Annotated in this window: 56 protein-coding genes, 1 tRNA gene and 1 pseudogene (2 of these 58 cut by a window edge); 12 read left to right on the forward strand and 46 right to left on the reverse strand. The window is 40.0% G+C overall.

The features are described 5' to 3' along the window. The 9 genes from ACQYAD_RS09115 to ACQYAD_RS09155 all read right to left on the reverse strand — a co-directional run. Positions 1-1,130, reverse strand: the 5' portion of a protein-coding gene (locus ACQYAD_RS09115; RefSeq protein WP_430237475.1) for a PTS galactitol transporter subunit IIC. Its footprint begins 232 nt before the window's first position; only the first 1,130 of its 1,362 coding nucleotides appear in the window; its start codon is at positions 1,128-1,130; its stop codon lies off the left edge, out of view. A 22-nt stretch (positions 1,131-1,152) separates the two neighbouring features. Next, positions 1,153-1,428 (reverse strand): PTS sugar transporter subunit IIB, encoded by a 276-nt coding sequence (locus ACQYAD_RS09120; RefSeq protein ID WP_430237477.1) that lies wholly within the window; start codon positions 1,426-1,428, stop codon positions 1,153-1,155. 71 nt (positions 1,429-1,499) lie between these two features. Continuing rightward, positions 1,500-2,168 (reverse strand): L-fuculose-phosphate aldolase, encoded by a 669-nt coding sequence (locus ACQYAD_RS09125; protein WP_430237479.1) that lies wholly within the window; start codon positions 2,166-2,168, stop codon positions 1,500-1,502. Positions 2,169-2,432: 264 nt separating this feature from the next. Next, on the reverse strand, positions 2,433-3,083 hold the full coding sequence (locus ACQYAD_RS09130) for a class II aldolase/adducin family protein (protein ID WP_430237481.1): 651 nt from the start codon (positions 3,081-3,083) through the stop codon (positions 2,433-2,435). Continuing rightward, on the reverse strand, positions 3,084-4,031 hold the full coding sequence (locus ACQYAD_RS09135) for a 1-phosphofructokinase family hexose kinase (RefSeq protein ID WP_430237483.1): 948 nt from the start codon (positions 4,029-4,031) through the stop codon (positions 3,084-3,086). 87 nt (positions 4,032-4,118) lie between these two features. Then, on the reverse strand, positions 4,119-4,586 hold the full coding sequence (locus tag ACQYAD_RS09140; protein ID WP_430237485.1) for a PTS sugar transporter subunit IIA: 468 nt from the start codon (positions 4,584-4,586) through the stop codon (positions 4,119-4,121). 92 nt (positions 4,587-4,678) lie between these two features. After that, positions 4,679-6,721, reverse strand: coding sequence for a BglG family transcription antiterminator (locus ACQYAD_RS09145; RefSeq protein WP_430237487.1), 2,043 nt, complete (start codon positions 6,719-6,721; stop codon positions 4,679-4,681). A 453-nt stretch (positions 6,722-7,174) separates the two neighbouring features. After that, a complete protein-coding gene (locus ACQYAD_RS09150; RefSeq protein WP_430237490.1) occupies positions 7,175-8,467 on the reverse strand; it encodes a Glu/Leu/Phe/Val family dehydrogenase in 1,293 nt (430 codons plus the stop codon). A gap of 57 nt (positions 8,468-8,524) precedes the next feature. Next, positions 8,525-9,778, reverse strand: a complete 1,254-nt coding sequence (locus ACQYAD_RS09155) for a cation:dicarboxylate symporter family transporter (RefSeq protein WP_430237493.1) — start codon at positions 9,776-9,778, stop codon at positions 8,525-8,527. A 474-nt stretch (positions 9,779-10,252) separates the two neighbouring features. Between ACQYAD_RS09155 and ACQYAD_RS09160 the strand changes: the two genes are divergently transcribed. Beyond that, on the forward strand, positions 10,253-11,422 hold the full coding sequence (locus ACQYAD_RS09160) for a sensor histidine kinase (RefSeq protein ID WP_430237496.1): 1,170 nt from the start codon (positions 10,253-10,255) through the stop codon (positions 11,420-11,422). A 5-nt stretch (positions 11,423-11,427) separates the two neighbouring features. Further along, entirely contained in the window at positions 11,428-12,342 is a 915-nt protein-coding gene (locus ACQYAD_RS09165) for a response regulator (RefSeq protein WP_430237498.1), read from the forward strand. Positions 12,343-13,266: 924 nt separating this feature from the next. Here ACQYAD_RS09165 and ACQYAD_RS09170 read toward each other — a convergent pair. The 5 genes from ACQYAD_RS09170 to ACQYAD_RS09190 all read right to left on the reverse strand — a co-directional run bounded on the left by ACQYAD_RS09170 (position 13,267) and on the right by ACQYAD_RS09190 (position 16,081). Beyond that, positions 13,267-13,665: a DoxX family protein gene (locus ACQYAD_RS09170; RefSeq protein WP_430237500.1), complete on the reverse strand. Its 399-nt coding sequence runs from the start codon at positions 13,663-13,665 to the stop codon at positions 13,267-13,269. 53 nt (positions 13,666-13,718) lie between these two features. Next, positions 13,719-14,147 (reverse strand): MarR family winged helix-turn-helix transcriptional regulator, encoded by a 429-nt coding sequence (locus ACQYAD_RS09175; protein WP_430237501.1) that lies wholly within the window; start codon positions 14,145-14,147, stop codon positions 13,719-13,721. Between the two features lie 192 nt (positions 14,148-14,339). Then, a complete protein-coding gene (locus ACQYAD_RS09180; protein ID WP_430237503.1) occupies positions 14,340-14,519 on the reverse strand; it encodes a small acid-soluble spore protein H in 180 nt (59 codons plus the stop codon). Positions 14,520-14,670: 151 nt separating this feature from the next. Continuing rightward, on the reverse strand, positions 14,671-14,961 hold the full coding sequence (locus tag ACQYAD_RS09185; RefSeq protein WP_430237602.1) for a hypothetical protein: 291 nt from the start codon (positions 14,959-14,961) through the stop codon (positions 14,671-14,673). 175 nt (positions 14,962-15,136) lie between these two features. After that, a complete protein-coding gene (locus tag ACQYAD_RS09190; protein WP_430237504.1) occupies positions 15,137-16,081 on the reverse strand; it encodes a phosphotriesterase family protein in 945 nt (314 codons plus the stop codon). Between the two features lie 272 nt (positions 16,082-16,353). Between ACQYAD_RS09190 and ACQYAD_RS09195 the strand changes: the two genes are divergently transcribed. Beyond that, complete coding sequence (locus tag ACQYAD_RS09195; protein WP_430237505.1) at positions 16,354-17,775, forward strand: Na+/H+ antiporter NhaC family protein; 1,422 nt, start codon at positions 16,354-16,356, stop codon at positions 17,773-17,775. 223 nt (positions 17,776-17,998) lie between these two features. Beyond that, positions 17,999-19,018 (forward strand): pirin family protein, encoded by a 1,020-nt coding sequence (locus ACQYAD_RS09200; RefSeq protein WP_430237508.1) that lies wholly within the window; start codon positions 17,999-18,001, stop codon positions 19,016-19,018. 94 nt (positions 19,019-19,112) lie between these two features. Here the strand turns inward: ACQYAD_RS09200 and ACQYAD_RS09205 are convergent, their stop codons facing one another. The 11 genes and pseudogenes from ACQYAD_RS09205 to ACQYAD_RS09255 all read right to left on the reverse strand — a co-directional run bounded on the left by ACQYAD_RS09205 (position 19,113) and on the right by ACQYAD_RS09255 (position 29,385). Further along, positions 19,113-19,814 carry a formate dehydrogenase subunit gamma gene (locus tag ACQYAD_RS09205; protein ID WP_430237509.1) on the reverse strand — a complete coding sequence of 234 codons (702 nt, stop codon included), beginning with the start codon at positions 19,812-19,814 and terminating at the stop codon, positions 19,113-19,115. Continuing rightward, a complete protein-coding gene (locus tag ACQYAD_RS09210; protein ID WP_430237511.1) occupies positions 19,807-20,649 on the reverse strand; it encodes a 4Fe-4S dicluster domain-containing protein in 843 nt (280 codons plus the stop codon). Before ACQYAD_RS09210 ends, ACQYAD_RS09205 begins: the two co-directional genes overlap by 8 nt. Before the next feature lie 2 nt (positions 20,650-20,651). Further along, on the reverse strand, positions 20,652-23,726 hold the full coding sequence (gene fdnG / locus ACQYAD_RS09215) for a formate dehydrogenase-N subunit alpha (protein WP_430237512.1): 3,075 nt from the start codon (positions 23,724-23,726) through the stop codon (positions 20,652-20,654). A 94-nt stretch (positions 23,727-23,820) separates the two neighbouring features. Further along, positions 23,821-23,979 carry a twin-arginine translocase TatA/TatE family subunit gene (tatA, locus tag ACQYAD_RS09220; RefSeq protein WP_430237604.1) on the reverse strand — a complete coding sequence of 53 codons (159 nt, stop codon included), beginning with the start codon at positions 23,977-23,979 and terminating at the stop codon, positions 23,821-23,823. A 452-nt stretch (positions 23,980-24,431) separates the two neighbouring features. Continuing rightward, a complete protein-coding gene (locus ACQYAD_RS09225) occupies positions 24,432-24,983 on the reverse strand; it encodes a shikimate kinase (protein ID WP_430237514.1) in 552 nt (183 codons plus the stop codon). Between the two features lie 345 nt (positions 24,984-25,328). Further along, positions 25,329-26,834 (reverse strand): glycoside hydrolase family 32 protein, encoded by a 1,506-nt coding sequence (locus ACQYAD_RS09230; RefSeq protein ID WP_430237605.1) that lies wholly within the window; start codon positions 26,832-26,834, stop codon positions 25,329-25,331. 315 nt (positions 26,835-27,149) lie between these two features. Beyond that, the gene (locus ACQYAD_RS09235; RefSeq protein ID WP_430237516.1) at positions 27,150-27,278 is read right to left on the reverse strand and encodes a hypothetical protein; all 129 of its coding nucleotides are present in this window, start codon (positions 27,276-27,278) and stop codon (positions 27,150-27,152) included. A gap of 26 nt (positions 27,279-27,304) precedes the next feature. After that, a pseudogene (locus ACQYAD_RS09240) lies at positions 27,305-28,171 on the reverse strand (aldo/keto reductase). A gap of 469 nt (positions 28,172-28,640) precedes the next feature. Then, positions 28,641-28,823, reverse strand: coding sequence for a Fur-regulated basic protein FbpA (locus ACQYAD_RS09245; protein ID WP_430237518.1), 183 nt, complete (start codon positions 28,821-28,823; stop codon positions 28,641-28,643). A 123-nt stretch (positions 28,824-28,946) separates the two neighbouring features. Next, on the reverse strand, positions 28,947-29,090 hold the full coding sequence (locus tag ACQYAD_RS09250; RefSeq protein ID WP_430237520.1) for a hypothetical protein: 144 nt from the start codon (positions 29,088-29,090) through the stop codon (positions 28,947-28,949). Between the two features lie 198 nt (positions 29,091-29,288). Further along, a tRNA-Sec gene (locus ACQYAD_RS09255) sits at positions 29,289-29,385 on the reverse strand. Between the two features lie 274 nt (positions 29,386-29,659). On the opposite strand from ACQYAD_RS09255, the gene ACQYAD_RS09260 reads away from it, so the two are divergent. Beyond that, on the forward strand, positions 29,660-30,085 hold the full coding sequence (locus tag ACQYAD_RS09260) for a DUF2621 domain-containing protein (protein WP_430237523.1): 426 nt from the start codon (positions 29,660-29,662) through the stop codon (positions 30,083-30,085). An 87-nt stretch (positions 30,086-30,172) separates the two neighbouring features. Here the strand turns inward: ACQYAD_RS09260 and ACQYAD_RS09265 are convergent, their stop codons facing one another. The 5 genes from ACQYAD_RS09265 to sirA all read right to left on the reverse strand — a co-directional run bounded on the left by ACQYAD_RS09265 (position 30,173) and on the right by sirA (position 32,974). After that, complete coding sequence (locus ACQYAD_RS09265; RefSeq protein ID WP_430237526.1) at positions 30,173-30,649, reverse strand: CcdC family protein; 477 nt, start codon at positions 30,647-30,649, stop codon at positions 30,173-30,175. A 155-nt stretch (positions 30,650-30,804) separates the two neighbouring features. Next, complete coding sequence (locus tag ACQYAD_RS09270; protein ID WP_430237529.1) at positions 30,805-31,164, reverse strand: response regulator; 360 nt, start codon at positions 31,162-31,164, stop codon at positions 30,805-30,807. Between the two features lie 139 nt (positions 31,165-31,303). Next, positions 31,304-32,011: a cytochrome c biogenesis CcdA family protein gene (locus ACQYAD_RS09275; RefSeq protein ID WP_430237531.1), complete on the reverse strand. Its 708-nt coding sequence runs from the start codon at positions 32,009-32,011 to the stop codon at positions 31,304-31,306. A 235-nt stretch (positions 32,012-32,246) separates the two neighbouring features. Further along, positions 32,247-32,459, reverse strand: a complete 213-nt coding sequence (locus ACQYAD_RS09280; protein ID WP_430237533.1) for a YneF family protein — start codon at positions 32,457-32,459, stop codon at positions 32,247-32,249. Between the two features lie 74 nt (positions 32,460-32,533). Then, a complete protein-coding gene (sirA, locus tag ACQYAD_RS09285; RefSeq protein WP_430237534.1) occupies positions 32,534-32,974 on the reverse strand; it encodes a sporulation inhibitor of replication protein SirA in 441 nt (146 codons plus the stop codon). 266 nt (positions 32,975-33,240) lie between these two features. On the opposite strand from sirA, the gene ACQYAD_RS09290 reads away from it, so the two are divergent. Beyond that, a complete protein-coding gene (locus ACQYAD_RS09290) occupies positions 33,241-33,549 on the forward strand; it encodes a hypothetical protein (protein ID WP_430237536.1) in 309 nt (102 codons plus the stop codon). An 84-nt stretch (positions 33,550-33,633) separates the two neighbouring features. Next, on the forward strand, positions 33,634-34,134 hold the full coding sequence (locus tag ACQYAD_RS09295) for a spore coat protein (RefSeq protein ID WP_430237539.1): 501 nt from the start codon (positions 33,634-33,636) through the stop codon (positions 34,132-34,134). Between the two features lie 67 nt (positions 34,135-34,201). Here the strand turns inward: ACQYAD_RS09295 and treR are convergent, their stop codons facing one another. From treR to ACQYAD_RS09320, 5 genes are all read right to left on the reverse strand, one after another. Next, entirely contained in the window at positions 34,202-34,918 is a 717-nt protein-coding gene (gene treR / locus ACQYAD_RS09300; protein ID WP_430237542.1) for a trehalose operon repressor, read from the reverse strand. Positions 34,919-34,939: 21 nt separating this feature from the next. Continuing rightward, the gene (gene treC / locus ACQYAD_RS09305) at positions 34,940-36,625 is read right to left on the reverse strand and encodes an alpha,alpha-phosphotrehalase (RefSeq protein WP_430237545.1); all 1,686 of its coding nucleotides are present in this window, start codon (positions 36,623-36,625) and stop codon (positions 34,940-34,942) included. An 83-nt stretch (positions 36,626-36,708) separates the two neighbouring features. After that, positions 36,709-38,115: a PTS system trehalose-specific EIIBC component gene (gene treP, locus ACQYAD_RS09310; RefSeq protein ID WP_430237547.1), complete on the reverse strand. Its 1,407-nt coding sequence runs from the start codon at positions 38,113-38,115 to the stop codon at positions 36,709-36,711. Between the two features lie 419 nt (positions 38,116-38,534). After that, positions 38,535-40,544: a transketolase gene (gene tkt, locus ACQYAD_RS09315; protein ID WP_430237549.1), complete on the reverse strand. Its 2,010-nt coding sequence runs from the start codon at positions 40,542-40,544 to the stop codon at positions 38,535-38,537. 173 nt (positions 40,545-40,717) lie between these two features. Next, a complete protein-coding gene (locus tag ACQYAD_RS09320; protein ID WP_430237550.1) occupies positions 40,718-40,951 on the reverse strand; it encodes a DUF896 domain-containing protein in 234 nt (77 codons plus the stop codon). 318 nt (positions 40,952-41,269) lie between these two features. On the opposite strand from ACQYAD_RS09320, the gene ACQYAD_RS09325 reads away from it, so the two are divergent. Continuing rightward, complete coding sequence (locus ACQYAD_RS09325) at positions 41,270-42,754, forward strand: aldehyde dehydrogenase family protein (protein WP_430237551.1); 1,485 nt, start codon at positions 41,270-41,272, stop codon at positions 42,752-42,754. Between the two features lie 62 nt (positions 42,755-42,816). Here the strand turns inward: ACQYAD_RS09325 and ACQYAD_RS09330 are convergent, their stop codons facing one another. Beyond that, a complete protein-coding gene (locus tag ACQYAD_RS09330) occupies positions 42,817-43,479 on the reverse strand; it encodes a YneB family resolvase-like protein (RefSeq protein ID WP_430237553.1) in 663 nt (220 codons plus the stop codon). Positions 43,480-43,503: 24 nt separating this feature from the next. Beyond that, positions 43,504-43,824 carry a cell division suppressor protein YneA gene (gene yneA / locus ACQYAD_RS09335; protein WP_430237556.1) on the reverse strand — a complete coding sequence of 107 codons (321 nt, stop codon included), beginning with the start codon at positions 43,822-43,824 and terminating at the stop codon, positions 43,504-43,506. Positions 43,825-43,982: 158 nt separating this feature from the next. On the opposite strand from yneA, the gene lexA reads away from it, so the two are divergent. Then, positions 43,983-44,606, forward strand: a complete 624-nt coding sequence (gene lexA, locus ACQYAD_RS09340) for a transcriptional repressor LexA (protein ID WP_430237558.1) — start codon at positions 43,983-43,985, stop codon at positions 44,604-44,606. 168 nt (positions 44,607-44,774) lie between these two features. Here lexA and glnA read toward each other — a convergent pair whose 3' ends face one another. From glnA to miaA, 7 genes are all read right to left on the reverse strand, one after another. Continuing rightward, positions 44,775-46,109, reverse strand: coding sequence for a type I glutamate--ammonia ligase (gene glnA / locus ACQYAD_RS09345; protein ID WP_430237560.1), 1,335 nt, complete (start codon positions 46,107-46,109; stop codon positions 44,775-44,777). A gap of 26 nt (positions 46,110-46,135) precedes the next feature. Further along, positions 46,136-46,546 carry a MerR family transcriptional regulator gene (locus ACQYAD_RS09350; RefSeq protein ID WP_430237563.1) on the reverse strand — a complete coding sequence of 137 codons (411 nt, stop codon included), beginning with the start codon at positions 46,544-46,546 and terminating at the stop codon, positions 46,136-46,138. 182 nt (positions 46,547-46,728) lie between these two features. Further along, the gene (locus ACQYAD_RS09355) at positions 46,729-48,006 is read right to left on the reverse strand and encodes an aminotransferase class I/II-fold pyridoxal phosphate-dependent enzyme (RefSeq protein ID WP_430237566.1); all 1,278 of its coding nucleotides are present in this window, start codon (positions 48,004-48,006) and stop codon (positions 46,729-46,731) included. Positions 48,007-48,020: 14 nt separating this feature from the next. Next, entirely contained in the window at positions 48,021-49,304 is a 1,284-nt protein-coding gene (hflX, locus tag ACQYAD_RS09360) for a GTPase HflX (RefSeq protein ID WP_430237568.1), read from the reverse strand. Positions 49,305-49,441: 137 nt separating this feature from the next. Continuing rightward, positions 49,442-50,398 (reverse strand): stage V sporulation protein K, encoded by a 957-nt coding sequence (gene spoVK, locus ACQYAD_RS09365; RefSeq protein ID WP_430237570.1) that lies wholly within the window; start codon positions 50,396-50,398, stop codon positions 49,442-49,444. Between the two features lie 230 nt (positions 50,399-50,628). Beyond that, positions 50,629-50,859: an RNA chaperone Hfq gene (gene hfq / locus ACQYAD_RS09370; protein ID WP_430237572.1), complete on the reverse strand. Its 231-nt coding sequence runs from the start codon at positions 50,857-50,859 to the stop codon at positions 50,629-50,631. Positions 50,860-50,886: 27 nt separating this feature from the next. After that, positions 50,887-51,843, reverse strand: coding sequence for a tRNA (adenosine(37)-N6)-dimethylallyltransferase MiaA (gene miaA, locus ACQYAD_RS09375; protein WP_430237574.1), 957 nt, complete (start codon positions 51,841-51,843; stop codon positions 50,887-50,889). A 278-nt stretch (positions 51,844-52,121) separates the two neighbouring features. Here miaA and mreBH point away from each other — a divergent pair, with 278 nt between their 5' ends. The 3 genes from mreBH to ACQYAD_RS09390 all read left to right on the forward strand — a co-directional run bounded on the left by mreBH (position 52,122) and on the right by ACQYAD_RS09390 (position 54,486). Continuing rightward, the gene (gene mreBH / locus ACQYAD_RS09380) at positions 52,122-53,129 is read left to right on the forward strand and encodes a rod-share determining protein MreBH (RefSeq protein ID WP_430237577.1); all 1,008 of its coding nucleotides are present in this window, start codon (positions 52,122-52,124) and stop codon (positions 53,127-53,129) included. 320 nt (positions 53,130-53,449) lie between these two features. After that, the gene (locus ACQYAD_RS09385) at positions 53,450-53,725 is read left to right on the forward strand and encodes a hypothetical protein (protein WP_430237580.1); all 276 of its coding nucleotides are present in this window, start codon (positions 53,450-53,452) and stop codon (positions 53,723-53,725) included. A gap of 152 nt (positions 53,726-53,877) precedes the next feature. Then, on the forward strand, positions 53,878-54,486 hold the full coding sequence (locus tag ACQYAD_RS09390; protein ID WP_430237582.1) for a hypothetical protein: 609 nt from the start codon (positions 53,878-53,880) through the stop codon (positions 54,484-54,486). A gap of 106 nt (positions 54,487-54,592) precedes the next feature. Here ACQYAD_RS09390 and mutL read toward each other — a convergent pair whose 3' ends face one another. Further along, positions 54,593-56,491 carry a DNA mismatch repair endonuclease MutL gene (mutL, locus tag ACQYAD_RS09395; protein ID WP_430237585.1) on the reverse strand — a complete coding sequence of 633 codons (1,899 nt, stop codon included), beginning with the start codon at positions 56,489-56,491 and terminating at the stop codon, positions 54,593-54,595. 12 nt (positions 56,492-56,503) lie between these two features. Then, a protein-coding gene (gene mutS / locus ACQYAD_RS09400) for a DNA mismatch repair protein MutS (protein WP_430237588.1) crosses the window boundary here: on the reverse strand, positions 56,504-57,671 show its end. The gene runs 1,430 nt beyond the window's last position; 1,168 of the gene's 2,598 nt are visible here — the last part of the coding sequence; its start codon lies beyond the right edge, outside the window; its stop codon occupies positions 56,504-56,506.

Genomic DNA, 57,671 nt, shown 5'->3' on the forward strand with positions numbered 1-57,671 from the left:
ACAATTGGGGCAAAGCTTGTAGCGAGATATAAAAATATTGGAGTTGTGACAATTCCTAATACAATCATCCGCAGCAGATTTCCGCCGGTGACGATCAATGCAGGAACAGCAACAGAAAGATTAATGATTCCAGCAAAAGGCAAAACCGAGTTCCCAGGCAGTGTAACGGCAAATCCTAACATAAATGGAATTAAGATAATGGCTGTAACCCAAACCTCATTACATCCAGCCATAATCGGCCAATCAAGGCCAATATAAAACTCCCGGCCTTTAAAACGCTTTTGCATGAATTCTGAAGTAGCATCTGACAATGGGGACAATGCTTGCATGAATAATTTTGATACCATTGGAAATAAAGTTAGCGCTGTTGCCCCTTGTACTCCCAGTGTCAAGGTTTGAGCGAAACTTAGTTGTGCAAAAACGCCAATCAGGACAGCAATGATAAAACCCATAATATGGTTTTCTGCAAAAATACCGAGTTTTTGTTTTAGCCAGTTTGCATCAATTTGCTTATTCATGCTAGGAATAAAGTCTAATAGTTTGTTCAGCGGATACAGGATGACACCAAATAATGTCATGCTGTGTGTACTTGTAACCCCGGGGATTTGGGTAACTTTTTGAATTTGTTTTTGATTCACGTCAGCGATTTTCAGTTCAAGAACCATCTGGCCTGCTGCCACGATAAATGCCAATGTCATACTGTTTGAAACGGCAGCAACAATGACAGCAGTTAAAATTTTCCCCCATACATTCCATAAATCCACATTCAATGTGTTCGTTTGTTTAATTGCCAGCATGATAAGATTGACGCCAATTTGGATGGGGAACATAAAAAAGGCAAGTGGCCATGCCCATGCTAGGGCGGCAAGTGCTGTCCAACCGCTATCAATCGCATTCAGCTGGATGCCTGTATTTTTAACAAATTGTTGAGCTGCCGGTCCAATGGATCCCATCATAAAGCTAATAATTAGCCCCATGCCAACGAATGCCACGCCAAGAGTGATACCGGAAGAAAGCGCATCTTTAAACTTCATTCTGACAATTAGTCCAACAATAATCAAAATAATCGGTACAAATACAGGTGCCCCCATATTTAAAATATAATTAAAGATGGATTGAACGATACCCATTTAAAATCCCCCTTTTTTATGTTTACCTAAGCGCATCGATTATTTTTTGCAGTTCTTTTTCCATGCCTACACCAGTTAAAAAGGCGATGCTATTGCAAACAGGGACCGGATATTCTTTTTCTGGCTTTGTGATCGCAATATATGCGGCAGCCGTTTTTATATACGTATCGATTGATTTGATGTCCACTGCATCTACTTGGGCAGAAATTCCTCTTTCTCGAAGTAATCTTTGGACCTTTGATGCCACTGTTTGAGATGTCGCTACTCCTGATCCGCAAGCTACGATAATTCTTTTCATTCATTGACTCCCCCTTATTTAGCAAGTGTGTTCTTTCGACCTTTTAGACATTCAAAATTTCTTGTATTCTGTTAGGTTTTATTTTTCTGGCCATATCCTTTGAAGCGCTCTACCATCATTTCCATTTCTTGGTCACTCAGAATTACTGGTTCCCCAATTGATTTTGCTTGCCAATACAGCCTTGCACAGAACTCCAATTGCTCAGTAGTTGCGAATGTTTCCTCTATTGTAGCGCCAACAACATTTATTCCATGATTGGCCAACAAAACAGCATTTCTATCTTCCATTCCCTTAAGAGCATTGTTTGCCAACTCAGCTGTTCCATAAGTAGCATAATCAGCACACTTAATGTCTTTCCCACCGCCATGTGCAACTAGATAATCAACAGCAGGCAAATCCCATCGTAAGCAAGATATTGTTGTTGCATATAATGAATGTGTATGAATCATTGCAGTAACATCATTACGATCTCGATAAACAACCGCATGCATCTCATATTCACTTGAGGGCTTTAAAGCACCATCGATCACATTCCCTTTTAAATCCATTATTACGACATCCTTGGGTTGCATCTCAAAATAATCAATACCAGTAGGACTAATCGCCATATATCCTTGTTCCTTATTAAAAATACTTAAGTTTCCACCTGTACCGACAGTTAATCCGCTTGTTACAAGCCTTTTTCCATACGCTACAATTAATTCTCTTTCTTTTTGCATAAATAAACATTTATGAGTCATTTCATCTACCCCCGAAAATAACTGAGTAAACTGCTGATGCTCTTCGATTACTTCAGAAAACCACCTCCTCACTTTTTAAGTATTTCTAGTTCACTAATTTACCATTATTTAAAATAATGAAGAAAAGCAGATTTTTAGAAAGCGTTTTCATCCCAAATTTTAAACATTCCTTTGAGTAAAAATGTGATGGAAAGTCATTCATCTCACTTCGTTATATATAGTAACTGGAAGGCATGAGATACCTTCTGTTGAAAACCAGATTTTTCATTCATCAAGGTTATATTGAAAGTTTTTGGCATCATGTTTTTGCTCTAGCATCCTCAGCCCTTCAAAAATTTTAGCGTGGATTGCAACATAAGCGTTATATTCAATTCGTTCCAGCATATCATAGGTTTTCCTTAATGTCTTATCGACAACAATAATCCCATGTTCCCGGAGCAAAGCAGCAACAGGCAAATCAGCTTTTCTTGTTTCCATATAATTTTTAACCATTTGGGCTAATTGAAGACTGGTAGCAGGTGCGAAATCCAAAACTTTGATCTCGCCTAACTTTCGAGTACTTTCTGTAAAATGAGGCAAATCCAACCCTAAAGCAGCAAATACCATTGATTCTTTTGGGTGGGCATGAACAACAGCACCGGCATTTGGTTTTGTTTCGTAAACAGCTATGTGCATATTGAATTCTCTTGTTACTTTGCCAACTCCTTCATAAATTGTTCCTTCTTTATCAATCACTAGAATATCTTCAGGATTCAATCTGCAGAATTTGGCTTGCGACATAAGAGTCGGGGTCATAATAAAATGTTTTTCACTAACCTTTACACTAATATTGCCCCCGGCAGCATTTGTATTAAAACGATCAAACATCATCCTGGTGACTTCGCAAAGTTCTTTCCGTTGGTCTAAATATAACATTTAATTCACTCCCCGAATGAATTGGATTTGGACTTCTTTTTCCAAATCTTTAGCAATTTTTAAAGAAAAATCTGAACTCCCTTGCTGTGTTGCCTTAGAAGCACCAAGCGCGGTTGCAAATCGAAAAATCTCCTCCAAAGGACAATTTTCACTTAATTTTGCTGTTATGCCTCCTACGAAAACATCACCGCAGCCCGTATCATTTACTTCTTTTACTTTTGGAGGGATAAAATGATAAATCTCCTGTTGAAAACCCACTAAACTTCCTCTTTTTCCAAGCGAGATCACAACATATTGAATTCCCTTATTCATTAGGATTTGAATTTCCTCAGCAAACTCTGAAATCGTATGACAATTCTTACCTATTAATTCTTGAAACTCAAATTCATTTGGCTTAATCAATGTCGGCGATAATTCAACAGCAGTTTTTAAATAATCACCGGAAGCATCAACGATCAGCTTTCCGTTAAGGTCTTTTACAGTTTGGAGGATCTTTTTATATTTATCAACATCAATTCCTGCCGGCGGACTTCCCGCAAAAACAACAATATCTTTTTCTTTTACAAACTGTTTTAACTTTTTGAGCAGTTTCTCATAGCTTTCATTTTTTATTTCGAAACCTTGATCAGTGATCATATAGCTCCCTTTTCCGGATTCATCAATAATAATGAAGCTTTCTCTTGTTTTACTTCCCTCTTGTTCAACAAAGTCACAATGGACTCCTTTTTTTCTCATTAATTCGATTAAAAGATCTTTATTTAAAGAACCTACAAATCCTGTGGCTATATTCTGAATTTGAAGGCTTGATAAAACAACCGAGACATGGGTAGCTTTTCCACCAATATCGTATGTTTGGTTTCGGATACGATTATTTTTCTTTCGCGTTAGCTCTTCACTAATATACAAAATATGATCAATCGCTGTATTTAAAGTGACAGTATATATCATGGTTGATCCCGTCGCTTTCTTGAAAAACTTGTCGAGAATCCTATTTTTCGGTATAATAAAAGTAGTTGGTCATGGACTTTTTACATTTCAAGCAATATTTGTTTCTAATATTGATAAAATTTGCCGTTTATCTTCCTCTTCAATAAGTTGTTCCATAACTTTTTTATTCATAAACAAATCGATTAGCTTCTGTAACAAAGGGGCTTGTGCTTCCGACCGTTTTAATCCGAGAACAAAAATTAACTGTGCGGAAACAATTTTATCATCTGTACCCATTTCAAAAAATTCTATTTTCTGCTTTGGTCTTATTACGGCAATAAAAGGTTTTATAATTTTTTCGGGATCTGTGTGGGGAATTGCTACGTGGTACGGTTCTGTTCTTAACCCGGTCGGATATTTTTCCTCCCGTTTTAGTAAAGCTTCTTTAAAATCTTCTGTTACATATCCTTGTTCGACCAAGAACAATGAAATTTGTTCAAAAAACTGATACTTTGTCGTACAATTTAAGCTTGTTAAAATTAAGTTTTGATCAAATAATTGTGAGAATAGTTTCATAGTGTTCTCCCTTTCAGATTATTTCCATATCGCCTTATTATTCTTATCATACTTCAATCAAAATCATCACCCCTTCACAGTAGAACCCACGATTACTTGGAATATTTACTGATTAATGACAAAATTTCGCTTTTTTCTTTGGCATTCACTAGTTGGTCAAGACTGACGGGATCTGCCAATAAATCGTTCAACTGCATTAGTGCTCTTAAATGTGTGCTTCGGTCAATTGCGGCAATAATGATAAAAACTTTTACAAGGTTCCCATAAAAATCAACGTCTTTCTCCAATTTTAATAAACTCATCGAAAGACGATTCACTCCATCTTCGGGCCGAGCATGAGGTATTGCCACTTTTGGAGCAATGATGATATATGGTTCATGAGTTTCAAACATATCGATCATTGCATCAATGTATTCCTGCTTAATTGACATTGAATCTAATAGCGGTTTGGAAGCTTTTCTTACAGCTTCTTGCCATGTATCCGCCTTTTCTTCTATGAATAAAGATTCCTCTGTAATTAATTCTTCTATTGGGGGCTTAATGGTGTTTTTTATAATAGGAACCGTACAGTTTGATTGTTTCTCAAGAAAAAATGCCTGTAATGATGTTTCTAATGTTTCTTTGTTTTTTATGACTGCCTCTTTTTCTATTAACTTAATTAAATCTTCTAAACGAAAATTGACCGGGCTATATCCGTTTAAATCTTGATATACTCTTGCTTTTAAGCGATATTTCTCATCGTTTGACATTAATGGCTTCACAAGAAATAATTTTTTATCTTTTTTTAAAAAAGTCGTTGAAAAAACGAAATCATACTGCAATGGGTAGTGGATAAAATCCCGTAATGAAATATGGTCTAGAAAGATGATTTCAGGGAAAAGGCCGCGTAAAGTTTCATATAAAAGCTTGGAAACCGAAATTCCGTTCGGACAAACGACAACTGCCATTTTCTTGGTTGAAATCTCTTCACCTTGCTTAAGTAGCCATGATCCGAACAGCATTGTTAAGTAGGCACTTTCACTTTCAGGAAATTTTAATCCGATTGCCTCCTCAAGCGGAACAACAGCTTTTTTAACAAGATGATGCAATTCACCATGTTCTTTTAATACGGACTCCAAGAGTGGATTCTCTACTTTTAATTGATATTTTACTCGATACAGAGCCGGCCTCAAATGCAAATACAGTCTGTTTACAAGTTCATCCTTTTCCTGAAGGCTTACACATGCTAAATTTTCAAAACATTTTACCATTCCCACAATTCCTTCAAACAGCTCCGGTTTTTGTTTTTCTTCTACTTCAAATGAAGAAATACTTGATGCTAATAATTGCAAAGTAATAAACAATAGTTCTCTTTCATCAAACTCCTTTTCTTCTGTCAAAAGTTCATCAACCGCTTTATATTCTTCCGTATAAAGCAAGTCATGGTAATAATCTTCTAATGACTTTCTTTGCCGAATCCGTCGAATAATCAATGATAATGTAAAGGGAAGTTCCTCCAGCTTTTCATCCGTAAAACGAAACTTTAAGTGTTTTTCGATTCTTTCTAGGCGCTGGCGTATTTTTAAGACTTCTTCTTCACTTAGCCCCAATATTTCAAAAAACCACTGCCTACTACTCTCGGTTTGCAGCAATAAACAAACAAGCTTGATTATTAAATGCCGTTTATTTAACTCATTTCCTTCTATAAAGTATCCGTCTTTTCTTGTATACCTTACATTTAATCCAAACGATTCAGTAATGGATCCAACTCCTTTTAAGTCATACAGAACTGTATTTCTGCTTACTTTTAGAGCTGAAGATAGGTGGAATAAAGATAACGGTTCTTCTCGAATCAATAACAATAAAATGATCAACTTTTTTCTTTCTGAATCTGAAATAACATAGTCATAAATTGTGATATCCTTCATCAATTCCGGAAAGGTTTCCTGAACAACTTGATCAACAAATATCCCCTTTTGGCGTTCCCTTTTTAAAGGAGGCATTTGGTTACTTGACAGCCAATCATCAATTTTCCCAAGACTGTAATTAACTTGAAAACGGGATAATTTTAGCTTTTTTTCCAGAGATGAAATTTTAACTCCTTGTGTTAGGAGTATTTCTTTAAGCAAAATAGTTGATCGTTCATCCAGCTGCAAGTTATCACTTCCCTTCCTTGGTTATATTGTAAGGCAAAAACGAAGAAGAATGTATACGTTTTCACCACGAATTTTCCAAACTGAATTACACATCATTGTGATAAATTTTATTTTGGATACACTATGTATTCTTCTAATGTTTTAATAATCGCATACAAATGCTTTAGCTTTACGGAGAGTTTTCGGATCTATAATGTTTTTTCGGATGATGAAAATTTAAACAAGATATATAGAAAATGATAGGTTCTTTTATCTGAATTCATAACCAAGCAATAATCTTTTTCTCAGACATTCAAATGAATGAATCAGTTTCCAATACTAGGGGTAAGAACTGCCCATAATCCTTAATTTAATTACAGAATTTTAATTATATAAAACTACAACTTCTCCTTCAAAAACGTTATACTATACACAAACCCCTTTCCAATAATCGGAAAGGGGTTTTACGAAAGTCTACGACCAGCCTCTGAAGCGTGAGGCCTCTGCTAATTTTCTGATGCCGACCATGTAGGCTGCCAAGCGCATGTCGACTTTATGGGTTTGGGCAACTTGATAAATATTTTCAAAAGAATCCACCATAATTTTTTTGAGTTTATCCTCAACCTCTTCCTCCGACCAGTAATAACCTTGATTGTTTTGCACCCATTCAAAATAGGAAACCGTTACACCGCCGGAGTTTGAAAGAATATCAGGAACTAGAAAAACGCCGCGATTTGTCAAAATTTTTGTTGCTTCAAGGGTTGTCGGTCCATTCGCTGCTTCAACAACAATCGAAGCCTTTATATTGGCGGCATTGTTGGCCGTTATTTGATTCGAAATGGCTGCAGGTACAAGAATATCGCAGTCAAGTTCGAATAATTCCTTATTTGTAATCGTGTTTTGAAATAGTTTGGAAAATGTTCCAAAACTGTCTCTGCGGTCAAGCAAATAATTTATATCTAATCCCTCAGGATCCGCGACTGCTCCGTAAACATCGGAAACACCTACCACTTTTGCCCCGGCATCGTGCATAAACTTCGCTAAATAACTTCCCGCATTTCCAAAGCCTTGGATTACCACGCGCGCGCCTTTAAGCTCGATCCCCTTTTTCTTCGCAGCTTCTTCAATCACGATTGCAACACCGCGCGCAGTCGCTGTTTCACGCCCTTGCGAACCGCCCAGGACAATCGGTTTTCCCGTAATAAATGCAGGTGAATCATATTCCCGCAATCGGCTGTATTCATCCATCATCCACGCCATTATTTGCGAATTCGTATACACATCGGGTGCAGGAATATCTTTATTTGGTCCAACAATTTGGCTAATGGCACGAACATAGCCGCGGCTCAAGTTTTCCAATTCCCGCAATGACATATTGCGCGGATCACAAATAATTCCGCCTTTTCCACCGCCAAACGGAAGGTTGGTAATCCCGCATTTTAAACTCATCCAAATAGACAATGCTTTTACCTCATCTTCATCAACCTCCGGGTGAAAGCGAACGCCACCTTTTGTCGGTCCAACCGCATCATTATGCTGAGAACGATAGCCGGTAAACATTTTAACAGAACCATCATCCATTTTCACAGGAATTCTCACAGACAAAAAGCGCAGCGGCTCTTTTAGCAGTTCGAACATTTCCTCACTATAGCCCAATTTCTTTAACGCTTCATGGATAACCGTTTGCGTTGAATAGAACAAATTTATTGATTCTTGGTCTTCTTGTTGTTGTTTTGACACTTCACTGAATACTGTACCTGCAGTCATGGTTGACACCTCTAAAATTGATTTTTATAGTATTTTTTCTAGTGAGCAGGCACCGCATTATGCGGCTTCCTGGTTTTGCACTTTTGAGCTTTTCAGCTTATGGCCTTCCCATTTGGAAATTATGATTGCGGCCAGCGAGTTGCCAACAATGTTGACACATGTCCGGGCCATATCGAGAAGACGGTCAACTCCGAGAATAAATGCCAGGCCTTCAACTGGAATCCCTACACTCCCCAAGGTGGAAAGCAGTACAACAATCGATACCCCAGGTACGCCGGCAATCCCTTTGGACGTTAACATTAAAATAAGGACAAGGGTAATTTGCTGGCCAATACTCATTTGAATTCCGTACATTTGGGCAATAAACAGGGCGGCAATGGCTTGATAGAGTGTAGAACCATCCAAGTTAAAAGAATAACCTGTCGGAATAACCAAAGAAGTTATCGCCTTTGGACAGCCGATCTTCTCCATTTTCTCCATAATTCTTGGCAACACTGTTTCTGAACTCGCTGTCGAGTAGCCTAAAATTAATTCATCTTTCAAGTACCCTAGTAGCTTAAAAATGTTATAACCGGCAATTTTGGCTACCAGCCCTAATACAACGAGAATAAAGAAAATCATGGCACCATAAACTGTGATTACTAGCTTTCCTAGCGGAACCAAGGAAGCAAGGCCAAATTTGGATACTGTCACACCAATCAACGCAAAAACACCAAATGGTGCAACTTTCATAATTTGATTTGTGACATAAAACATCGCATCCGCCGTACCTCTAAAGAAATGAATAATCGGCACCCCTTTTTCGCCAATCGCTGCAACTCCAAGTCCAAACATCACAGAGAAAAAGATAATGGCCAGCATATCTCCGTTCGCTAAAGCCTGAACAATATTGGTAGGAACGATATTTACAAAAGTGTCAATTTTCGAGTGGGATGCGGTTGTTTTTTCAGTCGACACATACGAGCTAATATCTGATTTAATCAGCTGCGTGCGATCGACTCCTGAACCTGGATGGAACACGTTCGCGGTTAGAAGACCGATGACAATCGCTACCGTTGTAATAATTTCAAAATAAAGAATCGTTTTGCCGCCCAATTTTCCAAGCGACTTCATATCCCCTGCTCCCGCGACCCCCACAACAAGACTTGAAATCACTATTGGAACCACGATCATTTTAATTAACCGTAAAAAAATGTTTCCAATTGGCGACAGATAGGTTTCCACTTGTGGATTCCCGTAAAAAAAAGCCCCCACAATAATCCCAAGAACTAAACCAATGAAAATTTGCCAAGCTAAGCTTATTTTCTTCACATTTTCCTCCCCTTTCTCTAAACGGTAATAGCAATGGTTACATTTTTATAGAAAATATAACACTCCCACTTCGAAACAGTTCATTCTAGCAATTCGGTTTCTCACCCCCCATCCTAAAACCCTTTCCATTTAATCGCTAAAATTTGTAAAAAAACAAGAATGATTGCAAGAAAAGAAAATTGGGCTTAAAATAATTTTGTAAGCGCTTAAAAATTAACGTTCAGTTATGTCTTCCGCTTCTCAAACAAAGAGGTTTCTATCTGATTTAGATTCTATCTTACAGACTATGAAAACCTACAAAAAACAACAAACTAGATTGAAAATTTAATCATTTTCTAATTTTAAATTTACTTGAGAATCGGGGATGATCGTATTCGTGATAAATTCGTTTCCTATTTCTTTATGATGATTACTGTGCCCATTGCCGGTGAATTGAAGTTTTTTCCTTTTAGTGGCGCAGATCTAAGAGTAAGTATGGGTACGCCTGTTTTTTTCTTTTTTTTATTATGGTCGCGTAAAATTCGTCCGATTGCTGCCGGGATTCTAACAGGAGTCACGGTTGTTTTCTTTCGGGTTCTTTTGGACAGGATTCACGTTTCATCCTTTCATTTTCAGGATTCATTTCATTCCAATTATCCTGTCTTTTTTTATTACCTTGTGTTTGCGGCGTTTTTTTCATTTTTTAAAATCAACAAATTGTATGAGCGTCCGTTCATAATTGGCTTACTTGGAATCGTTATGGAAACAATGGCCAATTTTGCGGAAATATTGATTCGCCATTTTACAAACCAAATGCAAATTTCCGCCTCTACTTTTCCCATTATCGGGGGAGTTGCCATTATCCGCAGTTTCTTTGTACTTGGTTTCTTCAATATTTTAATTTTGAGAGAAACGAAACTAGCAAAGGAGCAGGAACAAAAGCGGAGCGAACAGATTTTGCAATTAATCTCTAACTTATATGTAGAAATGTTTCAATTAAAAAAGTCTTCGAAAAATGCCGAGGCATTAACGAGCACCTGTTATTCGCTTTACCGCGATTTGAAACAAATAAACGTTACAGAGCATGCGCAAACCGCCCTGAAAATTGCTGGCGAGCTTCATGAAATTAAAAAAGACAATCAGCGCATTTATGCGGGATTGTCAAAATTATTGGTAAAGGAAAAATTGGCAGATTTTATGAGCATCGAGGAAATCCTTTCTGTGATTGTTCATGCAAATAAAAATTATGGAGAAATGCTTGGTAAAACAATCGATTACCATGTTACTATTTCCGGCGACCATCCGCGCTACCATACTTTTATCCTTTTTTCCATCCTAAATAATTTTGTGGCCAATTCGGTTGATGCCATCGACGAAAAAGGAAAGATTGTTTTATCAATCAAAAGGGCTTCTGCTTTTGTTCAAATCAACGTCAAGGATAACGGATGTGGAATTCCCCCTAAAAATTTTCAATATCTTTTTAATCCGGGGTTTACAACAAAATTTGATCAAAATGGAATGGCCTCAAACGGAATCGGGTTATCCTACATCAAAAATGTGATTGAAAATTCCGGTGGAGAAATACACCTGGTTCATTCAACGGAAGCGGAAGGAACGATGTTTGAAATTCTGCTTCCGGTTGCAAGTTTAACTGAAATGGGATGAGAACAATGAACTTTTTTGTTTGTGATGATTCTCCTTCAATTCGGGGAATGCTGTCAAATATTATTGAAGAAGAAGGGTTTGGGATGGTTGTCGGAGAAGCAGAAGATGAAACAGAGGTTTATGCCTCCTCCCTTAACGCACAAAACATCGATATTCTTTTGATTGACTTGTTAATGCCCAATCGCGATGGAATCGAAACCGTCCGGGAAGTCGCTCCTTTTTTCCATGGGAAAATAATTATGATTTCACAAGTTGAAACGAAGGATTTGATTAGCGAAGCCTATTCGCTTGGTGTTGAACATTATATAACAAAACCAATTAATCGATTGGAGGTCGTAAGCATACTAAAAAAAGTAGGTGATTATTTGCTGTTGGAAAAATCCCTCCAAGACATTCAAAAATCACTTAGCATCTTACATGCAAACAAACAGCCATTCCACTTTGAAAAAAGCCTTATCAACAAGGAACTTGCAGTCATCTCGACCGCAAAAAATATCCTGTTGGAACTTGGAGCGATTGGAAAAAGCGGTGAAAGGGATTTGCTGGATCTTATAGAGATCTTAAACAAGTTTGAAAAAGAGGGCATTCGGGAGATTCCGCCATTAAAAGATTTGTATGAGATGGCTACCAAAAAGAGACTGCCTCACCCTGTCTCCCAAAGTGATATGAAAAAAGAAATCAAAGCAAGTGAACAGCGGATTCGCCGAACCATCCAACAGGTGCTTGAGCATCTCGCCTCTCTTGGACTAACAGATTACACAAACCCGACATTCGAGTATTACTCTACGAAACTGTTCGACTATAGCCAAATCCGGATGAAAATGCTTGAATTAGAAGGAAAAACGCACACCGATACCATATACTCACGGATCAACATTAAAAAATTCATCCAAGCTTTATTTATGGAGGCAAAAAGGTAGTTTTGTCTTTATCCAGGCTAAGAAAAACCGGGCAAAAACCGCCCGGCCCTTTTTAGTTTGGCGGATAAACGGAGTCTGTTGATTTCCGCTCCAGGCACTCGCTTTCCGGGGGGCGTGCGGGGGCCATTTCACCCTGAAAAATAGGGGAATTGGGCATTCGTGAGGCCACTAGTGACCGTTTGACCCTGAAAAATTGGAGAATTGGGCATTAGAGAAGCTAGTAATGACCGTTTGACCCAAAAAACAGGGGAATCGGGCATTAGAGAAGCTAGTAATGACCGCTTGGACCCAAAAAACAGGAGAATCGGGCATTAGAGAAGCTAGTAATGACCGCTTGGACCCAAAAAACAGGAGAATCGGGCATTAAGGAAGCTAGTAATGACCGCTTTGACCCAAAAAACAGGAGAATCGGGCATTAGAGAAGCTAGTAATGACCGCTTGGACCCAAAAAACAGGAGAATTGGGCATTAGAGAAGCCTCTAGTGACCATTTATCTTGATAAATATGAGAATTGGACTTTTTCATTTTTATTGGTATCTTTATGGCGATAAACGTCTCTATCAACCAGTTTTTTCCTTTCAATAGTCAAGAGATAAGTTAAGATATAAATTCTGATATTATAAAAAAAGAAAAAACGGGAGGTTACCATCTCCCATTTTTCTCTTACAAATTCCTTTTTTTCCCGCAGCGTACACAACGATCCGTATAGTAACTGAACTTATGATAACCCAGCAATAAGCACAAAATGGCTTTTATTCTCATTTGGAAGACTCCCTTATTGAAATAAATAAAGTCTACCAAACAGATATTAAGAGAAAATGAATAAAAGATTAAATTTTTCCCGCTCTTTTTAATCGATTCATTTTTAGATGCCGTAAACTCATCTAAAATACTTTACTTCGAGAATACTTAATTCAATGCATATTAAAATAAAAATGTATCTAGCGCATATTCACCAGGACCGATTAAAGCAACTCCAAGCGCAATCGCAAGCAGTGTTAAGTTGTATTCATATCCGTTTGAAGTCGCCCATAAACCATTTGCACCATGAACCTTCACAATAGCGATAACCATTGTGCCGGCAATGATGATTCCTGCAAGTGGAGTTAACAACCCGAGCGCAAACAATAACCCGCCAATAAGCTCTGCTAAACCAGCAAAAAGAGCCATCGTTACACCTGGTTTCATGCCAATCGACTCAAACCAGCCTCCAGTTCCCTTTAATCCGTAACCGCCAAACCAGCCAAACAACTTTTGAGCACCGTGACCTACAAAGAGTACACCAATTACCAAACGAATAAGTAATAAACCAAAATTAAACATCTAACAATCCTCCTATATTAATTATCTCGAATTCAAGATATAAGTCAAAAAAATTACTGACTTGCTCGTTCACTAACTTGTTTCAACCATTTAGCCAGCTGTTCTGCTTCTCCCTTGTTTAAGCAACCAAACAGATAATCAATCATTTCCTGATGCTCCGGCATAATAGTCCCCATTAAGCGTATTCCTTCTTCTGTTAGAGCCACATAGATGACTCTGCGGTCATCAGGACATGCGATCCGATTCAGCAAGCCTCTCTTTTCCAGTTTATCGATGACATAGGTCATGGATCCACTTGAAATGAGCACCCTGTTGCCAACTTGATGAATCGTTTGTTTAGCCTTAAAATACAGTATCTCCAAAACAGAAAATTCCGTTAAACTAAGGTTGTTTTTTGTCATTTCTAGCCTTATACGATCCTGCACTGCTTTTGAAGTTTGCATCAAAGCAAGGTATGGCAAATTCGAGCATTGCTTCTCCAACCGAACCACCTCCCACTTTAATCTCGAATTAAAATATCTTGAATACAAGATAATAATACTATCCAGAAACGAACATGTCAACTGCCTTTTTTTAATTATAAAAAAGACTATTAACCAGATTATTCCTATTTATTGGTTAAAAAGAAGGACTAACATGATATGTAGGCCTTCTTTTTTTGTCAAACTCTTGTTCTATTGTTCAATTAGACTTGTCACTGCAACATTTTGCTTCATATTTGGTTCATCAAGTGGATGGATCGTCGCCATGCCACTTTGTTGATCCACATGTTCAATGTAGATTGATTTTCCATTATGGCTTACATTTGCCATAACGGGTGAAAATGATATTTCCTGTGCCCGTTGTACATCCATTTAACCAGCCTCCTTTCCTTTTGGAACAAATATAATATGTACTTTAGAGAATTGATTTATGTGATTTTGACGAAAAACTTATTTGATGAAAAAAAGACACCATCCTCTTTAGGAAGTGTCTTAAAAAATTTTGTAAAATTGTTTACATTACTTAATATGGATAGGTTCCATATGGATAATAAGGTGCTGGATACGTTGCCGGATATGGTACTGGATAAGGATATGGATATGGATAACCGCCGACACCCACTCCTGGTGATGTTAACGCTCCAGCAGTTAATCCTCCTAAAAATCCCCCAACAAAAGGTGATCCAAAGCCGCCGTATCCATATCCACCATAATGGCCTCCATGGTATCCGCCATGATGGCCCCCATGATAGCCTCCATGATGTCCGCCATAATGTCCTCCATGATGTCCCCCATGCATAGGTCTTAGATCCATCAATTTATTCATCTCCCTTTTCAAATATCCTTCCTTTTGTACTATATGCGGGATAAATGTCCAGGGTATGGGCGGAATGAGAAACAAACTACTTTATCTCATTATGTTGCAGGGGAAAAATAACAGAATGCTTGATCATTTTCAAATAATTTTTGCTAGGAAGAGAACAAGAATTCTACTTTCCTTCAAACCAGCGGCGTGCATTTTCGACCATCATCATCTGGATTTGTTCTTCTGTTACACCATTGCGTAGTAATTCAGGAATGACCTCTTCAAGGACAAAGCTCATCGACCATTTAGGGTACATTTGCTCTGCCGCTCCTTCAGGAAACCAATCAATTGTGCAGCAATGGTCTTGTGATAAAAACAACCGGTTTGCATAACCTTGTTTGGCCAGTTCAATGACTGTCGTATTGCGATTCTCTGTCGAGCACTCACTTGTTAAGCCGTAGCGATCCATTCCAATAAAGGCACCCCGGTCAAGGACTTTCAAAATATACTCAAGGTTGTCGGTATCTCCTGTATGTCCAATTAAGATCCGTTCTGGGTTTACACCCTCTTCGAGAAGAATATCTAGCTGTTTTAAACCATTACGGCTTCCAGGATAGGAATGTGTCATAATCGGTACACCTGTTTGATTATGGGCTCGGGCTGCCGCACGAATTACTTTTTCCACATCCGGGGTAATTCCTTGAGCATCGGCTGCACATTTTAAAAACCCTGCCTTAATCGAAGTATTTTGAATTCCAACTTCAATGTCGCGGACAAACAAGTCGGCCATATAATCAACATCGCGATTTTGGAAATGAGGTGGTATATAATGATACGTATAGATTCCCGTTGCAGCAATAATTTGCACTCCAGTTTCCCGGGCAACTCGCTCAATAAAGCTGATATCGCGGCCCAGTTCCATTACCGTTGGATCACAAATCGTTTTTACCCCAAGTTGTTTCACTTTATTTACTTGTTGGACAGCCCTTGCAAACTCTTTTTCCTCATCATACAAATGAGGAAACTGGGCAAATACGGATTCTGAGCGTACGCGCATATGTTCATGGATCAGCGTCAAACCTAATTCGGAAGAATCAACATTTCCCGTAACAGAATGAATGATAGTCATTTCTACTCCCCTTTCAAAATCTTAAAATATTCGTTATGATGACGCTTTCAAAAGATGTTATTAACCCTTAAAATATTATGAATTATCTGATAATAAAATACCAGCTTCCCTTACACTAAGTCAATTCTTCTTTGACTTCCACCCAATCTTTTCAAAAATCCTCGCCTTTTTGCCAAATGAACCCTTAAATTTAATGATGGGCTCGAATCAAACATGAAATGCAACTACGCCGGCAATACTAATAGAAAAGATTTACTATTGGGGGAAGAATTTTGGGATATTCGTGGTTTTCGTTAGTACCTTTTCTGATCGTGATTTCGATGGCCATTTGGCTAAAAAATATTTTACCAGGCCTTGTGCTCAGTTTACTAGCTGGTTCATTGCTTGTTAAAGGGAACATTTTAGATGGAATTTACCAATCGGTTTCCTATATCGTTGCAACCTTATCCAATGGCAATAATATTAAAATCATTGCATTTCTCTATCTTTTTGGCGGGCTCGTTGGCATGATGAATATATCAGGTGGAATTAAAGGTTTTTCAGAATGGATGGGAAAGAAGATCCAGACTGAACGCGGACTTTTGGGCTTCATCTGGCTGACACTCCCGTTTACGTTCATGATGCCAATGTTTCGCATTATGATGATTGGACCGGTCGTAAAATCGTTGATCAAGAAAATAAACGTACCAAAGCAAAAAGTCGGCCTGACAATGGATATTTCTACTGAATCAGTAATTGTTCTATTACCCGTAGCGACCGCATTTGTCGGCTTCATGGTCTCGTTAGTCGGTGGCAGCCTGCAAAAGCTTCAAGTTGGAATGTCTCCATATCAAGTATTTTTGCTTAGCCTGTTGTTCAATTTTTTTGCCATCGTGATGTTAGCAATTGGTATTATCCGTACCTTTGTGGCATCTGCGAACAAAACAAGTGACTCAAGCGATCACCCGCAGTTGGATCAAGTTGAGAATGAACTGCATCGAAGTGGAATTCGGCGCGAATTATCCTTGGTAAAAGCACAACCGTGGAATTTAATTTTCCCTGTTTTATTGCTTCTTTTGCTTACATTTTATCTATTGTGGCAAAATGGCACTGAAAAAGGAGCTGTAACACTGGCTAAAGCATTTTCGCTTGCAGATGCAACCTTCGTCATGCTGCTAGCTGTTTTCGTCACCCTAATTTTAACGTGTATTTTTTACATCATCCGCCGACAACCATTAGGCGAACTTCTGTACCATTTTTTTGATGGAGGAAACCAAATGATGGAGGCGATCAGTCTCTTGGTTCTCATTTGGTCAATGACTCTATCGGCGGAGGAGCTTGGTTTTTCAAAATTCATTCGGATAACCTTAGGTACGTTTTTGCCAGCCTATTTAACCCCGGTAGCTATCTTTCTGCTTGGTTCGTTTATTAGCTATTTTCTTGGTTCTTCATGGGGAACATGGGGGCTATTCATGCCATTAGGAATATCACTCGCTGTTTCAACTGGAGCATCTATCCCGTTAACCGTCGGTGCTGTTTTTGCCAGCGGCGCATTTGGGGCACTGGCTTCCCCATTAGGAGATACAACAATCACAACGGCTTCCATTCTTGACCTCGATCTTGTCGATTATGCCCGCTATAAATTGAAGATTTCTGTGATGGGGGCTGCAATTGCAAGCGGTTTCTACATTATTGCTGCGCTGTTTATTTTTTGATTGGAATGGATTTGCCGAAATCATTTTTACATCAAATTGGGATTTCGGACTGATTGAATTCTCTCTTAAAGGAGAATAAGATAAATATTGACATAAAATTTTTTAAGATTTATCATTGTCTCATATTCAAGATATTCTAACTCAAGATTTAATCACGCTGTGCTGCGGCTGGCTTTGTTAAAAATGGCAAACCCCAAACAACCAATCACAAAGGAGAACCATCATGGAAAACAGCAAAATACTTGGAATGCAAAAATTTGGTTTTCAATGGCAAACCGAAGATCCGTTCATTATCACAATGTATCATCAAGATCTGTATCCACCCGGAAACGAAGATCAAGGACCGAGTACATCCCTAGAGGGAAGGAATCTTGGTGAAGATTTTACGCTGCGCGATGGTTTTCGAATGTATCACGGGACAACTGTTCCAGGTTTTCCCGCCCATCCCCACTGTGGGTTTGAAACAGTAACCATTGTTCTCGACGGATTTGTGGATCACTTTGATTCAAGCGGTGCACGAGGCCGCTATGGCAATGGAGATGTACAATGGCTTACAACCGGAAAGGGCTGTCAGCATACCGAGATGTTCCCACTTGTCCATCCGAATCAAAACAACCCGCTCCAGCTTTTCCAAATTTGGCTTAACTTAGAAGCAAAGAATAAATTTGCAGAGCCTGAATATAAGATGCTTTGGGCGGAAGATATTCCAGAAGTACAGCTAGTGGATTCCAATGGAAAGAAAACGAATGTAAGGCTAATTGCAGGAAATTTACAAGGAAAAACCAGTTTAAAACCAACCGTCGCTTCCTGGGCAAATGATCCAGACCATCATGTCGGAATTTATTTAATTCAAATGGAGCCAAACGCCTCTTTCACACTACCGGCTGTTTCGAATACACTGAACAGAAATGTCTATTTTTATAAAGGAAAAGAAATCAGGATTGACGGAAAATTGATTCCCTCTTCCCATCGTGTAAAACTGACTGGTGACCAAGACATTGAAATTACAAACGGAGCGGAAACCGGATATTTGCTAGTTCTTGAAGGCGAACCGATTCAAGAACCGGTCGTGTCTTATGGACCATTTGTGATGACAACGGAACAGGAAATTCGGAATGCTTTTAGTGAATACCGGAGAACACAATTTGGAGGCTGGCAATGGGGACGGCTTGATCCTGTGAATGAGCGTGATTCAGGAAGGTTTGCCCGCTACGCAGACGGAACGATTGAAAAGAGAGGATAAGTAAGTCAGGAATTGTACAAAATCGAAAAAATACCATGTCAATCATATTCAAAAAACGAATCGCCCATTTTGGACGATTCGTTTTTTCTTCCATTTAAAAATTCAGCGGGTAAGATTTTTGTTCCTTGTGCGGCGGCTGCTTGCCATTGTTTTCCGGTTGGTCTTTTACTTCATTGTACCAAATTTCATGGTGGTGTGCTGCATAATCCGCTTCCATATATCCGGTAACCATCGCATTGAAGGAAGCCCGTTCATGCGGATGAAAGATGGTCAGATAAATATGAACACCAAAGAAAAGTGTAATGACCAAGGCTGAAATATCATGCACAACGAGCATAAATAAACTTGCTGCCCCAGTAAACCAATCAAACCAGAGCGCGAAGCCTGTGACAGTTAATAGAAAACCAAAAATCACCGCAATTAAATAATACATCTTTTGACCCGTATTGTATTTTGCTTGCGGAGGCATCCCATCACCGCCGATAAAATAGTGCTTCGGAGCTGCCTTCAACCAGCCTGCATCGGTTTTATTCCATTTAAATGATGTTAAAAAACCAAATCTCCTTTTGGAAAAAATAAAATAAACAATTGGGGCAATGACAAACAGCAAGGCACCAATTCTGTGTACCAATCGAACGGTATGACCTGCTGCATGATCCAATAAGCTTGATGTTCCTTGAAAAAAGATCAAATAACCGGTGATCAAGGCTAATACAAAACCGACAGCTACAGACCAGTGCATTAGCATATCACTGAGCTGGTAGCGGCGAATCAGCTTTTTTGGGCGGTTACTCATCACCTTCGCCTCCTTTTTCCGGTTGATCATGTTGGTTGTCTTTGCTTGTATAGGACGCTGACGACACGATAAAGTTCGCCAACAAACCAACAGCCGTTACTCCCATAAATAATTGGGTTACCGGTTTAATTACGTCTTTCCGGAAACCGACCAACTCGTTCGTTTTTGGATTTGCCGGCAGCCCATATGCCTCTGGTTTTTCTGTCAAAACGTAAATATAGTGGGTGCCGCCCATAATTTTGTCCCCATATACATTGGCATTCGGGAAACGGTCTTTAATCTTTGCAACCCGGTTATATGCTTGTTTTACTGCTAAATCCCATGATTCAACTTCCAGCGCATTCGTTGGGCAGGTTTGTACGCAAGCCGGTTTTTCGCCATTTGTGACCCGGTCTTGGCAAAAATCACACTTGTTCATCTTGTTTTTGCCGGTCAGTGCATCCAATTGATAGCGTGGAATATCAAATGGGCAAGCTTTTCCGCAATAAGAACAGCCAATGCACTTCTCTCTCTCCAAGCCAACAAATCCATCCGCATGCGTAAATAACGCACTCGTTGGGCAAACATCTACACAGGGGGCATCTGTGCAATGCATGCATTGATCTTTCCGAATGAGCCATTCCATTGTTTTAGTAGAGGCATCATATTGCTCGGAAAATTTCATTAACATTAGTGTATTGCTAGAACGGTCTGCCGGATTTTGATAGGTTCCCGGTACTTTTTCAAACTCTGTCGCGGGCAGATTATGCCATTCTTTACAAGCTAATTGACACGCTTTACAACCTGTACAAAGAGAGGTATCCACCAATATTGCCTTATCTTTTTTCCCAGCCAAGGTTAATTACCCCCTTTTGTCACATTGCATAAGCATGCTTTATATTCCGGGGTTCCTGTATTTGGGTCGAATGAGGAAATCGTCACTTTATTAATCGATTCGCCATGTACGAGTCCTTTATAACCCCATCCCCATGGTACACCAATAATCTCCACATCCTGCCCTTTAACTTTCAATGGTTGAATGCGATCGGTGACCATTGCATCAAGGGATACTTTACCGCGTGCCGTACTGATGGTAACTTTATCGCCAGACACCACTCCCAATCTCTTGGCAAGGCGGGTGCTGATTTCCGCAAAATTTGACGGCATTAATTCATTTAACTGCGGAGTATTCCTTGTGACACCGCCTGACAAAAACTGCTCTGTGACCATATAAGTGGTTAATACATATGGAAAATCTTTTGATTCGCCGGATTTCTGTATCTCTGGCAGTACAAATGGGCGAAGGATTGGATTGGATTGCTGCGTATACATCGGATTTTGAACTGGCGACTCCAATGGTTCATAGTGTGCCGGCATCGGCCCGTCTAATATTCCCGGTTCTGTAATGACAGGTGCGACTTTGAAAACATTTGGATCATAACCAGGTTTCAGCGTTAGATCGGGTGTATTTTTTTGCTTCTGCGCATAAACGGTACGGAACAATGCTCCTTTTCCATCACCATTTGAGAAAACTTTGCCACCCTCTGGTGTATCTGGTGCTTTATCTTTTGCTGCAACATCCAAATTATCATTGCCTGCCCAACTTACTCCGTTCCACCATACAAGAGGGCGGTCTTTATCACGCGGTTTACCATTGTGATCAACCGAGCCTCTGTTCCAAAGGACACGGGTATTGTTTGGCCAAGAAAATGTCCAATTCGGATGCAAACCAAGTCCGCTCGGATCTGCAGGATCACGACGCAATGAATGGTTTCCGTCTTCGGTTATCACACCGGTATACAGGCCGCCCATCCCAGAGGACACTGTTCCGGGTTCCGCTTTTAGAATCTGTACTCCAGAACTTAGTAACTTGCCTGAAGCTAGGTCGTATCCGTTCATTTCTTTTAGGACAGATTCCATGTTGACTCCCTCTTGCCCCGTAACCTTGAAATCCCAAGTGAGGTCAAGAATACCTCTATCTTTTGGGTCGTTGCTGTTTGCATACAATTTTTTAATTTGATTCATGATTTCATAGATAATATCTCCATCTGGTTTTGCTTCACCAGGAGGAGGAACAGCGACCGTTTTTCCTTGAATCCAACGAGCCGAGTTTGTCATGGTTCCCGCTTTTTCAAACGCCATTGCTGCTGGCAGCAAAATAACTTCCGTTTGAATAGACTTCGGATCAATGCCTGGATATTGCCAAAATGAGGATGTTTCCGTTTCGAAAATCTCTGAAACAACCAATAGTTCCAGATTGCTGAGTCCCCGCCATACCATATCCAAGTTTGGTGTACTGACAGCTGGATTTTGTGCAAAAATAAAGCCCATTTTGAACTCTTTTTTATTCAATTTTTCAAAAATCGGTACATAGGATGCAGCCGAATCTTTTGAGCTTCGTTTTGGCAAATAATGATAGCCAAATTCATTATCTGGCGTAGCGTTTTTTCCGTACCAGGCTTTTAACAAGGCAATGGTTTTCTTCGCCTTCGTTGTCCCAACAGCCTTCACATAATCGTTTAACGTTGGATGAGCATCTGTTGGCATCGGCATATAGCCTGGCAAAATATGCGGCAAGCAGGCAATGTCCGTTGACCCCTGTACGTTCGGTTCGCCTCGATTCGCATTTATTCCGCCGCCAGCCATTCCCATATTGCCAAGCAGCAATTGGATAATGGCATACATTCGAATACCTTGAACCCCAACTGATTTTTGAGTCATTCCAAGTGCATACAAAATCGTTCCCGGACGATTCTTGGTAAATGTCTCAGCAATAAGTTTCATTTTATCAATAGGCATTCCAGTAATATTGGAAGCCCTTTCAAAAGTATATTCTGCAAAATGCTGTTTCAATTTCATCAGGACACAATCCGGATCTGTTAAAGAATCAGCCTTCAGCGGCTGTCCGTCGGGATCTAATTGATACGTCCAACTGGCCTTGTCGTATTTGTGCCCTTTGTTGTCATAGCCAGTAAACAAGCCATCATGAAACGAGTAAGCAGGATTGATTTTATACAATGCATTTGTATTTGCACGAATGTATTCTTCATCGTACAGTTTGTGATCCAAAATGTAGTTTACAATTGCGCCGAGATACCCAATATCTGTCCCTGGCCGTATCGGTGCATAAAGATCCGCTACTTTGGCTGTCCGATTAAACCTTGGATCGACAACAATGACTTTAGCTCCTCGCTTTTGTGCTTCCAATACCCAGCGCATTGCCAACGGATGGGTTTCGGCTGTGTTGTTCCCGCCAATTAAAATCACTTTTGCATTTTTCATATCTGTAAAACTGTTAGTCATGGCACCACTACCAAATGAAGGGGCTAAACTAGCCACCGTCGGAGCGTGTCATATCTCTGCCTGATGTGTATAATTATGAATCCCTAATGCCCGGTTAAATTTCGTGTACAAATAGGCTTCTTCATTATCAATCTCAGCACTGCCCAAGCTAAAGATTCCATCTAGACGATTCACTGTAACGTCTTTACCATTTATATTGACCGTTTTGGTAAAAGTAGTGTCACGAACACTTTTTACTTTCTTCGCAATTTTATCAATGGCATCATCCCAGGAAATAGGTTCCCATTTGTCACTTCCCGGTTTCCGAACCAATGGATGGGTTAAACGCAATTTTGAATTATGCATTTCTTTAAGAGAACGTCCCTTTGGACACAATGCCCCTTGGTTGACCGGATGGTCCTTCAACCCCTCTGTTGAGACTACGGTATTCCCAACCACTTTCACTTCAATTCCACATCCTACGGAACAGAAGTGACAAATGCCGTAGGACGTTTTAGCCCCTGCTGTCATCAATGGAAAAGCTTTGTTATTCTCTTCTTCCTTGGCAAAAACGCGTTTTTCAGCTAAGTATGATGCGGCAACCGACGCTGCTGTAAACTTCATAAACTGACGCCTGGAAAGCTTCGGCATTTTCTATTACTCTCCTTCCAACCCCTAAGAATTGTGTCTTCATGCTTACTTGATTTTTTTACCGAAAAAATATGCTTTTTTTCCCTCTAGCAAGCTATTTTTCTTTTTCTTCGGTGATTTCTTTTGCAGAATCTTTAAACTCTTTGATCGTTTTGCCAAAAGCTTTGCCTACTTCTGGAAGCTTATTCGGCCCAAATACAATCAGCGCGATGACCAAGATCAATATCAGCCCTGGGATTCCGATATTGGAAATGGACAAAATGACTCACCTCTTTTGTGAAGAATTTCAGAACGGCTTTGTGCACTAAAAACTCGTTATTTTAAAGCGCCTTCACAGATAAATCATTAACCCCTTACCCGACTACAAATTTACTATACCATACCCACTAAGGTATATTCCGTGACAGAAAAGTGACAAATTCGATTTAAAAAACTGGCTTGGCTATAACTAGGCTGAAAGCAACCATCACTAGGTTTAAAGATTCGGTAAAATAAATACCCGCGAACTCTCGCTATTTTTAATAGAAAAGATTGCAGGTTGGGAGACATATGGAGTTAGAGGAAACAAAATATGCTTGGAAGATAATAAAGAGGACAATCACTAATGCAATTTACTTTTACCTATTTTACAAATCATCCGCAAAACACGAAAAAAAATTCAGAAAAGCAATCTTTCGTCCTTTTCTGAATTGAAACAGTACGATATTAATGGGGATCGTAAATTTCGTATGCTGTTTTTAACGATTCGACAATATCATCGGCAATTTCGTCGGCATTTAAATGGTCGGTTTCAAGCTTGGAATGATGAGAATTATAGATTGCCTGCCGTTTATAAAATAATTCTTCTATTTCTTCCATCGTAAGCCCCTGTAAAACCGGTCGACTATCAATGATTATATTCAATCTTTCTTTCCAAGTTTCCCAATTGATATCTAAAAAAATAACGATGCAATTTTCTAATGTTACCTTTCGGACTTCTTCTTGTAAATACGCCCCTCCACCTAATGAAATCACTTTTAGTTTTTGGGTACAGAAGTTTTTTATTATTTCCTTTTCTTTTTCACGAAATGCCTTCTCTCCAACTATTTTAAAAACATCAACAATCGGAATGTTAAAGAACTTTTCGATTTCCTTATCTATGTCAATAAAACTTCTATATAATTTTTTGGCAACTAATTCACCAACAGTTGTTTTTCCAACACCCATAAACCCAATAAAGACAATACTTTTCTCCCTGATTGATACTCTTTTCTTCATAAAATAAAGCTCTCTTTCTCATGGTTACATCAAAGATATCCATTTTATATTTTTTAAATTAGAATTTTACCCATCTTATTAACGTTCAACAACTAAAAAATATATACTTATACAAATGCTACATTTTTAAGAATATTTATTTTATTGTACCATAATAAACTGGAACTTGGTACTTTTATAACAAAGAGAATCAAGCAGGATTGATCATGTTTATGCAAGGAGCCAGCTGGCTGTCAGATCTAGACAGAAAAAACCGTTGCAGTATATTTTTGTCCAAAATAACAATTACTTTCGTGTTCCAAGAAATTCTCCTTCTTCAATCTGATAAGGGTACATAGTTCAATGTTATCTCCAACTAGACTTTAAAGGATAGAACTGTAACGATACCAGTGTAACATTGCCGTCAAGTGCAAATACTTCTAATCCTTCACTTGTATCATTTGGAAAAATCAAATCGGTCATTGCCAGCTCTCCATTGTTCGCAAAAACTTCGACAGAAGACCAATCCACAAAAATATGCAGTTTTATTCGACTCTGTTTTGGCTTGAGCGTTGCTGTGTGTTTACACGGGAAATACGGATTGAAAGAAGTGTCGCCTGAATTGATCCGATCAATGAACAATTCTTGTTTACCGACATCATAGCCAATGACTGTTTTTTCATTTTTTGACTTTCGCAAGCTAAACCCAAACGCTGATGCAGAATCCAATTCGAACTCGGCAATGATTTCGAATGATTTGCCGTTTATTTCTGAAAAAATAGGATCCGGGCTTTGATGAATAATTACATCATTCAGCTTCATCTCCTCTTCTCGAAGATGACTTAGCTCAGCAACCGGGGTTTGAATCAGCCTTACACCTTTTGTTGTATTTTTAAGCTTCAATTCACGAGGAAGTGTCATGGCACTTCTCCATCTGTTTGTTGGTGTATTGTTTGCATATTTCCAGTTACTCATCCAACCGATAAATATACGGCGCCCGTCTTCAGCAGGAAGATCTGACCAAGTCACTCCAGCATAATTATCTCTACCGTAATCAAGCCACAGTACCGTTTCGTTCGGATTCTCATTTCGAAAGGTTGAACCGTCAAAATCACCAATAAAGTATTGCGTTCTTGATCCTTCAGGGTATGCCGGATCCTCGCCAATACTGACAATCATGACCCATTTATCATCATGAGAATGTGCAACCGGCAACTTAAATAAATCCGGGCATTCCCATACACCTTTATGCGACCCAGCATCAACACCAAACGAACTTGCAAATTCCCAAGATTTTAAGTTAGAAGAAGTATAAAGGCGAACATGATCACCTGCCGCCAGTATCATGATCCATTTATTCGTTTCTTCATGCCAAAAAACTTTTGGGTCTCGAAAATCAAGATATTTTTCATCTGATAATACGGGATTCCCCTCATACATATGCCAGGTTCGCCCTCTATCAACACTGAATGCGATACTTTGCCTTTGTCTTGGCCTTCCTGAACCTGGATATTGATCAGCATGTGTAAAAATCGCCACAAGACCAGAACCGCCTTTAAAAAAACCGCTAGAATCGTGGTGGTCAACAACTGCACTCCCGGAAAAGATCATTCCATTCTTATCTGGAAATAATGCGGTTGGCAAGTGCTCCCAATGAATCAAATCATGACTGACTGCATGTCCCCAATGCATCGGCCCCCAAATTATATCAAAAGGATGATACTGATAAAAAAGATGGTATTCCCCCTCAAAATAAACCATTCCATTCGGATCATTCATCCAATAGGCATGAGGTGAAAAATGAAACTGTGGTCGAAAAGCTTCTGTATAATATTCTTCCAAATTATGCAATTCATTTTCTTTAGGATTCATCAATAACGCATTCTCCTTAGGTTGTGACTATCAGCAATTGAAACATTTCCATAACAGAATAAAAAAATCAGCTTGTTTCAACCTACTGCTATTTTACACGAAATAATTTGGAATTGTATAATTTCGAAAAAGGATTGATAAAAATGGAATCAGCAGGAATATGATTTATTGGTGCACTTTAACTGAAGCCAAAGGTGCTTTGACCTTCACCTCTGGACAAATTAGCAGAGAAAAAACCTCATAAATTTTAAAAATAGGCAACACCTTAAACAGGTGTTGCCATTCTTTAGGAAAAGTTTCAAAATTCCTTCTATTTTACTTCCATTTCCCAGTCAATACTTCTGTTCGATCTGTTGCGAGCGAAGGCGTTCTTGATAAATTGGAGATTTCAGCATACATTTCTTCTGTCATGTTAAAATCAGCTGCAGCTAAGGCATCTTCCAATTGATGTCAACAATCCACGACTGAAGTCACGAGGGGTCTCGACTAATACCTAAATTACGCGCACCAATAATAGGGGCAGTAACTACTGGGTTGGCCATTACCCAAGCAACTGCTAATGTTGCCGGTTTCACACCGTGTTTTTGTGCATACTTGGTGAATTCTTCAGCTGTCACATAATCTTCACTAGCACCATACCGGTCTTTGTAGCGGGGATTCTCTACAAGACGACCCTTCTTAGGACGTTTATTTACCCCATATTTACCTGTAAGAAGGCCGCCACCAAGCGGGCTGTAAGGAATGACTCCTACTTGTTCTGACTTTGCCAATGGAAAAATTTCTACTTCTGCTTGGCGTTTAACCAAGTTATACATTGGCTGGATCAATTCAAAACGAGCCAGTTGCTCTTTTGCTGAAATCCCTAACGCCTTGGTAATTTGCCATGCTGCCCAATTGCTAACGGCGGGGTAAAGAATCTTTCCTTGCCGCTGTAAATCATCAAGTGTTCTTAGTGTTTCCTCAATAGGAGTTTATTCATCAAAATCATGGACAAAATAAAAATCAATATAATCCGTCTTTAAGCGGCGCAGACTATTTTCAATCCCTTGCATTATATGTTTTTGCGTCAAACCTTTTGCATTTACATCTGCTCCGGTATTCCAAAACACTTTGGTCGTTAAAACGATTTCATCTCGTTCATGAGCGATGCATTCTCCTAGAATTTCTTCTGAACGCCCGTAAACATCGGCTGTATCGAAAAAATTGATACCAGCTTCCCGACAACGTTTATACATCGCCTTAGATGTTGCTTCGTCAGCATCTCCAGCAAAAGACATTGCACCAAAGCATAAATGTGAGACTTGAATTCCTGTTTTCCCCACTGTACGATATTCCATGTTAAATAACCGCCTGTTTTTACTTTGCTTCTAATAGTCAAAAAGGGCAGTTAGCTTAATGACGGTTTGTCAATAGTAATTGATTATTCAACATTTGTTTTCAATTATAAAGAGAAACAAGCTAGTATCAATAGTTAAATGAACGCAATATGTTGATTACTCAACAATTCAATTAACATTGTTGAGTATCTGGGTTACTAGGGGGCAGCCCTTTGGCTTGTTGGAGCATAAATTCGTTTGGGGATCAATCTTAAAACTGAGGGATTGCAATGGTGGATGGAATTAATTTTTGGGACGGAGCCATTTGGAATTACCTTAGCGGCTCAGGCGAAAGAACGAGGGCTGCAATACAAAATCATTTGTGGTAGCAAGTAGTTCGGAGGTCAGTCCCCTTGCTGATTATAGTATTAATTCGTCCGACGACTGACCATGAAACTCCGCTCGTTTCATTATACAAGGAAAATCCACTTTATACCAATTGGATAGAACCAAACTCACCATGCGGATGGTTTTGCAATTTAAATTTCCTATACTCAGATTCTAATTTTGCTATTGGCAGCTTGTAAAGCTGATGATCTTCTTTATTGTACACGTTTAAAAAAATTAATTTATTGATAAGTTTTTGCCTCTTTTTCTCTTCATGTTTTCTCATTAAAAAATACCCCTTCCGATTTACAAAACCTTCCTTAATTAAGCAACTTTACATTCTATCTGATTAATTTTTTGTTTGATTAATTGTATTATAAACTTATAATTCCTATATGTAAAGTAAGAATTAAAACCAAATAATAAAGGCACTCTCAAACAATACAGTGCCGTGTGAATTTTCAAACATCTCTGTCATGGTGTAAGTCTGCTCATTTGTCTTCGGTGCTGATTGTTCCCTCTTAAATTTCCTGCTAACTGTCCTTTTTTGCATAACAAAAGCCCCCTTAATATTAATTAAGCGAGCTACGAACCTAAACAGTCTTCTTTGATAAGTCTCAATCAGTCTTCTATCCCAGTCCCAAACAATCTTCCCTAAAACTGGTCGAAGACTGTGCGGAAATCCCTATGTATGTTTATATCATTGCAAAGGGCAGGCTATGGCTCAAACCCTTGCGGCTGTAAGCAATATTGGCGGGACTGCGTGGGAATCGAACCCACCTGACCAGGCACGCTGGTCACAAGCGGTTTTGAAGACCGTGGAGGACACCAGTACCCCATTCAGCCCCGAAATGAAAATAGCGACTTTTGTATTATACTTGAAACAATCGGTGTTTTTCAATAGTATTCACCTAATTGTCGAATTTTCAATATAGTTTTCCAGCAATCTTCACCAGCGAAGTGAAGTTTCCGATGGAGTATTCAAATAATTCTCTTGAAATTAACCGAGGAATTGGATCGGTATTTTGTTCACACAATTGTAAATTTTCGTATTCCTTTCTTGTCTTCACTGCAAATTTGCATCTATAATAATAGTAAAATGACTGGTGCAGGTGAGTACATATGCTTCATGGCTGGTTTATGTGGTTTATTTTGCTTTGGACCCTCTTCTTGATTGGCTCTTTTGCGATCGGCGGCTATTTTATGTTTCGGAAATTTTTAAAACAACTGCCTAAAGAAGACGGTAAATCGGTTATGGATTGGGAAGAGCATTATGTGCAGCAATCGCTCCACCTTTGGCATGATGATGAAAAGCAATTGCTGAATGAGCTTGTCAGCCCGGTTCCAGAGTTATTTCGCGATGTAGCGAAGCACAAGATTGCCGGGAAAATCGGTGAACTGGCCTTGAAAGAACAAGCACCGAAAATCACAAAGGATCTTGTCATTAAAGGCTACATTCAAGCAACACCTAAGCGCGACCATAAATTTCTGCGCAAACAGCTAAATGAAAAACAAATCGATGTCACTCCCTATGAACATCTCTTCTAAACCGTCTTTGTCCCGGACGGCCTTTTATTTTTCAACAGGACTTTTATGCAGGGGAGACTACCTTCTCCCCCTTTCCCTCTTTGTTGGTTACAACTTAATGTTTTTTAATTGGTGATGCAGTTTTTTGTAATTAATATACATTGCGATGCGCCACGGAACGATCATGCTGTAGGCAAGCAGGAAAAACATTCCGCCGAGCTGCTTGTAGTCAATTGATGTGCTGAGGATGGACTTTGCAACAATGCGAATGATTAAAAGGCCGATTAAAATGAAGACAAAGGCTTTCGAACGTTTTAAGTAAATATCATTACCCTGAATCTCAAACTTGGACGTTTTGATTAAAAAAATCGAGAACAGCATGCCGACAATGACCGCTTCAACGATTTCTGCTGGTGTAAGCCTGAAGTCGGGAATTATATACATAAGAGCACCTGTTGACATAAAGATGGGCGGCAAGACAATTTTTTTCACTGATGCGGGCTTTTTGGCTGCCTTCAACCGGACAAACAAAACAAAAACCGCCATTAGAGCAGCGCCAACTGATGACACAACAACCATGTTCATAGAATACATCCATTCCTTGTCAAATTTAGTTTCAATCAAATTTCGCGAAATTAATAAAAAAACAATTACAAAGTGTTTAACGTAAAAATTACGAGCCAATTTGGCAGCAACGAACAAAAATGAAAAACCATTTTTGGAGATTCCAAAATGGCTTATTATTTTAAAACTCTATTGATTGCTTCAAGTACGCGGCTTTCATCGAATGGTTTTATGATAAAATCTTTTGCCCCCGTCTCAATTGCCTCAACCACCATTTTCTGCTGACCCATTGCGGAACACATGATGATCTTCGCGTCGGCAAATTCGCTGCGAATCAGCTTGACCGCTTCAAGACCGCTCATTTCAGGCATCGTTATATCCATCAAAACAAGATCCGGCTTTAATTCCTGGTACTTTGCAACCGCCTCTTTGCCATTTTCTGCTTCGCCGGCAACTACGTGGCCAGCATTTGTCAAAATAGTGGATAATGTCATCCGCATAAATTTTGCATCATCGACGATGAATATTCTTGCCACCGCATTTCCCCCTCGTGCCGTCGTCTAGTGTCAATTTAAATTACGCAGCTCGATTCTCTCCTATATACTACACTCAAATATAGCGAATCTTTGCAGAAAATTCAAATGAACCGAACTGTGACAGCCGTTATTTCAAGCATTAGAATCCGGTAAAGCCGCCAAACATTCCTTGAAAAAGGATAATGATTTTTGTCATCCAGTCAAAGAATAACACAAGTCCCATGACTATCATAATGTATCCGCCAATTTTTACAATCTTTGTGTTGTGTTTTCGGATCCAGCCCATACGGCCAATAAAAAAGGACAGAATAAAGAACGGAATCGCAAAACCGAGTGAATAAGCGGTCATGTATAAGACACCAAATTCCGGCTTCGATGCGGCAAGCAAGATGACAGAGGACAAAATCGGCCCGGTGCACGGCGTCCAGCCCGCAGCAAATGCCATTCCGATTAATACAGAGCCAATATAGCCCGACGGACGGTTTTTAAATTCAAACCGGCGGTCTTTCATCATAAATTCAGGTTTGAACAGACCAACTACGATCAGTCCGAAGAAAACGATAAAGATTCCGCCCAGTTGGCGAATCAAGTCTTGGTATTCTCGGAAAAAGCTGCCGATCAGCGATGTCCCGAAGCCAATTGCGATAAAAATAATTGAAAATCCGATTAGAAAAAATAAAGTATGTAGCAAACTTCGCTTTTGCAGCATGACATTCTCACTTTTCAACTCACCAACAGACATGCCTGTAATGTAAGATAAAAAAGCGGGATATAGAGGTAAACAACATGGAGAGATAAAGCTTAAAAACCCTGCTCCGAAAGCTAGAAAAATGTTTACATCCGCCATTTCAACACTCCCACTTCATCGTATTCCATTTAATTCTACCAAAATCCACCGCGAAAAGATAATGATTTATTTCATTCCGAATGTTGCTGATCCAACAATATAATAAAGTATATTCCAGCCATTGAATTGGTAATGACTGCCTTCCCGAAAAAATCACGACTTTTAAAAAGACATGACATCGGGGTCATTTTTTCATAATGAAAAAAGCACCCATACATATGAGTGCTTGTCCCAATTATTTCATCTGCTTGTTCATTGCCTGCATCATTTGATTGATTTTCTTCTGGGACGGCTTCATTCCCATTTGCATCATCATCATTTTCAGCATTTGCTCATTGATTGGCGGATTTTTCTTTAAATAGCTCATCATATATTTGCGAGCAATGAAAAAACCTAGTGCCACACCAGCTGCCAAAGCCAGTATACCTACTAGAATCGTGGTCACCATTGCATTTTTCCTCCTTCATGTTGTCTAATTTACAGTGTACTAAAATCTGCTCCACAATACAATATCTGATTCAATTAGACAAATTTTCTTTCTTTAATCGGTTTTAACCAGCCGAATCGCTGATGTTCAAAATCGATTGCCAAGAAGGATGGCTCACATTTTCTTAGAACCTCAAAAAAAATCGTTTCTGCTTCATAGCTTCCGAACGCTTCGATCGTTACCATATTCCCGTGAATCTCCAATTCCGCTCTGCTTTGTCTGCCGTTCAATTCAATTATGTAAGACTCATGATCGTATTGGAATCCTCTTCGTTTACCGAGCTGCTGCTGAATAAGCTGGCGGATTTTCAGGGCGTGTAGCGGTTTCGTAATATAGTGAATTTGTTTTTTAATAATGTTTTTTAGTTCTCCCTTTGCGAATCCGTATTCCTGAAAAAGCTGGAAAAACATCCGCTCTCTTCCGAAGTAATGCGCGGCAAATTCATCTTCTATCAAATAGAGTTGATATTTTCTCACCACAATCTCTCCTTCGTACGATCCTCTTTTTCCTATTATAAGAAAAGCATACTAAAACATTTGTCTGACGGTGGAGAAAACTTTCACTATTATTGTCGAAATTCATAAATTTCAAAAAGTTGCCACAATAAATCGATCGAATTTTGTAACCAAACGTGAAGCTCAATGGCAAATGACCATTTCACTATAAATTCCACCTTTAGCTTATTCCTTTTTATTTTACTAACATACTCTATTAAAGAATTTGTAAAAGGTGGGATTGAAAAATGGATTCAAAAAATGCGGACATTCAAAATGCACAGGCTAATCTCCTTAGGCTGCTCGTTGCAAAAACCTTACAAAAATATGGGGTTACAACGGAAAGACCTTCATTAAGTGAACAAGAGCGGAAACTGCTAAATGAATCGATCCATTCATTGAAAGATCGAGCAGAATACCTAGTTAATCACCTGCAGAAAAAAATAACTGAAAACGATCCGCCTGTTTCCCCTTCACCGCTAGCAGGAAACCAATCGCAAGCAAGTTCGAATCAATGGAATGAAATTAAATTTCGGAAACGGAATCGAAGAAAATAAACGATTGCTGTTGTCGTTTTGTCCAAACCGGAAATAGTAGACAAGCATACGCTAGAAAGGAAATCAAACAAGGGAGGAATTCAAATGGTAAGAAGAACTTGTAGAGCAGGAGATGTTGGGAGTGAATTAGTCTGTCCATCCCAGTACCGGGAGCGACGCTGGTCAGCATTAGATCCTGAGAGGGAGCACCCAATGGCAGAGTTTTGTGCCAACCATGCACCAACTGAACAAGCAAATCAAACTCAAGTGATGAATCAATTGTCTCAAGAGTGGATTTTAATTAAAGATTCTTGTGATGTTACTGTGAATACGACCGATACAAAGGCAGCTCTTTCCCTTCAAGCTGCATTGCAAGCTGCAATTCTTGTCGTTGTTCGCCTATCCATTGCTGACGGTCAGATGGCAGAACAAATTACCCAGGAATTGTTGCAATCTTCGCAAGTTCAGCAAGTAACCTTGCAAAAAACGATCATTGAAAACTCCAAAAATGTCAATGTTACGACGACCGACACGCAAATCGCCCTCAACATCCAAGTTCTCTTGCAACTGTTGCTTGCATTAGTCGTGGAATTGGAAGTTCTTTAAACACAGCGTCTCCAGGTTTACACAAATAAATTAGGCGCAAGGGGTATGCCCCTTTGCGCCTCCATACTCACTTGCTTCTTCTAGCAAAATCAACAAACCGAAATTTATCCAGTCGGTGCCTTGATTCCGTGTATTGAAATAGTCTCGCATTATCCAAATAAACAAAATTGCGGACAACAACGACGTGCTGATAGCCTTTTAAATCAAGAAACTTTTGATCTTCAGGTGTACATTCCTCAACGACAATTTCTTTTTTGGCAAAACTGATGTTTAAATGCCGTTCATGTTCCAAATAATGATAAATCGATTTTTCGCAAATTTCTTTCGTCAAGGAAGGTACAAACTTTTTATTGAAGTAGTCTATATCAAGAATAATTCTCTCGCCTTCTGTTTCTCTTGAGCGCACAACTTTCCAAACTTCATCTTTTGGCGTTAAGTTTAACTGTCTTTGAATAAACTCATCCGGTTTCATGCAATAGAGCTCATAGACGGTCGTATGGAACGGCTTGTCCACCCGTTCGCTAATTTCTTTAAAACTGACAAGTCCAGATATTGGAAAATCAAACCGCCCGATATCAAGTACGATCGAACCTTTTGCTTTAATCTTTTGAATATAGCCATTTTGCGACAGAAGATTGAGCGCCTTTCGAACAGTCTCCCGCGATGTCCCGTATTTTTCCGCTAACTCATTTTCTGACGGGAGCCTTGAATTTTTCGGATAAACACCATCCTCTATCTGCGCCGCAATCTCCTGATAAATCATTTGAAACTTATTCTTCACCATCAAATCACCCAATTTATTGTATCATTTTTTCAGGTGAAAAATAATCGATTCATATGGCTTTAACGTCATTTTCTCAAATTGATCCGAGGAATCCGGATAATTTGACAGCAAAATGCGTCGAGTAAACCCTTCAATTTTCACCTTTTCCGGGAGGGAAAACTCCGCTTCTGATCCATAAAAATTGCTTACAACCAGCAATGTTTCCTTTTCCGCTTTTCTCACATAGGCAAAAATGCGTTTGTCCTCTTCTACTAAAAGCTGATATTCTCCAGTCGTAATAATCTCATAGTCTTTTCGAAGCTGGATCAGCTTTTGATAATGGTAAAAAACTGAATTCCGATCTTCAAGCGCATTGGCCACATTAATCTCGCGATAATTGTTTGCCGGGTGTATCCATGGTGTTCCACTCGTAAAACCGGCGTGTTTACTTGCATCCCATTGCACAGGCGTACGCGAATTGTCACGCGATTTGCTTTTTAAAATTTCCAAAATTTCCTGCTCAGGCATTCCTTGTTCTTTTTTGATTTGATAAATATTAAGAGATTCCACATCGCGATAGTCGTCAATGGATGTAAATTTCGGGTTGGTCATACCGATTTCTTCGCCTTGATAAATATAGGGTGTCCCTTGCATCATATGGATTGTTGTCGCCAGCATTTTCGCAGATTCGACGCGGAATTCACCATCATTCCCATAACGGGAAACAATTCGCGGCTGATCATGATTACACCAGAACAATGCGTTCCAACCGCCGCCCCGCTGCATTTCGACTTGCCATTTTGACAATATTTTTTTCAATGCCAAAAAGTCAAAGTCAGCTAGCGTCCACTTATCGCCATTTACATAATCCACCTTTAAGTGGTGAAAATTAAATGTCATGCTCAATTCATGGCTATCTGGATTGGAATATTGAATACAGTTTTCAATGGTTGTGGAAGACATTTCGCCAACTGTCATGGCATCATTGCGCGCAAAAACTTCCTTGTTCATTTCCTTCATAAATTCATGCACACGGGGGCCATCTGTGTAAAACCTTCGCCCGTCCCCTGGAGGTACTGTGCCGTCATCGTCCGGAAAGCGCTGGTCTTTGGAAATGAGATTGATCACATCAAGCCTAAAGCCATCTACTCCTTTTTCAAGCCAAAAATTCATCATTTCGTAGACTTTTTTGCGCACTTCGTTGTTTTCCCAATTCAAGTCCGCTTGCGTTACATCAAACAGATGCAAATAATATTGACCTGTTTGCTCGTCAAATTGCCATGCTGAACCGCCAAATTTCGATTCCCAGTTATTCGGCTCACTTCCGTCTTCCTTACCGTTTTTCCAAATATAAAATTGGCGGAACGGATTGTCTATTGATTTACTTGCCTCACGGAACCACTCATGCTCTGTCGAGGTATGGTTTACAACAATATCCATAATCAATTTGATGTTCCGCTCATGTGCTTCTGTTAAAAGCTGGTCAAAATCAGCCATTGTCCCATATTCTTGATGGATCGAATAGTAATCACTGATGTCGTATCCATTATCTTTTTGTGGTGAAGCATAAATTGGCGTTAACCATATAACGTCAACGCCCAACGTTTTTAAATAGTCTAGTTTTGTGATAATCCCCTGTAGATCTCCAACTCCATTACCACTTGTATCTTTAAAGCTCTTTGGGTAAATTTGATACACTACTGATTTTTTCCACCATTGTTCTGACACACTATCACCGCCGTAAAGTATTCTTAGTTGCTATATGAAAGAGACCATTGGCAAAAGAGAATATGCCAATGGTATCCTTTTCCTTATTTTTGTTTCTTTGCTTTTCCCCATATAAAGGTAAGAACGATCGGTACAATGATCGCAATGGCCATGCCAATAAAGAATGGAGCCCATTTTTGCGGTACAATCGATAAAAATCCAGGGAGACCGCCCACACCAATTGACGGAGCCACTACTTTATTGATCGTAATGAACATTCCGGCAATACCTGCCCCGATAATTGCGGAGATAAACGGATACCGGAAGCGTAAGTTTACCCCGAACATAGCCGGTTCAGTGATGCCCAAGTATGCGGAAACAGCAGATGTAAACGATAATCCTTTTAGTTTCTCGTCTTTTGCCAATAATCCCATTGCCAAAGCTGCAGAACCTTGTGCAATATTTGACATAACGAGAATCGGCCATAAGAATGTTGTTCCCGTGCTGCCGATTAATTGCAGGTCAACTGCAAGGAACGTATGATGCATCCCTGTAATGACAAGCGGACCGTAAATCATACCGTAGGCTAAGCCGCCGATAGCCGGTGCATTGTGGAAAATTCCAACAAACAATGTTGTAATCCATTGTGCGATTGTAAAGGTAATAGGTCCAATAATGATAAACGCTAAAAATCCAGTAACCAATAAAGCGATCGGTGCAACAAGCAGTAATTGCAATGAATCTGGAATCCGTTTACGTAAGAATTTTTCAATACTTGCAAGAACCCATGATGCCACTAAAACAGGTAATACTTGTCCTTGGTAACCAACTTTTTGAATCGTTAAACCGAATAAGTCCCATGTTGGTATTTGTCCTTTCGCTTCTGCCGCTCCCCAGCCCCATGCATTTAATAAATCCGGGTGGACAAGCATCAAGCCGAGTACAATCCCTAAGAGTGGATTACCACCAAAACGGTTAACAGCCGACCAGCCGATCAACCCTGGGAGAAAGACGAAAGATGTATTCGCTATTAAATTAATAATTCCGGCAAAATCCGCCCAGTTTTTGTGAACTTCAACGAAAGACTTATCATAAAAAATTCCTGGCCCTGTAAGGATATTGTTAATCCCCATTAACAAACCGGCTGTAACAATCGCAGGTAAAATGGGAATAAAAATATCTGCCAAGGTTTTAATTGCCCGCTGCAATGGATTTAAGTTGTTTACAGCAGCATCTTTTACATCTTGCTTGCTTGATTCACCAACCCCCGTTTGGCGAACCATTTCGTCATATACCTTATCAACTGTTCCTTGGCCAATAACCACTTGAAACTGTCCGTTAGCCGAAAAGGATCCTTTTACAAGATCAATATTTTCTAGTTCTTCTTTGTTGACAAGCCCCTCGTCTTTTAGTGCAAAGCGAAGGCGTGTTACGCAGTGAGTTGCTGCAGCAATATTCTCTTTTCCCCCTACTGCTTCAACGATTTCTTCTGCCGCTTTCTTCAGTTCCATGTTGTTCCCTCCTGATTTTGGTCATTCTTTCTCTATTCGACCTTTCCTTCGAAACCGCTTTCCTTTTAGCAAAAAAAGAACGTTTTTTCGGTAAACTGTGCACACTTAAGCTTATTTTTCCGAATTTGTTCCGAATTAAACGTCTCTATGTCTTCGAGATTTCAATCCGTAGAAGATCCCATTTTTTCACTAAAATACCGCTTACATTTCTATTACTTGTATATACAATCTATGTTTTAAAGTATAGCCTGTATATACAAGCACGTCAACCCCCCCTTTTTAAAAAATTTGTCGAATGATGTTTGTCTAAGGGCTAAATGGTGTTGGAGCTAGATTCCATCCTCAGCCTGAAACATTTATCCTTTCCTAGACCACAAAAAAGAGAATGAGCACGTGGCCCATCCTCTTTTTTTCTATTTCTATTTTTGAGAAAGCATTGCTTTGACCTTTTCCACAACATTTGTGACAGTAAAGCCATACTCCTCGATAATTTTTTCCCCTGGAGCAGAAGCACCAAATGTATCGATTGCTAAAACGTCACCTTCATCGCCAACATACTTATGCCAGCCAAGTGAAGATCCCATTTCAATTGCAAGGCGTTTCTTGATTTGTTTCGGCAGAATCGTTTCTTTGTATTCTTTCGATTGGGCTTCAAAGCGATCCCAAGAAGGCACGCTGACGACGGAAACGTCGATTCCTTCAGATGCTAAAGCTTTTTGTGCGTCAACCGCTAGACCCACTTCTGAACCTGTAGCTAAAAGCAAGGCATCCGGCCTTTCTTTTCCTGCTGGAGAAATCACGTAAGCTCCTTTCGAAACCCCATCATATGCAGTACGATCAGTATCTTTGATCGTTGGCAAGTTTTGGCGAGTGAGGACAAGAGCAGTTGGCTTGTCTGTCGATTCAACTGCAAGCTTCCAAGCGGCTGCTGTTTCATTGCCATCTGCCGGACGAACAACCGATAATCCAGGCATTGCCCTTAATGCAGCTAGTTGTTCAATTGGTTCGTGTGTAGGACCATCTTCACCAACTGCGATGCTGTCATGGGTAAACACATATGTCACGGGCAGACCCATCAACGCAGCAAGCCGGATCGCTGGACGTAAGTAATCAGAGAACACAAAGAATGTTCCGCCAAATATTTTGAGACCGCCATGAAGTGCCATTCCATTCATGGCTGCACCCATAGCAAATTCCCGTACGCCAAACCAAATATTGCGGCCTTCATAGGAACCAGGCATGAAATCATTTGAACCTTTAATCAATGTCTTATTTGAACCGGCAAGGTCGGCAGAACCGCCAATAAAAATTGGCAGGTTTTTCGCAATGCCGTTTAATACTTCTGCTGAAGAAGCACGGCTTGCTAAGCTTTTCCCTTCACTATAAACTGGAATATCTTTATCCCAACCCTCGGGAAGTTCACCTTTAAGGGCGCTTTCCAATTGACCAGCGAGTTCAGGGTATTCGTTTTTGTATTGCGCAAATAAATCTTGCCATTCTTTTTCTTTCTTAGCGCCATTTTCCACGATTAGGTTTTTAAAGTTTTCGTAAACTTCTTCAGGCACATGAAAATCTTCTTCAAATGTCCATTTATATGCCTCTTTTGTAAGCTTCAATTCATCTGCTCCAAGCGGGGCTCCATGAACACCAGACGTACCGGCCCGGTTTGGAGAACCGTAGCCAATTACGGTTTTTACTTCAATCATTGTTGGGCGGTCAAGATCATTTTGAGCTTCTTGCAAAACAGTCGCAATTTCTTCTAAATTGTTTCCATCTTCGACACGAAGGTATTGCCAGCCGTATGCCGTAAAACGGTCTTTTACGCTTTCACTAAAGGATTTGGACAATTCGCCGTCGAGCGAAATATCGTTCGAATCATATAACACGACTAGACGACCAAGTTTTAAGTGACCTGCAAGCGATGCAGCCTCAGCAGAAACACCCTCCATTAAGTCGCCATCACCGCAAATTGCATATGTAAAATGGTTAATCAATTCAATATTTTCTTTATTGTAAACACTGGCAGTGTGGCGTTCCGCCATTGCCATACCAACTGCCATCGCGATTCCCTGGCCAAGTGGTCCTGTCGTTGCTTCTACACCTTCAGTGTGTCCATACTCAGGGTGCCCCGGTGTTTTGCTTCCCCATTGTCTAAATTGCTTTAAATCTTCTATTGTAACATTATAGCCGGATAAATGAAGCAAACTGTATAACAATGCAGAACCATGTCCGGCAGAGAGTACAAACCGATCCCGGTTGAACCATTTTGGATTTTTCGGATTATGGTTCATAAACCGGGTCCATAGTGTGTACGCCATTGGAGCAGCCCCCATCGGCATTCCAGGGTGTCCGGAATTTGCTTTTTCAATCGCATCGATCGAAAGTGTGCGAATTGAAGTAACAGATAATTGATCAATTGTATTAAACATGTACAACATCCTTTCTTGATCACTAGTTAATCACTATAGTTTAATATTATAGTGCACCATCAATTTATACAACAGATTGGGCTAAAGAAAGACATAAAAAGCTATTTATTTTTATTTTGCGCGGAATATGGAAACCTATGTAAAAGGATACATTCTTGTATCCCTCTTTTTTGTTAATGAAGACGTTTGTTCTCTTGCATTCTTTTTAGCTTTTCAGGTGTTACATCATTTCCTTCGGGGTCAATAACTTTAACATTTGAAAGCGTATTTAGCATCGATGACCGGAAAGCCGAAAGATATTCACTTCTTAATTTTGTCTGTTCTTTTGCCTCCATCTTCGACAACCCAGATGTTTTAGCTTTTCTAGCAAGTTCATTGATTCTTGCTAATTTGTCTTTTGAAAGCACTAATATTCTCCTTTCACTCTTAAACCTTGTATTCGTCTGACAACTGATTCTACTAAAAAAATGGATGTCTGACAAGGATGAAGGTTTCTCGTAAAATGAATGGTGATCAAAAAGTTTATCTCGTATTCATAGTCAGTAACAGCGCTTTAGGATATGTGTTTGTTGATAATTGTCTAAAAATTTATAATATTTAGTATTGATTTAATAATTCTCACAGTGTTAACATTCTAATGTAACCGCTATCTTTTAGGTTTCCGACGTTTTACTACATGAAAAACATACCTGCTTTTTATTTACTACTTTTAAGGAGGAATTGTAATGAGTCAACTTACAGTAGTTTTAAAAGAAAAGGTAGAAAGGTTTTTAAGCGGAAAGAAAAAACTGTTTATCAATGGTGAATTTGTCGAAAGTCAAGCCCAAAAAACGTTTGACACGTATAATCCCGCAACCGGTGAAGTGCTTGCCACTGTTTCTGAAGCACTTGCAGAAGATATTGACCTTGCAGTCAAAGCTGCCCGGAAGGCATTTGATGAAAGCCCATGGTCAAAAATGAGCGCTTCTGAGCGAAGCCGTCTTATGTATAAACTCGCTGATCTAATGGAGGAAAACAGGGAAGAACTTGCACAGCTGGAAACGCTGGACAACGGTAAACCCATTCGTGAAACAACAAATGCTGATGTTCCTTTGGCTATTGAACATATGCGCTATTATGCAGGCTGGTCAACTAAGATTGTTGGTCAGACGATCCCTGTTAATGGTCCATACTTTAACTATACACGTCATGAAGCAGTTGGAGTGGTTGGACAAATTATCCCTTGGAATTTCCCGCTTCTTATGGCCATGTGGAAGCTTGGTGCTGCACTGGCAACCGGATGTACGGTTGTACTCAAACCTGCCGAGCAGACTCCTTTATCAGCACTTTACTTAGCGGAGTTAATTCAGGAAGCCGGTTTCCCGGCAGGTGTTGTCAACATTGTTCCAGGATTTGGTGAAACAGCTGGCCAGCCACTTGTTGAACATCCTTTGGTTGATAAAATTGCCTTTACCGGTTCGACCGAAGTAGGAAGACTCATAATGGCAAATGCCTCAAAAACATTGAAACGGGTGACCCTTGAGCTTGGCGGAAAATCGCCAAATATCATTCTTCCGGATGCAGACTTAACAAAAGCCATTCCCGGCGCTCTAAACGGGGTAATGTTTAACCAAGGTCAAGTTTGCTGTGCAGGTTCCCGTGTGTTTATTCAGAAGAAGCAGTTTGATAATGTTGTAGCAGATATGGCTTCCCATTCAAAAAAGATCAAGCAAGGAGCAGGAATCCATACTGATACAGAAATTGGGCCGTTAGTTTCAGCCGAACAGCAAAACAGGGTTCTTGGATATATTGAAAAAGGACTAAGTGAAGGGGCTCAGCTGGTTGCAGGGGGAAATAAGCCTCAAGAGCAAGGCTACTTCGTTTCCCCAACGATTTTTGCAGATGTCCGAGATGAAATGACAATTGCCAAAGAAGAAATCTTCGGCCCGGTAATCGCTGCGATGCCATATGACGATTTGGACGAATTAATTGACCGAGCAAACAATAGCGAATATGGACTAGCTGCGGGTGTTTGGACTCGCGATGTTGCAAAAGCCCATTACATTGCTGGAAAACTTCGTGCTGGTACTGTTTGGGTAAACTGTTACAATGCTTTTGATGCAGCCTCTCCATTTGGAGGATATAAGCAATCTGGTATCGGACGTGAGATGGGATCGTATGCTCTTGCTAACTATACAGAAGTGAAGAGCATCTGGATCTCACTTCAGTAAAAAATCTTGAAGTTTCATCGGTAAAAGGAACTCAATGGAGTTCCTTTTTTAATTTACTTGTTCTACCATTCGTTTTTTGTTTGCTTTTCTGCTGCATCCATATATTCTTTATACCTTCTATGTACGGTTGCCTTACTTACATCAAAACCCAAGCCTCTTAACGTGGCAGCAATTTCATGAAAGGTAAGATTCTTTTTCCGCAAGTTTATTATTTCCTCCACCGGCACTTCCTTTTTTTCTCTCCCGCCAAGGTGAAGATTGGATAAATTCTTGTGCGGTTCGAAACCATCCTTAATCGCCCGGGTGATTCCCCTGCTGATTTTCAAATTTGCAATTTTTCGTTGAAATTCTTCAACCGCACTTAAAATTTCAAGTACCATTAAATCAGCATCTGCCAAGTAAATTTCTCCATGGTCTTGGATGGTAAAAACGGCAATGCCCATTTTACGCAGTTCATGTAGCAAGGCTATCTTTGAGTGGCCCCTCCCTAGCCGGGTATCATCCTGTATTAAAAGAGCCTCTGCCTGCTTATCTTTAAACAGGGCAAGCGCCTCGATTATTCCTTCCCGATCGACATCAAACCCGCTATGCCTCTCCTCAATGATTTTTATTACTTCGAATTGGTGTTTGTTTGCAAAGGTTTCAAGTTCTTCTTTTTGTCTGGTTAACGATGTGTCTTGTGTAGACTTTTCAGTGCTAACCCGGCAGTAAATGATTGCCTTCATGTCCTTCAGAACCTTTCTATCTGCTTATTTTGCTGCGCTGGCAAATTCTTTTGCTCCAACTTCATTATTTTTAACCGGGATGGCAATTTTTTCGCCCGGGTATATCAAATCTCCTTCTATTTGATTGTGCTTTTTCACCCAGCTGATGAACTGATCATGCGAAAATGAGGATGTTTGGGAATATTCTTTTGCGATTTTCCAGAGTGAATCTCCTTCAGCAATGGTAATATTGACATAATTTTCTTTATGAAATGAGTTGGATTGAAAATAAATAATAAGAGCTGAACCAAAGCTCAGGATAACTAAAATAATGGCATATGAATAGCGATTCCACAAGTTCTTCATTTATCAACACTCCATTTTTAGAATATATGTTCGCTTCTATGCTTTTATTATAAATCGAACGTTTGTTTTCTGTCAACCAAAATTCGAACTTATGTTTGTATAAAATTATCTCGCATGCTATAATAAAGTTAACATTAACCAGGCGAGGTGCATCTGATATGACAAAATTATCAAAGCGGCAGCAGGATATCCTTGATTTCATAAAAGGGGAAGTTAAAAAAAAGGGTTATCCGCCATCTGTTCGGGAAATAGGAGAAGCTGTTGGCCTTGCTTCCAGTTCAACAGTTCACGGACATTTGGCAAGATTGGAGAGCAAAGGACTAATTAGAAGAGATCCAACAAAACCAAGAGCAATTGAAATTCTTGAAGTGGATGAAAGTACAACGATTCCAAAAAGCAATGTTGTCAATGTTCCAGTTGTTGGTAAAGTAACAGCTGGTCTGCCGATAACGGCGATTGAAAATGTTGAAGAGTATTTCCCGCTGCCAGAAAGACTCGCACCTCATGAGGATCAAGTCTTTATGCTCGAAATTATGGGAAACAGCATGATTGAAGCCGGAATTCTTGATGGTGACTATGTCATTGTAAGACAGCAAAAAACTGCTAACAATGGAGATATTGTTGTAGCGATGACAGAGGAAGATGAAGCAACATGCAAGAGGTTTTTTAAAGAAAAGGATTATATCCGCCTTCAGCCTGAGAATTCCACAATGGAACCGATAATCCTAAAGAATGTTGCCATTCTTGGAAAAGTCATCGGGGTTTACAGGCAGATTCATTAATACTCTAGCAGAGTATTCATTACTTAAATTTTCAAAAAGCACGCTACTATTCAACGTGCTTTTTTATTTTATTGCCAATTTGCGATTTTTCTAATAGAATCCCAAAATGTACAGTAGTAAGCTTAGAACAAAAAGTCCTGATGCATTGTGCGCCAGGACTTTTTGTTATTAATACATTTGCAAATACTGCTCTCTCTCCCAAGGGTGAACGGCTGTTCTAAACATATCCCATTCAATTTCTTTTGCTTCAAGGAAATGCTCAAGGATGTGTTCGCCAAGACCGGCAGTGATAACTTCGTCTTTTTTCAATTCATCTAACGCAGCTGCCAATGTTGCTGGAAGATCGATGATGCCTTCTGCGATTCTTTCTTGTTTGTTCATTACATAGATGTTGCGGTCAACAGCATTTGGAGGTGTTAATTTGTTCTTAATACCATCCAATCCTGCTTTAAGCAAAACAGCCATTGCAAGGTATGGGTTTGCAGATGGGTCAACACTGCGTACCTCAACACGTGTGCTCATACCGCGTGAAGCTGGAATTCGAATTAACGGAGAACGATTACGTGCAGACCATGCAACATAACAAGGTGCCTCATATCCAGGAACAAGTCGCTTGTATGAATTTACAGTTGGGTTGGTAACAGCTGTGAAACTTGGCGCATGTTTTAGAATTCCTGCGATGAATTGACGAGCTGTGTCACTTAACTCAAGATCACCTGTTGGCTCATAGAATGCATTTTGTCCGTCTTTGAATAAAGAAAGGTTGCAGTGCATACCAGATCCGTTTACGCCGAATAATGGTTTTGGCATGAAAGTAGCATGCAAGCCATGTTTTCTGGCAATGGTTTTAACTACAAGTTTGAATGTTTGGATATGGTCACAAGCTGTAATTGCATCTGCGTATTTGAAGTCAATTTCATGCTGTCCAGGTGCCACTTCATGGTGAGAAGCTTCGATTTCAAAGCCCATTTCTTCAAGCTCTAGCACGATATCACGGCGGCAGTTTTCGCCAAGGTCAGTAGGAGCCAAGTCGAAGTATCCTCCATTGTCGTTCAATTCTAAAGTAGGTTCACCAACTTGATCCAATTTAAACAAGAAGAATTCCGGCTCTGGTCCAAGGTTGAAATTCGTGAAGCCCATTTCTTCCATCTCTTTCAAAACGCGTTTTAAATTGTTACGCGGATCGCCTTCGAACGGTTTCCCTTCCGGAGTATAAATGTCACAGATAAACCTTGCTACTTTTCCCTTCTCAGCAGTCCACGGGAAAATGACAAAAGTATTTAAGTCCGGATATAAAAGCATATCTGATTCTTCAATTCGCACGAAACCTTCAATTGAAGATCCATCAAACATCATTTTGTTATCGAGAGCTTTTTCTAATTGGCTGATTGGAATTTCAACGTTTTTAATTGTTCCAAGGATATCAGTAAATTGTAAACGAATAAATTTAACATTTTCTTCTTTCGTGATTCGAATGATATCTTCTCTCGTATACTTTGCCATTTCCTTACCTCCAAAAATAGTTTAATTTAATTTAGGTAAAAACGAGACATGTCGCCTTGACGCAATGATGAGCGGTTGAATCGGCCTGCTTGGTACAATTCATTGCGAAGCAGATTTCGCAATTCATCATCTGTCAGGTCACGTTTCGCTTTTTCGGGTTGCTGCTGGAGGTCTTGAGTTGCAAGCGGCTGCTCATTTACCAATAATACCTTCTTAATCCCTGCCATATTTAGTCCTTGATCGATTAAGTCTTTAATTTCTAATAGCCGATCGATATCATTTAAACTAAACATACGGCGGTTGCCGTCTGTTCTGGCAGGAGAAATTAATTGATGTTCCTCGTAATAGCGGATCTGCCGAGCGGATAATTCCGTCAGTTGCATCACGATTCCGATGGGAAACAACGGCATTGAACGGCGTATTTCACTTCCACCCAAGGTTTCTCCTCCTTTTGCTTGGCTTATCAGAATTTATATCCATAAATAGTGATAAGCATAAATTCACTACGCCTCTATCTTCGTCCCAGGGGACTCGCCAATCGGCAAGTTTTGATTTAATTCATATTGTCATTATATTTGATGTAAAATTTCTTGTCAATCAAATGTTAGTTTTTCTCACATCATTTTTCATTTAGGTGAATAAACCCTTTTGCAGCCAAATGATCGAGTGCCAGGCATACTGCCATCTTAACATGGGAATATGTCAGTCCGCCTTGGACATAAGCTGTATACGGTGGCCGAATCGGTCCGTCAGCGGTAAGTTCAATGCTTGCCCCCTGAATAAATGTCCCTGCTGCCATGATCACATCGTCTTCATACCCCGGCATATAGCTTGGATAGGGTGTTACATGGGAATTAATTGGCGATGCAAACTGAATTGACTGGCAAAAGGCAATCATTTTATCACGGTCATTAAATTCAACAGACTGAATTAAATCCGTTCTTTTTGCATCCCATTTCGGTGTTGATTTCATCCCAAATGTTTCAAGCATTGCTGCTGTAAAAACAGCTCCTTTCAGCGCTTCGGCAACAACATGCGGTGCTAAGAAAAAACCTTGGTACATTTCTTGCAGACTGTAAAGCGACGCACCTGCCTCTGCTCCGATCCCTGGTGAAGTCATCCGATATGAACAGGCCTCAACCAATTTTTTATTTCCAACAATGTATCCGCCTGTTTTTGCAAGACCACCGCCCGGATTTTTAATGAGCGACCCCGCCATTAAATCTGCTCCAACATGGCAAGGTTCCTGTTCTTCAACGAATTCTCCATAGCAGTTATCCACAAATACAACCACGTCTTTTTTGATTTCTTTTACAAACTCAATCATCTCCTTGATCTGACGAATGGTAAAAGATGGCCTTGTCGCATAGCCTTTTGACCGTTGAATCCCTATCATTTTGGTTTTTGGGCTAATTTTAGCCTCAACCTTTTTCCAGTCAATTTCACCTTTTGAAGTTAATGGAACGCTGTCATAGCCAATTCCAAATTCTTTTAGTGAACCGACACCATTTCCGCGGATACCGACAATTTCCTCAAGGGTATCATATGGCTTCCCTGTTATGTATAATAGTTCATCGCCTGGACGCAAAATTCCAAACAAGGCAATTGAGATCGCATGGGTTCCTGAGATGATTTGTGGACGAACAATGCCTGCTTCAGCTCCAAAAACATCTGCATAAATCTTTTCTAACGTATCGCGCCCGCTGTCATCATAACCGTAACCTGTTGACGGGATAAAATGAGAATCACTTACTTTATGTTTTTGAAAACTTTGCAAAACTCTAAACTGGTTGCTTTCACTCCTTTCATCCATTTTACGGTGAATGTTCCCAATTCGTTGCTCCACTTCGGTTACCCGTTTGCGCAGCTCTTCCCCAAACTGTAAATGTTGATACATTTTCCTGCTCCATTCTAAACTTTGTATTTCTCTAGCTGTCCTGCTATAGGATGCTCTTTTGGCGCAAAACCGCGGCAAAAATACAATTCATTTTCTTCATTAAATTTTAGCTCTCGTAAAATGGTCTCATTTTTTAATAAGGAGAGCAATTTGCCTTCGCTGGAAGGAATTTGAACATGGTAGGCGTCCATCATCCCAATAATCACTTCTTCCAACTTCTTCTTTAACTGGGATCGGTCGTCTTCGTCAAAAGCACTTATAAAAGCAGTTGGTGTTGTTGCTGTCGGAACAAAATTCGGATGACGGATATCTTTCTTATTGTATACGGTCAATTGTGGAATTTCTTTTACATCCAGCTCTTCCAGCAGCTGATTCACCGTTTTTTCATGATGGAAATAATCCGGATTGGACATATCCACCACATGCAAAAGCAAGTCCGCCTCTTTCACTTCTTCCAATGTTGAGCGAAATGCGGCGATCAGCGAGGTTGGCAGATCTTGTATAAAGCCGACCGTATCCGTGATTAACAAAACAAAACCGCTTGGCAAAATCAGTTTTCTTGTCATTGGGTCAAGGGTCGCAAAAAGCTGGTTCTCTTCATACGATTCCGCTTCTGACAGGCGATTAAAGAGCGTTGATTTTCCGGCATTTGTATAGCCAACAATTGCAACTTGAAAAGCCCGGTTTTTCTTTCTCCTTTCCCGATAACGTTCCCGATGTTGAACAATGGTTTCGAGTTGGGATTTGATGTCATCAATCCGCCGGCGAATATGACGGCGATCTGATTCCAGTTTGGTTTCCCCGGGACCCCTCGTCCCGATTCCCCCACCAAGCCGGGATAGTTCAACTCCTTGCCCGCCTAAGCGGGGCAGCATGTACTCAAGCTGTGCAAGTTCGACTTGAAGTTTTCCTTCTTTCGACCGGGCTCTTTGGGCAAAAATATCAAGGATCAACTGCGTTCGGTCAATAATGCGCGCTTCCAATTCTGCAGAAAGATTTCGCTTTTGGCTAGGGGACAATTCGTCATTAAAAATAACCAAATCCGCTCCCAATTCCTGAACGAGCGCATTCATTTCTTCTACCTTTCCACTCCCGATATAAGTCGCCGGGTGAAGCCGTTCGCGCTTTTGCGTGACTGAAGTCAACACCTTGCCTTTCGCTGTTTCCGTTAATGAAGCCAATTCTTCCATCGAATAGGCAAAGCGCAAATCATCTATCATCATTGTTTGACAACCAACAAGAATCGCTTTTTCAACTTCTGCGTTTTGTTCCAAACGACCACCTTCTTTGCTTTTCATCTTTTCCCATCATAGCAAAAAAACACCCATTCCTACAATTTCCGCTTTTCTAATCGCTCATGCACATTTTTATAGGAAAGAAACATTTTATTTCGCCAACCCACAAAAAAACCGATGGTTCAGCGTCCATCGATTTTTTATTCATTATGTTCAACTTCAAATACTAGGTCATTGCTTCGTAGTGTCACTAGTTCTTGGCGGTCATATTGATTGATCATCAACAACCGCATCGCTTGGGCGCGAATAGACTTTTCAATAATATTGCGGACATAGCGCCCATTTGAAAAGCGAACGGGACCGAGCATCCCTTTTGCCCATGTTAAATGCTCCTTCAGCTTTCTCTCTGCTTCATGACTGAATGAATATTCCCGTTCAATTAGCATCCGTTTGGCTATTTCCATTAATTGATGAACATCATAATCAGGAAAATCGATCACAAGCGGGAATCGGGAATGCAAGCCCGGATTTAATGTTAAAAAATAGTCCATTTCGCGGGAGTAGCCTGCAAGAATGAGAATAAATTCATGCTGTTTGTCCTCCATATGTTTGACAAGCGTGTCGATTGCTTCCTTGCCGAAATCTTTTTCGCCGCCCCTTCCCAATGAATAGGCTTCATCAATAAACAATATGCCACCTTGCGCTTTTTTGATTAGGTCACGTGTTTTCTGAGCCGTATGGCCAATATATTCGCCAACAAGATCAGCCCGCTCCGCTTCAATCAAATGCCCTTTTGATAAAACATTCATTTTCAAAAAAAGCTTGCCAATTAACCGCGCAACTGTTGTTTTACCCGTGCCGGGGTTACCTTTAAACATCATATGGAGCGCCTGTTTACGCGCTTTTAACCCCATTTCCTCGCGCTTTTTGTTCACATAAATCCACGCATAAATTTCTTTTATCATCCGTTTCATTTCTTCCATTCCAACCAGGGTTCCAAGCTCGTCTTCAATCTCTTTTAACGCCTCATGTTCCGGTGGAATATCCTTTGGAACAACTTGAAAATCCGGCAAGTCTTTTGCAGGCGATTTTCGTTTCTGCGAATTAAGGACAATGCTGATTTGACCGTTGCTCTTCATTCGAATCGGTTGATCCAAAGCTATCACCTCTCATTCTGCCAGCAATGTATGCTCCAATGGTCATGTACTAAAACCGTTTTATGGACCAAAATTTAGACCGTTTTATAGAAACAATGCTTCAACTTATATGTATTCATTACTTGCGTATTTCATTAAAACATTTTCCGGCTGCTGTTTGGCCAAGAAACGACAATAGCCCGTCAGCTTTTGCTGCGGGCCCGAAAAAATTATTTGTATTTAGTCAATCCTTACTGGGGATCCAGTTCCAACTGCACATTTTTTTGCGGTGCAAAAGTTGAGATTGCGTGTTTAAAAACTAATTGCTGCTTGCCTTCCGATTCGAAAAGCACTGTAAAATTATCAAAGCCTTTTATTTGACCTCTGATTTGGAATCCATTTAATAAAAATACCGTCACATTTGTGCCGTCCTTGCGCAATTGGTTTAAAAATTGATCTTGGATATTAATTGATGTTTTCATCTGATAAATCCTCCTCTTTTATCTCTACTAATATGTATTCGATTTTATTCCGAGCTTTCCTTCCACATAACGTGAAATTGCCATTATTTTTTTTGAAAAAGGATTGGTGTCTGTCATATCAAACCATTCTACACTCATTTTATTGCGAAACCAAGTAAATTGCCTTTTTGCATAGCGCCGGGAATTTTGCTTTAAGTTTTCAATTGCTGTTTCCAATGAAACTTTCCCGTCAAAATAATCATAAAATTCTTTATAGCCGATGGCCTGAATCGATTGGCAATCACGCAGCCCTTCCTCATAAAATTTTCGCACTTCTTCGAGGAGGCCCTCCTTCATCATGATGTCCACTCGGGTATTGATCCGTTCATACAGTTTTTCGCGATCCATCGTAAGCCCGACAATAGCGGTATGGTACAACAAATCATGTTTTTGATCTTTTTGCCATTCACTCATTGTCTTTCCAGTACAATGGTAGATTTCCAGCGATCTGATCAGCCTGCGCAGATTGTTGGGATGAAGCAAACGGGCACTGTCAGGATCCACTTTGGCCAATTCCTTGTGGAGAACTTCATTCCCCTTTTGTCTCGCTTTTTGTTCTAATTCTCTCCGAAACACATCGTCTCCAGGCGCTTCGGAAAACTGGTAATCATACAAAACCGACTGAATGTATAGACCTGTTCCGCCCACAATGATGGGAAGTTTTCCTCTTTTGCCAATATCGCTGATTTTCGCCCTGACCAGTTCTTGAAACTCGGCAACAGAAAAACGGTCGGATGGATCTTTAATGTCAATTAAATAGTGGGGAACCCCTTCCATTTCCTCTGGCTTTATTTTGGCCGTTCCAATATCCATCCCTTTGTAAATCTGCATTGAATCCCCACTGATAATCTCACCATTAAATCGTTTGGCCAGTTCAATGCTTAGTTTTGTTTTTCCTACCGCAGTTGGACCAATGATCACCAGCAGCTTTTGTTTTACATCCAAATTTTGTCTCACTGCCTTTACGTTTATCCAGTTTTGAACGGAAGACTTCGATCTTCTCTTTTTCTATCGTAACATAAAAATCAAATGCAGTAGAACATCAAATCATTATGAACAAAAAAAGATGGTTTTATGCAATTTTCATATTACATTTCGCTTAATTTTTTCACGGGAAATTACATTCGGTTAACGATTTGTTTACATTTGCTTCGCTGCCCCCCTATTCGTGGTAGGGTAAAGTGAAGACTATTTTGTAGAAATTATAGAAACAGGGTGAAAAAATGTTGTCGAATGCTGAAATTGGGATTGATTTAGGGACTGCAAATATATTGGTATACAGCAAAAATAAAGGAATTACCTTAAACGAGCCCTCTGTTGTCGCGATTGATACCGTAACGAAAAATGTCTTGGCGGTTGGAAAAGAAGCAAAGGATATGATCGGTAAAACACCAGGCCGAATAGTAGCGATTCGCCCATTAAAAGATGGCGTTATCGCCGATTATGATATTACTACAGATATGCTTAAGCATATTATGCGCAAAGCGGCCAAGAAAATGGGCTTTTCCATGCGCAAACCGAATGTCGTTGTCTGCACTCCTTCAGGGTCTACGAGTGTTGAACGCCGTGCCATCCATGATGCTGTCCGCAATGCAGGTGCGAAAAAAATTCACCTGATTGAAGAACCAGTGGCTGCAGCAGTCGGTGCAGGTTTGCCTGTAGATGAACCGGTGGCCAATGTGATTGTTGATATCGGCGGCGGTACGACGGAAGTAGCCATTATTTCCTTTGGCGGTGTTGTCGCCTGTCATTCCATTCGAGTTGCCGGTGACAGGCTTGATGATGACATCGTTCAGCATGTTCGCAAAGAATACAATGTACTCATTGGAGAACGGACGGCTGAAAACATTAAAATGGAAATTGGCTATGCGCTTGTTGATCATGAAGAACAATTTATGGACATTCGCGGCCGCGATCTAGTAACCGGGCTTCCGAAGACCGTAACTTTATCCTCCTATGAGATTCAAAAAGCGATGAAAGAGGCTCTATTACAAATTTTAGAAGCTATTCGGGCAACCCTAGAAGATTGCCCTGCTGAATTAAGCGGCGATATCGTCGACCGCGGGGTTATTTTAACAGGCGGAGGTGCTTTGCTAAAAGGAATGGAAGAATGGCTTAGCAAAGAAATCGTTGTTCCTGTTCACCTGGCACCGAGCCCGCTTGAGTCCGTTGCCATCGGTACAGGAAAAGCATTGCAATATATTCACAAACTTCAGCAGGCAATCAAATAATATCGGCAAAAAAATGTCAGTACTTTTGATCGTTGACAAAAGCACTGGCATTTTTTATATCGTAGTGAAAAATTCAAGATCGCTGCATTTGTTGTGCCAACAGAAATTCGTAAAATCGATGCTGTATTGCTTTTGATCCTGTCCAATGTTTTGTGAACGTTTTTTATTTTTGTTTCTACCACTGCAATACAAGTTCATACAAATTTACGTTTCTAACCAGTACGAAAAATGGTACTCTTAACTTAGTATGTTTTTTGTGTTTGGAAATCTATTTCTTAGGAAGTCAAAGGAAAAATAAATAAAAAGCGAGGAGAATAATGATGGAACAGAAGTTAGATTTGATTTTGAATAAATTAGAAATGTTAGAATCAGGTCAAAAAGAACTCAATCAAATTGTCCGAGCTATCCGAGATCGTCAAGAAAATACAGATGCAAAATTAGAGTCACTTTCAATGGACGTGCACAATATTCGTGGAGTGATCACAAGCATAAAAGAAACACAACAAATCTTAATTCAAGGTCAGGAACGCCAAGATAAAATTCTGGAATCCCTAGCTCTCAGGTCTCTTGAACAGGAAACGGAACTTCGTGAATGAAAACGAGCCAAGTAGGCCACGTTTTGGATACCATCGAGAAAAGAAATAAAAATGGTTGAAGTATTTTATAATAAGTGAAAGAATCACCGATAAGAACAAGTGAAGAAAAGCTGCGGGAGATGACTAAAAAATTTTATAGGAGGTTGGCATGAATGAATAACGATTTAAAAGCAATGCTCGAATCTGTAATTAACGAAGCAATCCAGCCCATTCAAAAAGAGATTAGCGTATTAAATGAACGATTAAGTAGCTTTGAACAGAAAACGGATGGACGATTAAGCAGCTTTGAACAGAAAACGGATGAACGTTTAAACAGCTTTGAGCAGAAAACGGATGAACGATTAAGTGGCTTTGAGAAAAAAATGGATGAACGTTTAAGCAGCTTTGAACAGAAAACGGATGAACGTTTAAGCAGCTTTGAACAGAAAACGGATGAACGTTTAAGCAGCTTTGAACAGAAAACGGATGAACGTTTAAGCAGCTTTGAGCAGAAAACGGATGAACGATTAAGCGGCTTTGAACAGAAAACGGATGAACGATTAAGCAGCTTTGAGCAAAAAACTGAAAAGAACTTTAAATTAACAAATCAAAAACTGGACAAGCTTTCAGAAAAACTAGATGCCTATCAGGTGGAAAACCTCAATGCAGATAATCTTCTTTTGGGTGAAATCCATTCGATTCGCAAAGGTGTTGTTTTTGTCAATCGAAAAGTTGCAGATGCAGAACTGGAGATTAATCTTATCAAAGAAAAGAAACAGTAGACCTTTATAGAAAGACAGCCGACGTATTTCCCAAGGATTCATTTCTGGGCATTCGTTAAAAATAAGGCAAAACCCTTCGACTTCAAGGGTCCCGCCTTTTTTGCCATTACATCACCCGCTTGAACATCTTCTCCATATCATAAATCGAATAATGAATAAGAATCGGCCTGCCGTGCGGGCAGGTAAACGGATCGGAAGCCTTCCTTAAATCATTTAACAGCGCCTGGATTTCATCGTTTCGAAGGTGGCGGTTTGCTTTAATTGACCCTTTGCAGCTCATCATGATTGCCGCTTCTTCACGCAATTTTTTGATATCGACTTTTTTCATCGCTAGCAGCTGCTCGATCATCTCTTCGATCGTTTCCTTTTCTTCTCCCTTTGGAAACCACTGTGGATGGGAGCGGACAATAAAACTGTTTATTCCGAATTCTTCAAGAAACACACCCACTTTTTCTAACTCGTGTCTGTATTCAATAATTTTCATATACTCATCCGCTGAATATTCGAACGTAATCGGCACAAGCATTTCCTGCAGTTCACTTTCAACTTGGCCGACTTTTTCCCGGAAATATTCGTACTTAATCCGTTCCTGTGCAGCATGCTGGTCAATGATGTATAGCCCTCTTTCGTTTTGGGCAAAAATATATGTTCCGTGCATTTGACCAATCGGATAAAGCGGCGGTACCCTGCTGTCAGTCTTTACTGACTCGGCCTCAATGAAAGCAGGGTCTTCCACTTCGGTTACATTCTCAGCATTTGAAGTGAAAACAGATTCAGGCTCATAGAAAGTGTACTCCATCTTAGCCGAATCTTTACCGTCTTCGGGTAATTTTTTCAAAACCGGAGTCATCTTTCCCTCCTCCAGTTTTGGTCGTGATTCCAGTACTTCTTCCGGGAAATCCGGCAAGTTTTGCGAAGAAACTTCCGTGTTTCTATACGATGTTTCGTCCAGCACCATGGATGTTTGCTCTGTTTTCGGCTGTTCTTTTTTCACCGGTGCAAAGCCAGTCGGAATCAGTTCTTTCTTTTTAAATGTGTCCCTGATCGTCTTACTGACAAGTTCGTTTAGCTCTGTTTCTTTACTGATTCGGACTTCCATTTTCGCTGGATGTACGTTGACATCGACGAGCAGCGGATCCATTTGGATATTGAGAAGGACAAGTGGAAAGCGCCCTATTGGCAGAAGCGTATGATAACCTTCCTGAATCGCTTTAACAAGCGGGTAATTTTTGATAAACCGGCCATTGATCATCGTAGAAATATAATTTCTGGATGCCCGTGTGACTTCCGGCATGGAGACGTAGCCGCTGATCGTAAAATCAAGCGACTCTCCTTTGATCGGGACGAGCTGTCTGGCAATGCCAAACCCGTAAATGGCCGCAAGTACTTGACGAACATCGCCGTTTCCATTTGTTTGCAGCAGTTTGCGCTCATTATGAACTAGACGAAAGGCGACTTCCGGATGCGAAAGTGCTAAACGGTTCACCACATCCGTAATATTTCCCAGTTCTGTATGAATCGTCTTCATATACTTTAAGCGTGCAGGTGTGTTAAAAAATAAATCTGTGACCGTTATATCCGTTCCTCTTCTGCTTGAAGCTTTATCAAACGTGATTACGTTGCCGCCCTCAATGACAACCAAATTTCCCGCACCTTCACCGGTTGATGTTTTCATTTCAAGCCTTGAAACAGAGGCAATACTTGGCAGAGCTTCACCGCGAAAACCTAGCGTCCGGATGCGAAACAAATCAGTCTCATTCTTGATTTTGCTCGTCGCATGGCGCCGAAACGCCTTCAAAACATCGTCTTCTTCAATACCGGCTCCATTGTCGGTAATCCGGATTTTTGCAAGACCCGCTTCTTCTACCTCAATTTCAATAACCGTGCTGCCTGCATCAATCGAATTTTCAACAAGCTCTTTGACAACGGAGGCAGGCCGCTCGACTACTTCCCCAGCCGCAATTTTATTCGATAAAGCATCATCAAGCTGAATGATTTTTCCCACCGTCAACACCTCCTAGCTTTTTATTTTTTTATGCAGCTCGTACAATGTATTCATCGCTTGCAGCGGTGTCATATCTAAAATATCCAGCTTTTTCAGTTGTTCCAAAACTCGTTTTTCTTTTGCCGACGGTGTATGGGACTGATCTATTTCCTTCGGTTCATCGAAAAACGACAGCTGGCCGGATGGCTCATGGTATTCTTCTTTGATGGCAACTGCTGACGGTTGTGGCATTGGCTCCGCTTCTAATTCTTGTAAAATTTCTTCTGCGCGGGCAATTAATTCATTGGGCAGTTCCGCTAATTGTGCCACATGAATTCCATAGCTTTTATCTGCAGGGCCTTCCTTAATTTTATGAAGAAACACCACTTTGCCATTGTGCTCAACGGCACTGACATGGACGTTTTTCAATTTCGGTAAATTTTCTTCTAAAACCGTCAGTTCATGGTAATGAGTTGAAAACAAGGTTTTTGCGCCGATTCGGTTATGAATATATTCAATCATTGCCTGGGCTAAAGCCATTCCATCATAGGTTGATGTGCCACGACCAATTTCATCAAACAAAATCAAACTGTTTTGCGTTGCGTTTGTTATTGCATTTTTTGCCTCAAGCATTTCGACCATGAACGTACTCTGCCCGGAAATTAAATCATCCGCAGCTCCGATCCGAGTAAAAACCTGGTCAAAAATCGGCAAGACCGCTTCATTTGCCGGGACATAGCAGCCGATTTGAGCAAGTATGGCAATTAAAGCAATTTGGCGCATATAGGTGCTTTTCCCTGACATATTCGGTCCGGTGATTAATAAAACTTCTCTCTCACTGTCCATATAACAGTCATTTGGAACATATTCCTGGGAATTCAGAACTTTTTCAACAACCGGGTGGCGTCCGTCTTTAATGACAATGCGACGTTCTTCGGAAAATTGCGGTTTTACAAAGCGCCGTTCTTCGCTCACTTGAGCAAAGCATTGCAATACATCAAGCTTGCTTGCATTTTTTGCCAATGATTGCAGTCTTGGAATATATTCTTTTACTGTCTCACGAATGTTAGTAAACAGTTCATACTCAAGCTCGCCAATTTTTTCCTCTGCTTGTAAAATCAATGCCTCTTTTTCCTTCAATTCCGGGGTAATGAACCGTTCTGCATTTGTTAAAGTTTGTTTTCGTTCATATTGCCCTTCC

Origin of the sequence: Neobacillus sp. SM06, from assembly GCF_050496765.1 — a bacterium.
GTDB lineage: Bacteria > Bacillota > Bacilli > Bacillales > Cytobacillaceae > JAEVLT01.

What these genes read in the sequence shown, in the direction of transcription:
- ACQYAD_RS09330 (WP_430237553.1), bottom strand. Translation starts at nt 43,479, where the DNA reads ATGAAGGCAATCATTTACTGCCGGGTTAGCACTGAAAAGTCTACACAA.
- ACQYAD_RS09140 (WP_430237485.1), bottom strand. Translation starts at nt 4,586, where the DNA reads ATGAAACTATTCTCACAATTATTTGATCAAAACTTAATTTTAACAAGC.
- ACQYAD_RS09150 (WP_430237490.1), bottom strand. Translation starts at nt 8,467, where the DNA reads ATGACTGCAGGTACAGTATTCAGTGAAGTGTCAAAACAACAACAAGAA.
- yneA (WP_430237556.1), bottom strand. Translation starts at nt 43,824, where the DNA reads ATGAAGAACTTGTGGAATCGCTATTCATATGCCATTATTTTAGTTATC.
- ACQYAD_RS09280 (WP_430237533.1), bottom strand. Translation starts at nt 32,459, where the DNA reads ATGGTGACCACGATTCTAGTAGGTATACTGGCTTTGGCAGCTGGTGTG.
- ACQYAD_RS09290 (WP_430237536.1), top strand. Translation starts at nt 33,241, where the DNA reads ATGGATTCAAAAAATGCGGACATTCAAAATGCACAGGCTAATCTCCTT.
- ACQYAD_RS09170 (WP_430237500.1), bottom strand. Translation starts at nt 13,665, where the DNA reads ATGTTTAATTTTGGTTTATTACTTATTCGTTTGGTAATTGGTGTACTC.
- hflX (WP_430237568.1), bottom strand. Translation starts at nt 49,304, where the DNA reads ATGAAAAGCAAAGAAGGTGGTCGTTTGGAACAAAACGCAGAAGTTGAA.
- ACQYAD_RS09205 (WP_430237509.1), bottom strand. Translation starts at nt 19,814, where the DNA reads ATGAGTAACCGCCCAAAAAAGCTGATTCGCCGCTACCAGCTCAGTGAT.
- lexA (WP_430237558.1), top strand. Translation starts at nt 43,983, where the DNA reads ATGACAAAATTATCAAAGCGGCAGCAGGATATCCTTGATTTCATAAAA.
- ACQYAD_RS09260 (WP_430237523.1), top strand. Translation starts at nt 29,660, where the DNA reads ATGCTTCATGGCTGGTTTATGTGGTTTATTTTGCTTTGGACCCTCTTC.
- ACQYAD_RS09265 (WP_430237526.1), bottom strand. Translation starts at nt 30,649, where the DNA reads ATGAACATGGTTGTTGTGTCATCAGTTGGCGCTGCTCTAATGGCGGTT.
- treP (WP_430237547.1), bottom strand. Translation starts at nt 38,115, where the DNA reads ATGGAACTGAAGAAAGCGGCAGAAGAAATCGTTGAAGCAGTAGGGGGA.
- ACQYAD_RS09325 (WP_430237551.1), top strand. Translation starts at nt 41,270, where the DNA reads ATGAGTCAACTTACAGTAGTTTTAAAAGAAAAGGTAGAAAGGTTTTTA.
- tkt (WP_430237549.1), bottom strand. Translation starts at nt 40,544, where the DNA reads ATGTTTAATACAATTGATCAATTATCTGTTACTTCAATTCGCACACTT.
- ACQYAD_RS09180 (WP_430237503.1), bottom strand. Translation starts at nt 14,519, where the DNA reads ATGGATGTACAACGGGCACAGGAAATATCATTTTCACCCGTTATGGCA.
- treR (WP_430237542.1), bottom strand. Translation starts at nt 34,918, where the DNA reads ATGGTGAAGAATAAGTTTCAAATGATTTATCAGGAGATTGCGGCGCAG.
- ACQYAD_RS09130 (WP_430237481.1), bottom strand. Translation starts at nt 3,083, where the DNA reads ATGTTATATTTAGACCAACGGAAAGAACTTTGCGAAGTCACCAGGATG.
- mreBH (WP_430237577.1), top strand. Translation starts at nt 52,122, where the DNA reads ATGTTGTCGAATGCTGAAATTGGGATTGATTTAGGGACTGCAAATATA.
- ACQYAD_RS09275 (WP_430237531.1), bottom strand. Translation starts at nt 32,011, where the DNA reads ATGGCGGATGTAAACATTTTTCTAGCTTTCGGAGCAGGGTTTTTAAGC.
- ACQYAD_RS09185 (WP_430237602.1), bottom strand. Translation starts at nt 14,961, where the DNA reads ATGGATCTAAGACCTATGCATGGGGGACATCATGGAGGACATTATGGC.
- ACQYAD_RS09230 (WP_430237605.1), bottom strand. Translation starts at nt 26,834, where the DNA reads ATGAATCCTAAAGAAAATGAATTGCATAATTTGGAAGAATATTATACA.
- ACQYAD_RS09160 (WP_430237496.1), top strand. Translation starts at nt 10,253, where the DNA reads ATGGGTACGCCTGTTTTTTTCTTTTTTTTATTATGGTCGCGTAAAATT.
- ACQYAD_RS09390 (WP_430237582.1), top strand. Translation starts at nt 53,878, where the DNA reads ATGAATAACGATTTAAAAGCAATGCTCGAATCTGTAATTAACGAAGCA.
- ACQYAD_RS09245 (WP_430237518.1), bottom strand. Translation starts at nt 28,823, where the DNA reads ATGAGAAAACATGAAGAGAAAAAGAGGCAAAAACTTATCAATAAATTA.
- ACQYAD_RS09385 (WP_430237580.1), top strand. Translation starts at nt 53,450, where the DNA reads ATGGAACAGAAGTTAGATTTGATTTTGAATAAATTAGAAATGTTAGAA.
- ACQYAD_RS09250 (WP_430237520.1), bottom strand. Translation starts at nt 29,090, where the DNA reads ATGCAAAAAAGGACAGTTAGCAGGAAATTTAAGAGGGAACAATCAGCA.
- ACQYAD_RS09225 (WP_430237514.1), bottom strand. Translation starts at nt 24,983, where the DNA reads ATGAAGAAAAGAGTATCAATCAGGGAGAAAAGTATTGTCTTTATTGGG.
- ACQYAD_RS09165 (WP_430237498.1), top strand. Translation starts at nt 11,428, where the DNA reads ATGAACTTTTTTGTTTGTGATGATTCTCCTTCAATTCGGGGAATGCTG.
- ACQYAD_RS09135 (WP_430237483.1), bottom strand. Translation starts at nt 4,031, where the DNA reads ATGATATATACTGTCACTTTAAATACAGCGATTGATCATATTTTGTAT.
- ACQYAD_RS09125 (WP_430237479.1), bottom strand. Translation starts at nt 2,168, where the DNA reads ATGACTCATAAATGTTTATTTATGCAAAAAGAAAGAGAATTAATTGTA.
- ACQYAD_RS09190 (WP_430237504.1), bottom strand. Translation starts at nt 16,081, where the DNA reads ATGACTATCATTCATTCTGTTACGGGAAATGTTGATTCTTCCGAATTA.
- hfq (WP_430237572.1), bottom strand. Translation starts at nt 50,859, where the DNA reads ATGAAAACATCAATTAATATCCAAGATCAATTTTTAAACCAATTGCGC.
- ACQYAD_RS09200 (WP_430237508.1), top strand. Translation starts at nt 17,999, where the DNA reads ATGGAAAACAGCAAAATACTTGGAATGCAAAAATTTGGTTTTCAATGG.
- ACQYAD_RS09355 (WP_430237566.1), bottom strand. Translation starts at nt 48,006, where the DNA reads ATGTATCAACATTTACAGTTTGGGGAAGAGCTGCGCAAACGGGTAACC.
- ACQYAD_RS09295 (WP_430237539.1), top strand. Translation starts at nt 33,634, where the DNA reads ATGGTAAGAAGAACTTGTAGAGCAGGAGATGTTGGGAGTGAATTAGTC.
- glnA (WP_430237560.1), bottom strand. Translation starts at nt 46,109, where the DNA reads ATGGCAAAGTATACGAGAGAAGATATCATTCGAATCACGAAAGAAGAA.
- ACQYAD_RS09120 (WP_430237477.1), bottom strand. Translation starts at nt 1,428, where the DNA reads ATGAAAAGAATTATCGTAGCTTGCGGATCAGGAGTAGCGACATCTCAA.